Genomic DNA, 57,671 nt, shown 5'->3' with positions numbered 1-57,671 from the left:
GGCGCGGCCGACGCGGCCGGCACGGCGGAAGGAGAGCTGGAAAGTCCACAACAGATCCGGCAGGCGGTCGAGTTGAGTGGTACGGCCAACCACTGGCGGGGTATGACATACGAGAGGGCGGGACGTCCCCGGGCCGCACGCGAGGCGTACCGGGCGGCCCGCCAGGAATGGCGCAAACTGCCGGACGGCGGCGGTGCGGCGGGCGAGGCGACCGCCGAGCGGCTGGCCGAGCTGGAGCGCTGAGTGCCGGGCGAGAATGGTCGGGCGTCCCGTCCGGGCGGCCGCGACGCCGGTGTGAGGCCATCCGGGCGATGCGTGCCGCGTGCGACCGGCGTACGACCGACGCCGGTCGATGGCATGCTCGTACAGGCGTATGCCGGATTGTGCGGGGCATCGGTACAGAGGTGACCGGTGCGGGTGCGGCTCGCACGGGAGCCGACGGCGCGTGTGCCATGTGCAACGCGAGTAGATGTACGTGTGTCAGGGACACGGGCTCAACGGGAAGCGCTCAACGGCGAGCGAGTCACCAAGGCCCGATGCGGCAGTACGCGGTACGGGGAGGCGTGATGAGCGAGTCGATACGCAACGGCGGGCCGGGCAGGGGGCCGTGCGGCGGGCCGGATGCGCTGCCGGATCTGCTGGGGCTCGATCTGGAGGTGCTGCGGACACTGGACCACCCGGTGCTCTCCGCGGTGGTCGCGGATCTGCGCGGCCGGGCCGAGCAGCCGCGGGAGATGCTGTGGGGATTCACCAACGCCTTCTGAGGCGGGGTGCCCCGCAGCCCCGGGGGACGGGGCAGGAGCCGCTCGATTTCGGTCCGTGGACCGGTTGAACAGGACATCATGGCCCGGGACGGGTTTGCCCGTACGGCAGGCCAGGGATACTCGCCCCGGGCCGGCGACGGGGGCCGTCCCAACAGACAGGCAGCACGGGGGTGCCGGAGTGTCTCCACAGTCGACGCCGCGCACACCCCCGCGCACGGAAGCCGGCGGCGCCCGTCGGTACCCCGTCCCCTTCGGGCAGTTCATCGTCAAGGTGCACGGCCGGTGCAATCTCGCCTGCCGCTACTGCTACCTCTACGAGGGCCCCGACCGCACCTGGCGCGCCCGCCCGGCCGCCGCCGCACCCGCCGTTCTGGAGCGCACCGCGGACCGGATCGCCGAACACGCCGCAGCCCACGGACTGCGCGACGTCGCCCTCGTCCTGCACGGCGGCGAACCCCTCCTCGCGGGCGCCGGCCGGCTGGCTGCCCTCGCCGACCGGGTACGCGATCTGGTGCCCGCGGGCTGCACCGTCCACACCACCGTGCAGACCAACGCCACCCTGCTCACCGACGCGCGCGTCGCCACGCTCGCCCGGCACGGCATACGCATCGGCATCAGCCTCGACGGCGGCCTGGCCGCCCACAACACCCGGCGCACCGACCACGCGGGACGACCCTCCTGGCCCGCCGCCTCGCGCGGTGCCCGGCTCCTCGCCGACCGGCACCCCGATGCGTACGCGGGCATCCTCACCGTCGTCGACCCGCAGACCGACCCGGTCGGGATGTACGAATCGCTGCTCACTCTGCGCCCACCGGCCCTGGACCTGCTGCTGCCGCACGGCAACTGGACGACCCCCCCGCCGGGCCTGCCCGATACGGAAACGGCGGAGCCCGGACCGGGCCGCCCGACCCCGTACGGTGACTGGCTCACCACCGTCTTCGACCGCTGGTGGCCGACCGGACGGCGGGAGACCCGAGTGCGGCTCTTCGAGGAGTGCATCGCCCTCCTGCTGGGCCTACCCGCCGCCACCGAGTCACTCGGTCTCGACCCCGTCAACGCGATCGTGGTCGAGACCGACGGGACGATCGAGCAGGTGGACTCCCTCAAGTCCGCCTACGACACGGCCGCCGCCACCGGGCTCGACGTCTTCCGCCACACCTTCGACGACGCCCTGCGCCACCCGGGCGTCGCCGCACGCCAGGCGGGCGCCGACGCGCTCGCCGACGCCTGCCGCGCCTGCCCGCTGCTGACCGTCTGCGGCGGCGGCCACTACGCACACCGCTACCGCGCAGACAACGGCTTCACCAACCCGTCCGTCTACTGCGCCGATCTCGAACGGCTGGTGCGCCACATCGCGGGCCGGCTGTCCGATGCAACCGCAGGAGCACGCCGATGAGCCCCCCACCGAGCCTCCCGCCCCCGGACCACATGCTGCGCCAACTGGGCCGCACCGAGGGCGACGCCGACACCCTCCACATCCTCGTACGCGACCAGGACACCCGCCGGCTCCTCCTCCTGCGCGCCCTGCTCGACGCGGCCGACGCCGCCCCCACGACCGTCTGCCCGCGCCGGGCAATCGACCGGCTCCACCAGGACTGGGCACTGCTGGAGAAGGCCGAACGCGCCGACCGGACGGCCGTGCGCACCGTCCTGCTCCACCCCCTCGCCGGCCCCTGGGCGCAGCGCTGCCTGCGCGGCCTCTCCGGCTCCGTCCCCGGCCCCGAACTCCACGCGGACCTCGACCACTTGAGCGCCCTCGCCGCCGCAGCCGCGATCCGCGCGGGAGTCACGTTCACGACCCGGCTCACCGCACACGACGGACTTCTCCCGCTGCCCACCCTGGGCGCCCTCCGCATGGCCTCCGGCCCGGTCGGCATCGCCTTCTCGGAAGGTGAACTGACGATACGTGAGGCCGACGGCCGGCCACCGATCACCGTACACACGCAACGGGACGGCACGGCCGGCTCGGCCGACCCGCGCTGGCTGCCCGTGCTCGCCCTGCCCGCCGTACTGCCCGGCGTCGGACCCGTACCCCTGGACGACGTCGACCCGTACCGCACCGAGGGCGGCGGACTCCGGCGCCACGGGCTGAGCGCCGCCACCCATATCGACGATTGCGAACGCAAGGCATGGACCGAGTCCTGGTCCGGAGTGGAGCCCCTGCTCCGCATCGGCGGCGAGCACCGCCTCACCGAAGCGGCCATCCTGCTGCGCTGTCTGGTGCCGCTCGGACCGCCACCCGGCTCCGGATCGATCGGCGAGGGCGCGGCGCACTGCAGCGGCACCAGGCGGGAGGCGTTCGGCGCCGTCCTCAGCAGCAAACCGGCCACCCCCGCCTACTTCGCCTCGACCCTCGTCCATGAACTCCAGCACACCAAACTGGCCGCGCTGGGCGCCCTCGTACCGCTGCACCACGAGGACGCGACACCACGCCACTTCGCCCCCTGGCGCTCCGATCCCAGGCCCTTCGACGGTCTGCTCCAGGGCGCCTACTCGCACATCGCGCTGGCCGACTACTGGCAGCGGTTCGCGCTCGGCGCGCAGCGCGTCACCCACCGCGACCTGGCCTGGGCCGAGCACGCCCGCTGCCGTGAACAGGTCGGGGCCGTACTGCCCGTGCTGGCGGGATCGGCGGCACTGACCCGCGAAGGCCGGATGCTGGTCAACGAGATGATCACGCTCTACCACCGTCTGGACGATTGTCCGCCTCCCGCGGGTCATCTCGCGCGCGCGGAGGCGTACGTGGCCACCACGAGGGTGATATGGCAGCAGAGGAACGGCTCGCGAAGGCAGTGAGCGGCTCCCGCGACACCGGCCGGAGCGACCATGCTCCGGTGTATGTTGACAAGGCTTGAGTCGAGGCAGGGAGACGGTTGAATGCCCGCAACGCGTAAGCAAGTTGGAGCACCCGGGGTGCAGGCCGTCACCATCAGTTTCGCCGGTTTCAACCGCGCCTGGGCGGCGTGGATCGGAGACCGTCTGGAGCGCCGCGGAGTGACGGTCGTCCAGCAGCGGTGGGACCCTCCGGTGGAGGTTCCGCTGGAGGAGTCGCTGCGGGATCTGATGCTGTCCCGCGGCCGCGTCCTGGTGATCCTCAGCGACTGGTACTTCCAGCTCGGCCCCCGCAGCCACGACGAGTGGAACAGGGCCCTGCGCGAGGTCGTCGCCCCCGACCCCGACCGCTTCGCCGCCGTCAGCGTCACCACCTCCGCGCTGCCCGGCGCCACCTCCGTCCTCGGCGCCGCCGACCTCACCAACGTCGGCGCAGACGAGGCCGAACGACGGCTCCTCAACCGCCTGGGCCTGCCCACCGACCCGCTGCCCGAGTCCGTCGAGACCGGGCAGGGGCCCCGGTACCCGGCAGACACCCCCGAGGTGTGGGGCGGGGTGCCGCGCCGCAACACCCGGTTCACCGGCCGGGAGGAACTGCTCAGCAAGGCGTACCGGTCCCTCCAGGACGCCGGACCCGGTGCCGGAGTCGTGACGCTGCACGGCATGTCCGGCGTCGGGAAGACCCAGCTTGCCGCGGAGTACGTCTACCGCTTCGGCTCCGAGTACGACGTGGTGTGGTGGGTGCCCGCCGACCGGCGCGCCCTCTACCGCCAGAAACTCGCCGAACTCGCCCCCGAACTGGGCCTGTCCACCGGCGTCGAGTACGGCGAACGGCTCCGTGCGGTACGCGACGCGCTGCGCCGCGGCGAACCGCACTCCCACTGGCTCCTGGTCCTCGACGGCGCCGACGAACCCGAACACATCTGGGACCTGGTGCCGACCGGCCCCGGCCACGTCCTGATCACCTCCCGCAACCCGGAGTGGAGCGAGCACAACAGCAACCTCGTCGAGGTCCCGGTCTACGGCCGCCAGGAGTCGGTCGCCTTCATCCGCCGACGGGCCCCGCGCCTGACCCCGGCCGAGGCCGACCAGCTCGCCGACGCCCTCGAAGACCTTCCGCTGCTCCTGGACCAGACGGCGGGCTGGCTCAACGACTCCGACATGTCGGTCGAGGAGTACATCGAACTCCTCGAAGGCGGCATCGACCAGGACGTTGTCAAGGTCTCCGCGGACTTCCCGCTCGCCTTTCAGACCGCCTGGTCGATACTGCTGAACAAGCTCAAGGACACCGTCCCCGAGTCCGTCGACCTGCTGCGCTTGTGCAGCTTCTTCGCACCCGGCTCCATCCCCGTACGGCTACTGAGGGAAATGCCCACGGGAGAACTGCCGGAGCAGGTTTCCGGACTGATGAACGATCCGCTGCTGTGGAACAAGGCGATCGGTCAGCTCCGCCAGTACTCCGTGGTCCGGCTGGAGTCGCACGAGTCGGTCGTCGACGCGGCGTCGTCGGGCGAATCGATCTACATGCACCGCATGGTCCACAAGATCGTCGGCCACGACATGCCGGCCCGGGACCGCCAGGAGTTCATCGACGTGGTCCGCCGCGCTCTCGTGGCCGCGGACCCCGGACGGCCCACCGACACCCGTCTGTGGCCCGCGTATGCCGAGATCACCCCGCACCTGAAGTGGGCCGACGTACTCAGGAGCACCGACCCGGCGGTGCAGAGCCTCGTGCTCAACTGCCTGCGCTACATGTACCTCTCCGGGGAATACCGGGCCGGCATCAAACTGGGCGAACGCGCCATGAACGCATGGCGGGAAATCCTCGGCGAGAACCGTCCCAGGGTCTGGGACCTCAGCTACAACTACGCCAACCTGCTGAGGGCCGTCGGCGACTACGCCGGCACGGAAGCCATCGAGCGGGCCGCCGTCGACCATCTGCGCACCGAACGCGGCGCACAGGACCTGGAACACCTGCGCGCTGCCGGTGGCCTCGCCGCCGACCTGCGTGGCCTCGGCCGGTACGACGAGGCACTTGAGATGTCCACCTGGATCCTCGTCGCCTACCGCGAACTGCTGGGCGACCAGGACTCGCGCACGCTCAACGCGCAGAACAACCTGGCCGTCACACTGCGGCTTCTCGGCCGGTACGAGGAGTCCCTGGAGCTCAATCGGCGAACCCTGGAGTCCCGGCGGCAGCTCTTGCGCCAACGCCACCCCTGGACCCTGTTCTCCGAGATCAACTACGCCACCGACCTGCGCCTGCTCGGCCGGTACGGCGAAGCGCTGTCGCTGCAGAACCAGAGCGCCCGGGTGCACCGGCTGGTCCTGGGCGACGACAACCCGCAGACCCTGCGAGCCGAGTACAACCTCGCGCTGTGCCACTACCGCTCGGGGGAGCGGACCAGGGCCTCGGCCCTGTTCACCCGAGTCCTGGAACGATGTGAACGGGTGCTGGGCGAGGGCGACCCGCTGACCATGATGTTCGCGGCCGGTCAGAGTTGCTTCGCGCGTGAGCACGCAGACATCGACCAGGCCAGGGGAATAAGCGAGAAGGTCGTCGGTGGCTACGTGGACATGCTCGGTGAGGAGCATCCCTTCGTGGCCGGAACCCGGGCCAACCATGCCCTGATCCTGCGGAACGTGGGGGAGCGGGATCACGCCCATGCACTCCTGGAGGAGGCGCTCGCCGCCATGACGGCGGCCGTGGGCGAGAACCACCCCTGGACCCTGGGCTGTGCGATCAACGCCTCGGCGTTGCGCAATCTGGTGGGCGACCCGGAATCCGCCGTCGCGCTGACGGACTCGGTCATCACGCGGGCCGTCGAGGCACTCGGCAGGACCCATCCACTGACCCTCTCCGCCCGGATCGCCCATGCCGCGGACCTCCGCGGCATCCGGGACCGGCAGCGGGCCGAGAAGGTGGAGAACGAGGCGCTGGGAGATCTGGTGTCGACGCTCGGCTCCCAGCACGTCCACACGGTCTCGGCCCGTTCCCGCAACCGTCCGTACTGGGATTTCGAGCCCCCGATCGTCTGAGACGGGTCGGCGGCCGGGTACGGGCAACGCCCCGTACGGCCGCTGATCTCACGACGGAGGGCCCGCCCCCGCGATCAACTCGCGGGACCGGGCCCTTCGGGTTCGTGCGTACAGCGACCGGTCAGGTCTCGAAGCGTCAGGCCTCGAAGACCTCGGCGACCAGCTGTGCCTGCTCGGCCTGGTGGCGCTTGGCCGAGCCGACCGCCGGGGACGAGCCGTGCGGCCGCGAGATGCGGCGCAGGCGCTCACCGTGCGGGACGTCGGCGCCGACGGCCAGGTCCAGGTGGTCGATCAGGTTCAGGGCGATGAACGGCCAGGCGCCCTGGTTGGCCGGCTCCTCCTGCGCCCAGAGGTACTTCTCGGCGTTCGGGTACTTGGCGATCTCGGCCTGCAGCTCGGCACCCGGCAGCGGGTACAGGCGCTCCAGACGGATAATCGCGGTGTCTGTGACGCCGCGCTTCTCGCGCTCCGCCTCCAGGTCGTAGTAGACCTTGCCGGCGCAGAAGACGACCTTGCGGACGTCGTTCGCGTTCACCGTGTCGTCGCCGATCACCGGGCGGAAGCCGCCGGTGGTGAACTCCTCCGCCTTCGACGCGGCCGCCTTGAGGCGGAGCATCGACTTCGGGGTGAAGACGACCAGCGGCTTGTGGTGCGGGTTGTGCACCTGCCACCGCAGGAGATGGAAGTAGTTCGACGGCAGGGTCGGCATGGCGACCGTCATGTTGTTCTGCGCGCACAGTTGGAGGAAGCGCTCCGGGCGGGCGGACGAGTGGTCCGGGCCCTGGCCCTCGTAGCCGTGCGGCAGCAGCAGCGTGACGCCGGAGGTCTGGCCCCACTTCTGCTCGGCCGAGGAGATGAACTCGTCGACGACGGTCTGCGCGCCGTTGACGAAGTCACCGAACTGGGCCTCCCAGATGACCAGCGACTCCGGACGGGCCAGCGAGTAGCCGTACTCGAAGCCCATCGCCGCGTACTCGCTGAGAAGCGAGTCGTAGACGTTGTAACGGGCCTGGTCGTCGGAGAGGTAGAGCAGCGGGGTGTAGTCCTCGCCGGTCACCTGATCGACGAGGACCGCGTGCCGCTGGCCGAAGGTGCCGCGGCGGGTGTCCTGGCCGGCGAGCCGGACCGGGGTGCCCTCCATCAGCAGCGAACCGATGGCCAGGGTCTCGCCCATGCCCCAGTCGATCGTGCCGTTCTCCACCGAGGCCGCGCGACGCTGCATCTGCGGCATCAGACGGGGGTGGACGGTGATCCGGTCGGGGATGTTGACCTGGGACTCCGCGATGACCTTCACGACCTCCTGGGAGACCGCGGTGGTCACGGCGACCGGGAACTCGGGCTGGACCTCGGGGGTGTGTGCCGGAGCCGGCAGCGAGGTGGCCTCGCGGACCTCCGCGAAGACCTTCTCCAGCTGGCCCTGGAAGTCCTGCAGCGCCTGCTCGGCCTCTTCCAGCGTGATGTCGCCGCGACCGATGAGGGACTCGGTGTAGAGCTTGCGCACCGAGCGCTTCTTGTCGATCAGGGTGTACATCTGCGGGTTGGTGAACTCCGGGTTGTCGCCCTCGTTGTGACCGCGGCGGCGGTAGCAGATGAGGTCGATCACGACGTCCTTGTTGAACGCCTGCCGGAACTCGAAGGCCAGGCGCGCGACACGGACGACGGCCTCGGGGTCGTCACCGTTGACGTGGATGATCGGCGCCTCGATCATGCGCGCCACGTCCGTGGCGTACATCGAGGAGCGCGAGGACTCCGGGGCGGCGGTGAAGCCGACCTGGTTGTTGATCACCACGTGCACGGTGCCGCCGGTGCGGTAGCCGCGCAGCTGCGACATGTTGAGCGTCTCGGCGACGACGCCCTGGCCCGCGAAGGCCGCGTCGCCGTGGAGTGCGACGGGCAGGACCGTGAAGTCCGTGCCGCCCTTGTTGATGATGTCCTGCTTGGCGCGGGCGATGCCCTCCAGGACCGGGTCGACCGCCTCCAGGTGCGAGGGGTTGGCGGCCAGCGAGACCTTGATCTGCTCGCCGTCCAGACCGGTGAAGGTGCCCTCGGCGCCGAGGTGGTACTTCACGTCGCCGGAGCCGTGCATCGACCGGGGGTCGAGGTTGCCCTCGAACTCGCGGAAGATCTGCGCGTACGACTTGCCGACGATGTTCGCCAGCACGTTCAGCCGGCCGCGGTGGGCCATGCCGATGACGACCTCGTCGAGGCGGGCCTCGGCGGCGGAGTCGATGACCGCGTCGAGCAGCGGGATGACGGACTCGCCGCCCTCCAGCGAGAACCGCTTCTGGCCGACGTACTTGGTCTGCAGGAACGTCTCGAACGCCTCGGCGGCGTTCAGCCTGCGCAGGATGCGCAGCTGCTCCTCGCGCTCGGGCTGCTGGGTGCGCGTGCGCTCCACCCGGTCCTGGATCCACTTGCGCTGCTTCGGGTCCTGGATGTGCATGAACTCGATGCCGGTGGTGCGGCAGTACGACTCGCGCAGCACACCGAGGATGTCGCGGAGCTTCATCATCGACTTGCCGGCGAAACCGCCGACCGCGAAGTCCCGTTCCAGGTCCCACAGGGTGAGGCCGTGCTCGGTGATGTCCAGGTCGGGGTGCTTGCGCTGGCGGTACTCCAGCGGGTCGGTGTCGGCCATGACATGGCCGCGGACCCGGTAGGAGTGGATCAGCTCGAAGACCCGCGCGGCCTTGGTGACGTCGTTGTCGTGCGAGGCGTCGATGTCCGTGAACCAGCGGACCGGCTCGTACGGGATGCGCAGCGCCTTGAAGATCTCGTCGTAGAACTCGTTCTCGCCGAGGAGGAGCTGGGCGACGATCCGCAGGAACTCGCCGGAGGCGGCTCCCTGGATGACCCGGTGGTCGTACGTCGAGGTCAGCGTCATGATCTTGGAGATGCCCAGCTTGTTCAGGGTGTCCTGAGAGGTGCCCTGGAACTCTGCCGGGTAGTCCATCGCGCCGACGCCCATGATGAGGCCCTGTCCGGGCATCAGACGGGGCACCGAGTGCACGGTGCCGATGCCGCCGGGGTTGGTCAGCGAGGCGGTGACTCCGGTGAAGTCGTCCATGCCGAGCTTGCCGTTGCGGGCGCGGCGGACGATGTCCTCGTAGGCCTGCCAGAACTCGAAGAAGTTGAGCGTCTCGGCCTTCTTGATGGCCGCGACGACCAGCTGGCGGTCGCCGTTCGGCTTCACCAGGTCGATGGCCAGACCGAGGTTGACGTGGTCCGGCTTGACCAGGGTCGGCTTGCCGTCCTTCAGCGCGAAGGAGTGGTTCATCGCCGGCATGGCCTTGAGGGCCTGGACCATCGCGTACCCGATGAGGTGCGTGAAGGAGATCTTCCCGCCCCGGGCGCGCTTGAGGTGGTTGTTGATGACGATGCGGTTGTCGAAGAGCAGCTTCACCGGAACGGCGCGGACGGACGTGGCCGTCGGCAGCTCCAGCGAGGCGTTCATGTTCTTCGCGACGGCGGCCGACGGACCGCGCAGCGTCACGTACTCGGGGCCGGCCGCGGCCTCGGTGGCCTCAGCCGCGGCGGGCTTGGCCGGCGCAGGAGCGGCGGCCTTCGCGGCCGGAGCCGGCGCGGCCTTCGCCGGGGCTGCCGGAGCAGCGGCGGCGGGAGCGGCCTGTGCGGGCGCCGGAGCCGCGGGCGCGGGGGCCTTCGCGGCCGGGGCCGGGGCCTGCGCCGGAGCGGCCTGGGGTGTGGTGACCGGTGCGGTGGCGGCCGGGGCCGGGGTCACCGCAGCCCCCGCGGCTGCGGCGCCGGGAACGGGCTTGTCCGCCGTGCCGGACGTACCCGGCTTGTAGTCGGCGAAGAAGTCCCACCAGGCGCGATCGACCGAATTGGGATCCTGGAGGTACTGCTGGTAGATCTCGTCGACGAGCCACTCATTGGGGCCGAAAGCTGCAGCCGGGTTCGAACCCGGGCTGGCTTGGTCGGTCGAGATGCTCGAGTTACTGGGGGACTGAGACGACACGGCGGCAACCGCCCTCTTCCGCTTCACAAGGTGATGGACAGCGGAAATCAAGGCTACGCCTCCCCAGCCGTTCCACGCAGGCCGGGCCGGTCTTCGTCGTGCAAGTCACATCGGAAGACGGGTTTCGGCGCAGGAAATGGCGGGAAACAAGCATGGTTCCGCTTCACTTCGGGTACGCGGGACCGCGGCTACGGCCCCCTGGACCGTACCCCTTGAGCAGAACACGTCGAACGTGCCCTTCCGGTTCGAACCCTATGTCAACCTCGCGGTTGCCGGATCCCCGGAAGAGTGACCTGGATGCGGCATCCGCGAGCGGATTCGGCCACGCCGATTCGTCCGCCGTGCAGATCCACCGCCCAGCGGGCGATCGCCAGGCCCAGGCCCGTACCGCCGTCGCTGCCCGGACCGTGCGGGGACGGCACCTCGCCGCGGTTGAAACGCTCGAAGACCCGGTGCCGCTCGGACTCCGGAATGCCCGGGCCCTCGTCCAGGACCTCCAGTGCCAGGGATTCCGGTCCGGCCCCGCGCCGCGCCAGCACGGTGACCCGGCCGTGCGGCGGGCTGTGCTTGACAGCGTTGTCGATCAGATTGGCCACGACCTGGTGCAGCCGTTCCGCATCCGCGTGCGCGGTCAGCTCGGGCGGCGACACATCCAGATGAAGATGTACGTCCTTGCGGGTGTGATTCCCGGAACCGGAGGACAGCCGGCGGTGCGAGGCGGCGAGGTTCGCCTCCTTCAGCACACCCGACAGATACGGCCACACCTCGAATCGGCGGGCCTTCAGCGTGACCACCCCGCTGTCCAGGCGGGACAGGTCCAGCAGCGTCTCCACCAGCCTGCCGAGCCGCTCGGTCTGTTTCAGCGCCGTGCGCATCGTCTCCGGATCGGCCGAGGACACTCCGTCCACGACGTTCTCCAGCACGGCTCTCAGCGCCGCGATGGGTGTTCGTAGCTCATGCGACACATTGGCCACCAGCTCCTTCCGGTGCCGGTCCACGGCCTCCAGATCGTCCGCCATGCGGTTGATCGTCTGGGCCAGATCGCCGAGCTCGTCACGCCGGTCGGCGCCGCTCACCCGTCTGGTGTAGTCACCGTGCGATATCGACCGGGCCACGGTCGTCATCTCGTCGAGCGGCGCAGTCAGACCGTGCGCCACGAACTGGGTGATCAGCAGGGTCGCGATCACCGAGAACACCGTGATGAAGCGCAGTTCGGTCCTGGTGCGCAGGGCCACCATCAGCAGCCCGGTGGTGATGAATACCGAGACCACCACGAGCGTGCCCAGCTTGGCCTTGACCGAGAATGGGCGCAGTCCGGAACCGCCGGGCCGGGTCATGGCGCCGGGGTCTCCAGGGCGTAGCCGACACCGTGCACGGTACGGATCCGCTCCGCACCGATCTTCCGGCGCAGCGCCTTGATGTGGCTGTCGACGGTACGGGTGCCGGAGGCGTCCGCCCAGTCCCACACCTCGGCCAGCAGCTGCTCCCGGGAGAGCACCGCACGCGGGGTGTTGGCCAGGCAGACCAGCAGATCGAACTCGGTCGGCGTGAGGTGGACGTCATCGGCGCGCACCCGGACCCGGCGCTGCGCGTGATCGATCTCCAGCTCGCCGAGGCGCAGTATGCCGCTGCGCGGCGTCACCGCGGCCAGTGCCGCACGCTCGACCCGCCGCAGCAGGACGTGCACCCGGGCCGCCAGCTCGCGCATCGAGAACGGCTTGGTCATGTAGTCGTCGGCGCCGACCCCGAGGCCGACCAGCATGTCGGTCTCGTCGTCCCTGGCGGTCAGCATCAGCACCGGCACCGGCCGCTGGGCCTGTACACGGCGGCAGACCTCCAGGCCGTCGAAGCCGGGGAGCATGATGTCGAGCACCATCAGGTCGGGCTGCCATGCCTCGGCCGCGTCCACGGCCGCGGGTCCGTCGAGTGCGGTCTGCACCAGAAAGCCCTCGGCCCGCAGCCGGGCGGAAATGGCATCGACGATTGTGGCATCGTCCTCGACCACCAGCACCCGGCGCTGCGCGCCCGGCGTGGCCGCGACACCGGTGTGGGTGGTGTGTGTCTGTTCCATCGCCCCGCCCCTGCCCGCTCTCACGGGGGGCCATTCCCCCGGACGCACGGTCTTCGCTTGTGGATTTCGTGGGTGATCCCCGTTACCGGTCAGCAGCGTAAAGGCAGCGGACTGCTCTCGGCTACGCAGGGTGTACCGGCTTGGGCGCGACGAAGTGGCGGAGTGTCGGCCTTGTGGCGCTTGGCCCCCGGGCGTCCCGGGGGCCACGGATACCCGGTGGGGGCTCTCAGCCCGTCCGAAGTGCGAGATGCACCACGTCGGGAACACCTCGGGCAACACTGACCTCTTCTGTCCTAACCCCACTGAATCCGGCATTCCGCAAAGCCTGTTCGAACTCGGCGGACGGTTGTGCGGACCACACCGCGAGAACGCCGCCCGGTGTCAGCCGCTCCCGGCAGTCCGCCAGACCGGCAGGGGAGTACAGGCTCGTGTTGTCCTCCGTGACTGTCCAGTCCGGTCCGTTGTCGATGTCGAGGCACAGGGCGTCGTAACGGTCCGTAGTCGTACTCAGGTATGCAATGAGATCCGTCGTCAGGATCGCGGTCCGCGGATCGGCGAGCGCCGCACCGGAGATCCCGGCCAGCGGCCCCTCCAGATGCCAGTCCACGATCGCCTGTTCCCGCTCGACGACGGCGATCCGCCCCCACCGCGGCTCGGCGGCGGCCCGGACGAGCGAGAACCCCACCCCGAGACCCCCGATGAGCACCGCCGGTGCCGCCCGGTCGGCGGGCAGCGCGGCCAGTGCCGCGTCGATCAGCAGCCGCTCGGAACGCCCGTCGGAGGTGTCCATCAGAAAGCATCCGTTGGCGATGATCTCGAAGTCGTCCCCCCGCTCCCGCAGAACGACTTCGCCGTAAGGGCCTTCGCGGCGGTCGAGCGTGACGGGGGCGAGGGTGTCGGGTCCGTGGACGTCGGGCATGGTGCGGGTCTCCGGTGGATGGCGGACACGGTCACCGCCATCCTGGCCGCTCGACGCGGCCGGGGCCAGCGGATTGCCGGATCCGCCCGATCCATCCGATCCATCCGGGGGGAGCGTGCACCGTTGCGCGGCCCCGGGCGTGCGACGGACGAGAGTTACGCGCTCCGGGGGCGCGGAACGTCCGGGGTTACGCGCTCTCCGGGCGCGCGCCGCCGAGAGTCACGCGCTCTCCGGGCGTGCGCCGCGCACCGCGAGGAGGACCGCCCCGATCACGTACGCCGTCAGGGCCACCGCCCACGCCGCACCCTGCGGACCCGGCTGCATCGGCCAGGCCCACACTGCCGCCGCGCCGCCCGCGGTGTCGGGCGCCGCCAGATAGACGGCGCTCCCGTAGACCGTCATCGGCAGCCAGCTCAGCCGGGCACCGATCAGGGCGGCGGAGGCCGCGGCCACCCCGGTCGCGCCGAGCGCATTGCGCACCATGGCCGGCCCGCCGAACGCCTCCGGATGCCCCGGGACCGCCAGCGCGAGAGCCCCGGTCGTCAGCACGGTCAGGATCAGCAGATGCAGTAGTCGGCGCGGCCACCAGCGGCGTACGGCGGTCCGGTCCAGCTCGTCGCTGTGGGCGTGCAGGCTGGTGCCGATCGCGGCGGAGGCGAGCAGCGGGGCCAGCACGACGACCGGGATGCGGGCGGTGTGGTCGAAGTACGGCCTGGTTTCCAGCCAGTGGGCCGCGCCGGCGGCTACGAGAACGATGCCGGTCAGGGCGACGGCGGTGAGGGGAAGGCCGCGGGAGCGGATATAGAGGACGGGGACGGGCGCTGCGGCGTGGATCGGCCGGTGGCTCACAGGACCGGGACCTCCGAGGGCGTGCAGTCCGCCGGGACGGCCAGGAAACGGCCGAGCCAGACCTTGCGCTCTGCGTCCGGCATGGCTTCGAGGCGGGCGAGCTGGCGCGAGTCCGGATACCACGGCGAGTCCTCGCCGCTCAGCCAGCTGATGACCGCGTCAGTCGTGCGTGCCATTCGCTCGTCCTGCTTCCGGCCCTTCTCGCCCGGGCCGGCCGAGCAGTTGTGGTTCACCAGACCGAGGGCGGTTTCCCGGACGTACCTGTGGGGATCGGTCAGCCGGTTCCGGGTGATGCCCCAGCCACGCCCCACGTACGCGAGAGCGGCTTCGCCGTCCTTCGGGCCGGACCCGTTGTCCACGTATCTGACCGGTGCGCCCGGGACTCCCTCCAGCCGCGAGAACATCCCCTGCAACGCCTCGGACGCCTGGGAGAGCACCGGGGCGTCGGCGGCTCTCATGCAGATCTGCGGCGTGCCGGGAGCGGCCTTCGTGCAGACCCTGCGCGCCACGGCCGGATCGTCCCGGAACAGGTCCTCGCCCGTGTGCGCGATCAGCGTTCCGGCCGCGATCGCCAGGGCGAGCGGAACAACGGCCAGGTGGCGCCGCCGCGCCGCGTACCCGAGCAGCACGGCGACGGCGATACCGCCCGTCCACGCCACCAGAACCGGGGCGAACCACCACACCGGTACGTATCCGTTCAGGCGGACTTCCTGTGCCGGGCTCAGGAATCGGGCTGCCACGTCCAGATAGCCCGGGAACCCCAGGAGGACGTACGCGCACACCGCCGACACCGGAGCGATCAGCCGCCAGCGCACCAGCCTGCCGACGACGAAGCCCACGAAGCCGATGGACAGCAGGTAGCCGAGATCCGCAGCGGCGATCGAGACGGACGGACTGCCGGCCCCGGTGTACGGTGCGGTCGCCGCGAACACCACGGCCAGCGCGAACAGATACCCGGCAGCCGCCCACAGCACGATCGGCGCCGCGGCCGTCGTCACCTGCGCGAGCCGGCCGCGCGGCACCGAGAGCAGCAGCTCGGCGGTGCGGCGACGGTGCTCCCGGCCGCCCTGCCAACAGGCCGCCGCGGCGACGAGCGGACCGCCGAGCAGCGCCGCCGCCAGGTGCACCTGGCTCTGCGTCTCCCCCCAGCTGCCCTGCCACTGGGGCGCCTTGCCCCACAGCGGAACGAGGATGGTGAGGGCGACGGCGAGCCCGGTCCAGGGGGCGATCCCGCGCCGGAGCTCGGCCCGCAGCGCGGTGTGCGCCGGACGGTGTGCCGGTGCTTCGGGGCTCGTCATCGATGCGCCACCGCCGCCCGGTGCGCCCGGAGCGCAGCGGTGTAGCCGCGCTCGATCGGGTTGCCGTCCGGCCCGTCCGCTCCGGTGTCCGCGCCGCCGAGGGCCGTCAGCTCCTGCGTCGTACCCCGGTACGCGATCCGGCCCGCCTCGATCAGCGTCACATCGGTGCAGGCAGCGGCGACGTCCTCGACCAGATGGGTCGAGACGATCACGGTGGACGTGCTGCCCAGCTCGCGTATCAGCGCCCGGAACTCGACCCGCTGCTCCGGGTCGAGACCGGCGGTCGGCTCGTCGAGCAGCAGCAGGTCCGGATCGTTGACGATCGCCTGGGCGATGCCGACGCGTCGCACCATCCCACCCGACAGGGTCTTCACCGGGGCGTCGATCCGGTTCGCCAGACCCACCCGGGCCACCGCAAGCTCCACGGCCGCGGGCACCGTCGCCGCGTCCATCTCCTTGAGCCAGGCCACATAGGCGACGAATTCGCGGACGGTGAAGCCCGGGTAGTACCCGAACTCCTGCGGCAGATAGCCGAGCCTGCGCCGGACCGCCGCCCGGCTGCGGTGGCCGGACTTCGCGCCGACCTCGCTGCCGAGCAGCTCCACCCGGCCGCCGGACGGTGCGGCGACCGTCGCGAGCACCCGGATCAGCGAGGTCTTGCCCGCCCCGTTCGGTCCGAGGAGCCCGTGCACACCGGGTGCGAAGTCGAGGTCGACGGCGTCGAGCACGTCCGTTCTGCGGTGCCGCACGGTCAGTTTCCTGACCGTGACCGTACTCATGACCGTGGTGCTGCTCATGCGTTCACGCTCACAACGTCTCCAGATGGTCGAAGGATCTACGGCGTGCGGCGAGCAGCACGGCGCACACCAGCGCCCCGGCCGCCCAGCCGCCCTGTGCGGCGGGCCCAGCGAAGTACTTCGCGGCTTCGGCCGCAGGCTCGCCGATCTCCGGGGAAGAGGCGGCGAAGGCGGGCAGGAGCACGGCGGCAGCCCAGGCCGCGGCGACGGACGAGGCGCCGGTACGGCAGCCGACGTACGAACCGAGGGCGAGCGCCGCCAGCGTCATCGCCAGCCCCGGAAGCAGCCATGCCGCCGGGCCCGGCCCCGCGGCGGACGGGGGCAGCGCGGCCCCGGCGAGGGTGAGCGCCGGGATGCTCACGCCGAGCACCGCGGTGGTTCTCGTCAGCAACAGCCGCAGCCCGCCGGACGGGGTGGCGGCGGTGATCTCGTGCATCGGGTCCGTGTGCCGTCCGTAGGAGACGACGACCCCGGCGAGCGGCAGCACCGGCGCGATGACGAGGAGCAGCGGCCGCGTGGCCGCGCCGAGCCCGGCCCCGTACGCCAGAGCGAGGGCCCCTACGGCCACCAGCACCAGCGCCAGTAGCCACGCACCGCGCAGTGCGGGCCCGGCGGCCCACAGCAGACGCCCGGTGCGGGTGGCGGACCCGGGAAGGCGGACGCGACCGTTCAGGACGGCCCCGGTTGCGGACGTGAGGAAACGGACCCGGTTGCTCCGGACGGGCCGGCTCTCCGGTGTCCTTTCCGCAGCCACCGCGGTCAGCACCCCCGCCCGCACCCCGTCCAGCAGCGCCGCCGCCTCCTGCCGTGCCCGTACCGCCGCCGAGACCCGTGCCGCGCACCCCCCGCACGTCTCCACGTGCTTCTCCAGGGACCAGGCATCCGTCTCCGCCACCGAACCGGCTGCGTACCGGTCGGCCAGTTCTCCGCCCACGTGCCAGTGGGTCATGCCGTCGCCTCCCCTCATGCCGTGTCTCCCAGCGGACCGGCTTTTGGCGCCAGCAGTTCCAGCGCGGCGCGCAGCTCGCGTCTGGCCCGCATCGCCCGGGTCTTGACCGTGCCTTCCGGTATGTCCAGGAGTCGGGCCGTCTCACGGGTCGTCAGTCCGTCGATGACCGTCGCGCGCAGGACCTCGCGCAGCTCCGGCGAGATCCGGTCGAGTGCGGCGCCCACGTCCCCGTACTCCAGACCGGCCAGCACCCGCTCCTCGGCGGACGGTGCGGCGGCTGCCCACTCCTTGCTCCCGGCCCGCTCGGCCTCGGCCTGCGCAGCGAGATCGGCGCGGGCGTGGACCCGCTGCGCGTCCACCAGCCGGCGCGAGGCGATCACCCAGAGCCAGCCGCCGATCTGCGCACCGCGGTGCGATCCGGCGGAGCGCCAGGCCGTCACGAAGGTGTCCTGAAGGACTTCCCGTACGGTCTCGGTATCCGCGCACCGTCTGCTCAGCCGGGCGAGCAGCCAGCCGGCGTGCCGGTCGTAGAGCGTCGCCAGGGCCGCCGTATCCCCCTGCGCGACGGCACGCAGCAGCGCGTCGTCGTCATTTCGGTCCTCCCCCGGGGGGCGCAACAGGCTCACACCCCTCTATCGAGTACCGGACCCGAGTCGGTTCATACGTGGCTCATGCGGTTCACGCCATGGACGGCGCGGGGGACGATCACGGATGGCGGAACGTTGCTTCGGGGGCCGGTACGGAAAGGGGCGCCTCGCGCGGTGCATCAGGGTGCGGACAGGGCGGTTCGCGAAGAAGAGCTCGCGGCGCCGCTGCTCGACGCCATACCGCGTCGGCGCCGTACGGAAGAGCCCGCCGTTCCTGCGGACCGCAAGGCCCGCCGGTGGCTGCGGCTGCTGCCGACGCCCACCGGTACCCCGTTCGCCTTCGGGTATCTGCTGGGGCCATCCGCCGGCGCTGCTGCTGGGCGTGGCCTGCCGACCGCTGCTGCGCCGGGCCGGTGCGGTCACAGGACAGGGGGTGGTCAGGGGCGTGGGGCCTTCTCGCCGTGCACCGCGAGATACTCGGCTGCCAGCCAGGACGCCAGATCGTCGATGAGCATCGCGAGGACGGCCGGGTCGGCGGAGGGGGTGCGGCCCGTGCGCGCGGCCACCCACATCTGCTCGATCCGCTCCGGGTAGTAGCGGGCGAACACCTCGGCGGACTCCATCAGATCGCTGGTCCAGCCGCCCCACTGCGGCATGACCAGGGTGAAGCCCGACCGGACGATACGGCGGGCGGCGCCGCGGCTGAGGTTTCGGCGCTCGGAGTCCGTGGCGGCTTCGGCGGCCCTCCGTCGCCAGCGCGGGAGCGAGAGGTGGAGGTCCCCGTTGGTCTCGCGGGCGAGCAGCGGGGTGGGGCGGTAGCGCGGAAGCTGTACGGCGAGGTCCTCGCCCAGCAGCGGGGTGCAGAGACAGGCGAGGAAGAAGCCGAGGTCATTGCGTTCGAGTTCGCTGGTGAGGGTGTCGGCGCCGAACAGCAGGATGCCGACGCCGTCGATCTGGCCGAACGAGGCGTCCAGCCCGGCCTCGACGGCCCGGGCCGCCGCCTCGTCGGCCTCGGTGGGCCCGGTGCGCAGGGCGAGCAGCAGGTCCAGATCGGAGACACCGGGAACGGCCGTGCCACGCGGAATGCTGCCGTAGATGTACGCGCTGTGCAGCCGCGCGCCGTCGAACGCTTCGGCGATCCGGGCGCGGGCCGCCGCCACCACGGGGGCGAACGCCGCCGGTACCCGGCTCAGCGAGCCCTCCCGCCGGATGGTGCCGTCCGGATTCATCCCTCGGTCGTCGTTCATACCGGCACTCTGCCCGGTGTTCCGTCCGGCTGCCGACCGGTTTTCCGCAGGTGGGCCGGGCTTAGGGGCATCGGCCGGTCCGAGGCCCCGTGCCGCCGTCAGTGCCCCGGCGGCGACCACACGTAGGGCGTGGTGGTGGTCACGGAGTGGAAGCCCAGCCGCCGCAGGATCGGGGCGCTGTCGTCGGAGGCGTCCACCTGCAGGAACCTGACACCGCGGGCGGCGGCGAGCGAGGCGACCAGGGCCCGGTAGATCCCCCTGCCCCGCCACGCGGAGAGTGTCGAGCCGCCCCACGGACCGGCGAACTCGGTTCCCGCCCCTGGGGTCGCCGATCTCGGGGTCCTTCCAACAGGCCATGGCTTCCCAATGGGGAAGTCAAGCTGTGTCGACGGGCAGCATTCAGTTCCCTGATCAGTCGAACCAGACCACGAGTCGCACGTGCTCTGGTCCATGCAGCTCGGCCAGCGTCCGCATCACGTCCCAGACCGGCGCCCAGTGGGTTCCTGCCCCGGCAACGGTGCTTCGGCTGAGCGTGCCGGACCGATCGGTCTCGTCCCAGTTGGCGGCTGCCAGTTCGGCCCAGCTGATCCAGGTCGTTCCGTGCGCGTCCTGTGGCCCGCCCCACGCGTTGAACGCGTCCCGCAGTCCATCCGAGGCGTCCACCGGCAGACCGCGGCCTTCGGTCAGCGGACGGAACCCGAAGGAGTTGCGGACGCCGAAGAGGCAGGCGAAGGCGTCATAGACGTTTCCGGTGTTGAGGAGGAAGAGGTCAATGGCGGCGTGCCATACCGCGTCCTCGTCGTCCTCCCCCCAGATTCGGGCCAAGGGTCTGCACTCGATCATTCCGCTCACGTCGGTGGACATGTCCGCAGTCTGCCGAGGGTGGACACGGCTCGTCGCCAGACCCCTTGTCGCAAGGTAACGCTGCACGTCGCAAGCCATGTCGCAACGTTGACGTGCACGTCGCAACCTTCGCCTTCAACGGACAGCATCCAGTCGATCGCTCACAGCGAACATGCGCCGGGAACAATGGGCGGCTCAGGAGCATTGAGTCTGCATAACTCAACTTGACTGCCGAAGGGGAGATCATGGCTACCGAGTCCCATGCGGTCACTCCGCTCGCCCTGCCCGTGCTGCCGCTCGACGACGAGGTCGTGCTGCCCGGGATGGTGGTGCCTCTGGACCTGTCCGACACCGATGTACGCGCCGCCGTGGAAGCCGCACAGGCCGCAGTCCGCGAGGGCGGCGGCAAGCCCGAGGTGCTTCTTGTGCCGCGGATCGACGGGACGTACACCGGCACCGGTGTCATCGGCACCGTCGAACAGGTCGGACGGCTTTCGGACGGGGATCCGGGCGCGCTCATCCGCGGCCGTGGCCGGGTACGGATCGGGGCCGGGACCAGCGGACCGGGTGCCGCGCTCTGGGTGGAAGGGACACGGGTCGACGCGGTCGTCCCCGATCCGCTCCCCGGAGCCGCCGCCGAGCTGGTCAAGGAGTACAAGGCGCTCGCCACCAGCTGGCTGAAGAAGCGCGGCGCCTGGCAGGTCGTGGACCGGGTCCAGCAGATCGAGGACATCTCCGCGCTCGCCGACAATTCCGGCTACTCGCCCTTCCTCACCACTGCCCAGAAGGTGCAGCTCCTGGAGACCGTGGACGCGGTCGCCCGGCTGAAGCTCGCCATCCAGTGGCTCGGTGAACACCTTGCCGAGCAGGACGTCGCCGAGTCCATCGCCAAGGACGTCCAGGAGGGTGTCGACAAGCAGCAGCGCGAATTCCTGCTGCGGCGCCAGCTCGAAGCCGTACGGAAGGAGCTCTCCGATCTCAACGGCGGTCCTGGTTCCGGCGCAGACGAGTCCGACGACTACCGGGCCCGCGTCGAGGCCGCCGATCTTCCCGAGCACGTCCGTGAGGCCGCCCTCAAGGAGGTCGACAAGCTGGAGCGCTCGTCCGACCAGAGCCCCGAGGGCTCCTGGATCAGGACCTGGCTCGACACCGTCCTCGAACTGCCGTGGACCGAGCGGACCGAGGACGCGTACGACATCCGCGGCGCCCAGGAGATCCTCGACGCCGAGCACGCGGGTCTGCAGGACGTGAAGGAGCGGATCACCGAGTACCTGGCGGTACGCAAGCGGCGTTCGGAGCGCGGCCTCGGTGTCGTCGGCGGGCGGCGCGGCGGTGCCGTGCTGGCGCTGGTGGGTCCGCCGGGCGTGGGCAAGACCTCGCTCGGTGAATCCGTCGCGCACGCCATGGGACGCAAGTTCGTCCGCGTCGCGCTCGGCGGTGTACGGGACGAGGCGGAGATCCGCGGCCACCGGCGTACCTACGTCGGTGCCCTGCCGGGACGAATCGTCCGGGCCGTCAAGGAGGCCGGTTCGATGAACCCGGTCGTCCTGCTCGACGAGATCGACAAGGTCGGCTCCGACTTCCGGGGCGACCCGGCTGCCGCCCTCCTCGAAGTCCTCGACCCGGCGCAGAACCACACCTTCCGTGACCACTACCTGGAGGTCGAACTCGACCTCAGCGATGTCGTCTTCCTGGCGACGGCCAATGTGCTCGAAGCCATCCCGGAGGCCCTGCTCGACCGTATGGAGCTGGTCAGGCTCGATGGCTACACCGAGGACGAGAAGGTCGTCATCGCCCGCGACCACCTGCTCCCGCGCCAGCTGGAGCGGGCCGGTCTGGAGAAGGACGAGGTGACGCTCGACGAGTCCGCGCTGCGTAAGCTGGCCGGCGAGTACACCCGTGAAGCGGGCGTAAGAAACCTGGAGCGGGCCGTCGCCCGGCTGCTCCGCAAGGTCGCGGCCCAGCATGAACTGGGTGACCGGGAACTCCCGTTCACGGTCACCGAAGCGGATCTGCGCGGTCTGATCGGCCGGCCGCACCACATCCCCGAGTCCGCCCAGGACCCGGCCGAGCGCCGCACCGCGGTGCCGGGTGTGGCCACCGGACTCGCGGTGACCGGTGCCGGTGGTGACGTGCTGTTCGTGGAGGCGTCGCTGGCCGATCCGGAGACCGGGGCGTCCGGACTGACCCTCACCGGTCAGCTCGGCGATGTCATGAAGGAGTCCGCGCAGATCGCGCTGAGCTTCCTGCGGTCGCACGGCGCGGAGCTGGAGCTGCCGGTCGCGGATCTGAAGGACCGCGGCGTGCACATCCACTTCCCGGCGGGCGCGGTCCCGAAGGACGGCCCGAGCGCCGGCATCACCATGACGACTGCGCTGGCCTCGCTGCTCTCCGGACGGCTGGTCCGTACGGATGTGGCGATGACCGGTGAGGTCTCGCTCACCGGACGGGTGCTGCCGATCGGCGGCCTGAAGCAGAAGCTGCTGGCCGCGCACCGGGCCGGGATCACCACCGTGGTGATCCCGAAGCGGAACGAGGCCGACCTGGACGATGTCCCGGCCGAGGTCCTGGACACCCTGGAGGTCCACCCGGTGACGGACGTTCGCCAGGTGCTGGAGATCGCCCTCGCCCCGGCCTCCGCGGCCAGGCCCGAGGAGAGGATCCCGGCCGCGGCGTAGGCGCCATGGCGTGACGGGCGTGGCGCCACGTGCGCGACCGGTACGGACGGCCCGCCTTCCCGGCAACGGGTGGGTGGGCCGTTCCGCGTGCGCCTGGGGCCCCGCCTTCCGGGACGTACGGCTCAGGGGCGGTAGATGGTCCCCGGGACCGGCTCTGCGGGCGCCATCAGCTGCGGGACGGTGACGAAGGTGTAGCCCTGCTTCTTCAGCGCGTCGATGATGCCCGGCACGGCGGGCACCGTCCCCTTGTAGATGTCGTGCAGCAGGATGATGCCGTCCCGGCTCGCCTGGTCCAGGATGCGCTTCTCGATCAGCGCCGAGTCGGTCGTGGAGTAGTCCTTGGCGGTCGCGCTCCACAGGATCTGGGAGAGCCCCAGGTCCTTGCTGATGTCCGAGACGGTGTCGTCGGTACGGCCCTGCGGCGGGCGCATCAGGCGCGGCTTCTTGCCGGTGATCTCCGCTATCGCGCCCTGCGTCTTCTCCAGCTCGGTGCGTATCTCGGCGGGCTTCCTGTCCGTCAGGATCTCGTGGGACCAGGTGTGGTTGGCCACCTCGTGCCCCTCGGCGGCGAGCCGGCGCACGGTGTCGGGGTGTTTCTTGACGTGGTTCTTGCCCAGCAGGAAGAAGGTCGCGTGCACCTTCTTCTCCTTGAGGATGTCCAGCAGATGCGGGGTGTCCTCGCCCGGTCCCGCGTCGAAGGTCAGGGCTATGCACTTCGCCTTGCGGCAGTCCACCGGGCCGAAGGAGCCCTTGGCGTCGGAGCCCGCGTCGCCGCGCGCGGAGGCCGGCGCGGTGGTCTGCATGGAGCAGCCGCTCAGTGTCAGGGTGAGCGCCGTCACAAGAGCGGCAGCCAACCCCGTACCGATCGACTTCATCTTCATGGACAAGGCGGGTCACTCCTCCGTAGCTGAACAAGGCGCACGGCGTGCGGCAGAGAAGGACTATACACACGGCGTATACACTGGGTGTATAGAGGGCCTTCGTTGTCGGCTCGCAGGGCGAAATGCCTGTTCGGGTGGCGCGAACAGGGAAGAGCCCCGGCGACTGGGTGGGTCGCCGGGGCTCTGCTGTGCGAAGCGTCGGACCGGGCGGGCGCGGCAGGCCGGCTCAGCCGTTGGCGAGAGCCTGTACGCGGTCGAGGGCGCCGTTGAAGTGGTTGTGGTCGCCGACGTAGGGGCCGGACGAGGTGTACTGCCAGATCGTGTAGTAGCTCCAGCCGGCCGGGAGTTCGCCGACCGTGGTGTTGTAGCGAGCCACCCACAGCGGGTTGGTGGTGCCGAAGCTCGCATTGTTCCCGGTGCAGGTCTGCCACCAGCTGGTCGCGGTGTAGATGACCGCGTCGCGTCCGGTGCGCGCCTTGTAGGTGTTCACGAAGTCACGGATCCAGGACACCATGCCTGCCTGGGTCTTGCCGTAGCACTGCGCGCCGTACGGGTTCCACTCGATGTCGAGCACGCCGGGCAGGGTCTTGCCGTCCTTCGACCAGCCGCCCCCGTGGTCCACGAAGTAGTTGGCCTGGACGGCGCCGCTCGTGGTGTCCGGGGTGGCGAAGTGGTACGCGCCCCGGATCATGCCGATGTTGTACGAGCCGTTGTACTGCTGGGCGAAGTACGGGTTCGTGTAGTACGTGCCCTCCGTGGCCTTGGTGTAGGCCCACTTCACGCCGCTGTTCCAGAGAGTCGCCCAGTTGACGTTGCCCTGGTAGCTGGCGACGTCCACGCCTTCGGTCTGGACGGCGCGGGTGTCGCGCGGCAGTCCGCCCTGGCCGTCGTGGGTGATGACGCCCATGCCCATCGTGGCCGTGCCGCGCGCGGGCTTCTTGGCCGCGGCGGCGGTGTCGTGGGTGCCCGCGGCGCTTGCCGCGCCGGGCAGGGCGAGAAGGAGGGAGAGGGCTGCGAGCAGGGTTCCGGCCGCGGCGAAGCGCGAGCGACGGGATGTTCCGGATCTGGATCTGAGCACCGGCATGTGAGTGCCTCCGAGGCCTTGGTGGGGGGGACGTGCTGATCCCAGGGGGACGCCGGGCGAACCCCTGTCGACATGTCATGGTGTGAACATGCCATGCATGAAGCTACGCACGTAGACCTGCGCTGCGGAAGGGGGCCTGGGGGCTGCCGTTGGTCTACGCCTGCGAAATACTGGCCAGGCTGCGGCTATGACCAGCGGCGAAAGAAACTTTCAGCGGCAGGAAAGCTCATGAGGGGTGTTGACGTGCACGGGAGCGAAAGCGGTAGTGAACCCGGCGCGAGCGGAGAAAGTGGTGTGGACCACGCATTCCTTGCCCTGGAGCGGGAGTTGGCCGTCTTTCTGCGCCGGGCGCGGGCCAGCTCCGGGGAAATGGCGCGCGAGGTCCACCCCGAACTGGAGGCCGCCGCCTATGGGCTTCTCGTACGGCTGGAGTCGGCCGGGCGGCAGCGGGCCACCGATCTCGCGGCCTACTTCGGGGTCGGCAAGGCGACCATGAGCCGTCAACTGCGTGCCTTGGAGGCCCTCGGGCTGGTGGCGCGCGAGCCCGATCCGGCCGACGGCCGGGCCTCCCTCGTCCACCTCACCGCCGGGGGTCTGGCCCGCTACCGCAGCGTCCGTGACGCCCGACGCGACCGCTATGTGCGCAAGCTCGCCGACTGGGACCGGGCCGAGGTGGCCGAACTGGCCCGGCTGTTGCATCACTTGAACGCCCGGGCCGAGGACTGACGCCCCGGCCCGCCCTCCCCGGTGCGCCGTCACAGCACCGCGTAGACCGCCGTCGCGTCGTCGTGGGTCTTGCTGCGGCGCAGATACGTGCGCTCCGTGTCCGCGTCCTCCAGTGCCCTGACGCGGTCGATCAGCCCCTGTGCGCCTTCCCTGTGGAGCATCCCGAGGCAGTCCGCCCAGTCGCCCGCGCGGAACATCTCGGTCCAGCGGGCCGCCCCGTCGGTCATCGCGGCCAGCGCCCGCACCTGGCCGAGCGGGGTGCGCCCGGTGACCGCGCGGGCCACCACGGAGGGGTCGGCGGCGGCGGTGAAGAAGCCGCCCTCCTTGTTGCGTACCTGCGCGTCGGCGATCGCTTCGTCGGCCAGAGAGCCCGGCGGCAGGCGGTCCAGCCGGTCGTCGAGAAGGGGTTGCACGGTTCCGTCGGGCGCCTCGAACAGTAGTACGGAATCGGACAGCACCAGGTGCTCGATCTCGTGTTCGTCCCAGCGTGCCATGACGACCGTCGCCTGCGGCGTCCTCGCGTGAGAAAGGTCACACGAGGAGCGGTGTGTATCGGCGGTGTGCCGGATGGACTCGGCCAGGATCTCCTGGAGGGTCAGATCCCGTCGCGAACCGGACAGTTCGACCAGTGAGCCGCCCAGCCGTGCGGCGAACCAGGGGACCGAGTGCACACAACCGTCGTCACCCTGCGGCGGAGTCACTCCGTCGAGCAGGATCAGCGTCCCACCCTGGCCGTAAGCGGGCAGCGCGGTGGCGGCCCAGTCCTCGTTCGGTCGTTCAGCGCTGCCGGCGACGGTGGCGAGTTCGATTCGCATACAGCCAGTCTGCACGACGCCTTCACGAGCCCTGCACCGCCCAAGGTTGGCCTCTATCGGCAGGTCAGGGGGATGCCTGGAGTGGAAGGAAAGGCTCCGGGCGGCGTGCGGGCGGGCATCCTGCCAAAGCCTGGGCGGAAGTTCCAACCGACGGCCCAGGTGTGCCGGATGCGCCCCCGGGGGAGACTTGTTCGTCAACTCTGGAGTGATGTTCACTCGTTCAGGTGGCGGAGTGGTTGATGCGCGCCCCCCTCTCAAAAGCACTGGAATGGTCGGAAGCCGTACCAGGGTCGGGGCGCTCGTTCATATGTGACCGTGCGTCACCTCTGCTTCAAGGGCGGACGAGTCAAGAATGCGAGCACCGGTGCAGAAGAAGCGGCCTCGGAGCAAGGGCAGCAAGCACAGTGGTTCCGGGGTGACGCCTCCGGCACCCGTCGAGAGCGAGAGCACCCGGCGCACCGTGCGCGTACGCAGCCGGCTGGTTGCCGGTGTCGCGGTCGTCGGTATCACCGTCATCGCCGCGGGCGCACCCGCGGCCCTCAGTGCTTCCTCCGACCTGAACGAGTCGCAGCGGCTGGTCACCCTCGCCGAGCTGAACCAGCAGGCCATCGCACTCGCACACGCCCTCGCGGACGAGCGTGACGAGGTGACCGCCTACATCGCGGCCGGCCGTGACGAGAAGTCCGGCCCCACGGCGGAGGGCAAGGGCGAACCCGGCAGCCCGAGCGGCCGCGTCGACCAGCAGGTGGACGAGATCAGGGGCGCGGCCCCGGCCGCACTCCGTCGCGACCTCTCCACCATCCCCTCCCTGCGCCGCGACGCGCTCAGCGGCAAGGGCACGGCGCTGGAGGCCCATCAGGCGTACTCCGAGGTCATCGCCAAGCTCCACGACCTCGCCGACGAGCTCGCCGAGAAGACCCCGCCGCGCGCCGCCGAGGCCACCCGCGCCCCGCTCGCCCTGGGCCGGGCCACCGAGCAGGCCTCCGCCACCCGCGGGTTGCTGATCGCCGCGCTCTCCGTACCCCGCGAGGGCACGACCCCGCAGATCGACCCGATCACCGGGCTGCCCGTCCAGACCCAGGACGCGGGCAGCAGCAAGGACGACCGCACCCGTGACGAGCTGAGTGCCGCCGCCCAGCAGGCCCGGGTCCGCGAACTCTCCTCGCTCGCCGACTTCGACCAGGCCGCGGGCTCCACCGCCCGCGACAAGCTCTCGTCCACCGTCACCGGGCCCGAGGTCAACAACGCGGAGAAGTACCTCAACTCCCTCACCGACCGTCCCGAACTGTCGGACTCCGACCAGAAGACCAACAGCAAGAAGGTCGAGGCGGCACTCTCCGCCCGGATCGACCGGATGCGGGGTGTCGAGTCCGCCCTCGGCACCGCACAGGTCCAGCGCCTGGAGCAGTTGCGCGACGACGACGTCACCGCGCTGGAACTGCGGATCGCACTGCTCGGCGGCTGTCTGCTGATCGCCGTCGGCGTCTCCACCGCAGTGGCCCGCACCCTCACCCAGCCGCTCGCCGTCCTGCGTGTCGGTGCCGCCCGCCTCGCCGCGGAGCCCGCCACCGCCGAACCGGTCCGTTACACCGGCCGCAACGACGAGTTCGCCCAGGTCGTACGGTCCATCAACGCCCTGCACGGCAAGCTGCACGGGCTGCTCCACGAGTTCAACGGCCGCTTCGAGAGCCTGGAGACCGAGCGCGCCGAGCTGATCGCCGGACGCGAGGCCCTCACCCTCCAGCGCGCCGAACTCCAGGTCATGGCCACCGACCTCACCGCCCAGCTGGAGCGGCTGAAGAACACGGTCCACCACACCTTCGTCAACCTCTCGCTGCGCACCCTCGGCCTCGTCGAGCGCCAGCTCGGTGTCATCGAGAACCTGGAGGAGCGCGAGCAGGACTCGGAGCAGCTGGCCACCCTCTTCAAGCTCGACCACATGGCCACGGTCATGCGCCGCCACAGCGAGAACATGCTGGTCCTCGCCGGCGCCGAGCACGGCCACGGGCACGCCGGCCCGATCCCGCTGGTCGATGTGTTGCGCGCGGCCGTCTCCGAGATCGAGCGGTACGAGCGGGTCACCATCCAGTCCCTGCCGCCGCACGCCCAGATCGCCGGTTTCGCCGCGGACGACCTCAGCCACCTCGTCGCCGAACTCCTGGAGAACGCGACCTCCTTCTCGCCGCCGGATTCCCATGTCCAGCTCTCCGGCTGGCTGCTGGAGACCGGCGAGGTGATGCTCTCCGTCCAGGACGAGGGCATCGGGATGTCCGCCGTACGGATGGGCGAGCTCAACACCCGGCTCGGCGACCCCACGTTGTTCGAGGCGGGCGAAGAGGGTGCGGACAGGGCCGGGCTCGGACTCCAGGTCACCTCCCTGCTGGCCGCGCGCCACGGTGTACGGGTCCAGCTGCGCGACAACATGGGCACCGGCGGGGTCACGGCGGTCGTCGTCCTGCCCAAGGCCATGCTGCCGAAGACGCCACCGGCTGCCACACCACCGCCGGTGAAGGTCCCCGGGGACGCCCCCGCGCTGAACCTGCCGGGGTCGGTCGCCGAGGCCAACTCCAACTCACTGTCGGGGCGTACGCTCGCCCTGCCCGGCGACCCGCTGATCGCCGCGGCCGAGCAGACGATCCGCGAGTCCGGGGCCACCTCCGAGCCCGAGCCCGAGCCCGGGCACGCGGCGGGCAACGCACCCGCTCCGGCCGCCGCCGAGGCCGAGGCCGAGGCCGAGACCACGATGCAGGTACGGCTCCCGGTGGACGTCCCCGAGTTCACGGCGCCCGACCCGTACGCCATCGGCCCCGACCGCCACGAGCGCACCACCGACGAGTCCCCGGAGCCGTACACCGCGCCGGCCCCAGCCCCCTCGCCGTACACCGACCCGGCCCCCGCGTCCGCCCCGGAGCCGTACACCGCACCCGCTCCGTACACCGCACCCGCTCCGTACACCGCACCCGCTCCGGCCACCGCACCCGCTCCGGCCACCGCACCCGCTCCGGCCCCCGCGCCCGTCGCCGACGCCCTGCCCGGCCCCCGGCAGCCGGAGCAGCACTCGCAGCTGCAGCAGGAGCGCATCACGGACAAGGGGCTGCCCAAGCGCACCCCCAAGGTCGTCAAGCCCACCACGGCACCCAGCACCGAGCGCAAGGGCAGCCTGGACAAGGAGGCGCTGCGCCGTCGGCTCGGCGGCTTCCACCAGGGCGCTAAGGAAGGCCGCCGGGACGTCGAGGCGGAGATCGCTGAGATCACGGCGACCCAACCGTTCCCCGGAACCCCCGCACATGCCGGGCGCACCGCACTTACCGAGCACGGTGAGCGGGCCGCCCCCGGCGACGGCCGAAACGATGAGACGGGGGACACAGTCGAGGAGGCACGCAGTTGACTGCGCCCAGCACATTCGGGCTGAGTACCGAGGCCCGGAACCTTCACTGGTTGCTGAGCAATCTGGTGGAGGAGGTGCCAGGGGTCCACTCGGTCACCGTCGTCTCGTCCGACGGACTGATGCTGCTCTCCTCCGACCCCGGCCATCTGACCACTCAGAACACCGGTCGGCAGGACGGCCCCAAAGGCTCCAGCGCCGACCTGGCCACCATCGTCTCCGGCATCGGCAGCCTTACCATCGGCGCCGCCAAGCTGATGGCCGGCGGCGGTGTCAAGCAGACCATGGTCGCCATGGACGAGGGCAGCGTCTTCGTCATGTCGATCAGCGACGGCTCGCTGCTCGGTGTGCACGCCACCCCGGACTGCGACATGAGCGTCATCGCCTACCACATGGCGCTCTTCGTCGGCCGAGCCGGACACGTACTCACCCCCGAACTCCGTAGTGAACTGCGCAAATCGATGGAGAGCGCCCAGTGACGCCCGCTGCTGAACCCGCCCGCAGGCTTCCCGTCCGCGGGTCCGACCGAAGGCCCGCACGGGTCCGCCCGTACTCGCTCACCGGCGGTCGCACCCGCTTCGGTCACGTCCTGCTCGTCGAGACGTTCGTCGCCGCGCTCGAAGCGCCCGAGGAGCGCCGCGAGCTGACCAACGGCAACCTGGCCACCCGCGTCATGCCGGAGCTCCAGGCCATCGTGGAAATCTGCCGCCGGATGCGTACGGTCGCTGAGATCTCCGCCCTGTTGAAGATGCCGCTCGGCGTGGTCCGGGTACTGCTCAGCGACTTGGCCGACCAGGGAAAGATCCGCGTGTACGGGACCGGTCATGGCGCCGGCCAGCCCGACCGCGCACTGCTCGAAAGGGTGCTCAATGGACTCCGCCGTCTCTGAGTCGCCGCTCTTCGCCCCGCGCCAGCCGGGGGCCAAAAACCAGGCCGAAGAATCGCTGCAGGCCTGGCAGTTGGACCACACCAGGGCCCCCATCGCCACGAAGATCGTGGTCGCGGGCGGGTTCGGCGTGGGCAAGACGACCTTCGTGGGGTCGGTCTCCGAGATCACCCCGCTGAAGACCGAAGCGATGATGACCCAGGCCAGCGAGGAGACCGACGATCTCTCCGCGACACCCGACAAGGTCACCACGACCGTCGCGATGGACTTCGGCCGGCTCACGCTCGACGACGACCTCGTGCTGTACGTGTTCGGCACACCGGGCCAGCAGCGCTTCTGGTTCATGTGGGACGACCTGGTGCGCGGCGCGATCGGTGCGGTCGTGCTCGCCGACACCCAGCGGCTCGCCGACTGCTTCCCCGCACTCGACTACTTCGAGAGCTGCGGCCTGCCGTACATCGTCGCCGTCAACCACTTCGAAGGAACGCCGGGGTTCGAGGCGGAGGACGTCAGGGAGGCCCTGACTGTGCCGCCGCACGTGCCTGTTGTGATCATGGACGCGCGTAACAGGATCACCGTCGTCGAGTCGCTGCTGGCCCTCGTCGGCCACGCCCTCGACGCCACCCCGGCATAGGAGGGTGCTGAAGATCTTGGCCGGATCGGCCTAGATCTTCAGCACCCTCCTCGCTCGCACGCAACACGTAACGGAGAACCGCGATGCGGAAGATACTCATAGTCGGAGCCGGTCAGTCCGGTCTCCAGCTCGCCCTCGGACTGCAGTCCCGAGGGTACGAAGTCACCCTGATGTCCAACCGCACCGCCGACGAGATCCGCTCCGGCCGGGTCATGTCGACGCAGTGCATGTTCGACACGGCGCTCCAGTACGAGCGTGACTACCAGCTCAACTTCTGGGAGTCCCAGGCCCCGCGCATCGAGGGCCTCGGCATCTCGGTCGCCGCTCCCGACTCCTCGCGCGCCGTCGACTGGGTCGGAAAGCTGGACAGCTTCGCCCAGTCCATCGACCAGCGCGTGAAGATGGCCGGCTGGATGGAGACCTTCGCCCAGCGCGGCGGACAGCTCGTCATCCACGGTGCCGCCGTCTCCGACCTGGACTACTTCTCCCGCACCTACGACCTGGTGATGGTCTCCGCGGGCAAGGGCGAACTGGTCTCCATGTTCGGCCGGGACGCGTCCCGTTCGCCGTTCGACGCCCCGCAGCGCGCCCTGGCCGTCGCGTACGTCCACGGCATGGGCCCGCGCCCCGAGCACCCCGAGTTCGACGCGGTCCGCTGCAACCTGGTTCCCGGCGTCGGCGAGCTCTTCGTGATGCCGACCCTGACCACGTCGGGCCGCGCCGACATCCTGTTCTGGGAGGGCGTCCCGGGCGGCCCGCTGGACGCGTTCCAGGGCATCAAGGACCCGTCCGAGCACCTCGCCAAGACGCTGGAGCTCATGGAGCGGTTCCTGCCGTGGGAGTACGCCCGCGCCACCAAGGTCGAACTGACCGACGCCAACGGCACCCTGGCGGGCCGTTACGCCCCGACCGTACGCAAGCCGATCGGCCGGCTGCCCGGCGGCGGTCTGGTCCTCGGTGTGGGGGACGTGGTCGTCGCGAACGACCCGATCACCGGCCAGGGCTCCAACACGGCCTCCAAGTGCGCGAACTCCTACCTGAACTCGATCATCGAGCACGGCGACCGCGAGTTCGACGCGGAGTGGATGCAGGCCACGTTCGACCGGCACTGGGAGACCACGCAGCACGTCGTGAAGTGGACCAACGCGATGCTCGGCGTTCCGCCGGAGCACGTGCTGAACCTGATCGGCGCAGCCGGCCAGCTCCAGCCGGTCGCCAACCGCTTCGCCAACGGCTTCAACAACCCGGCGGACTTCGAGAACTTCTTCTTCGACCCGGAGAAGACGAACGCGTACCTTGCCGAGGTGTCCGGGGCCGCGTCGGCCGCCTGACCGCAGCAGCCGGGCCGAGTCCCGTCGGGAATCCGACGGGACTCGGCCCGGCTGTCATGTGCGGACGCCACGGCCCCCGGCCGGCTACTGCTCGGGCGCCGACGACGAGCTGTACCCCGCGTCCGAGCCCGAGGACGCCCCCTGCGGGAGCTGCGGCGGCTTGTACGCGGACAACGGCGCGCTCTGCGGATCCGGCCGTACGGCACCCAGCAGTGGATTCGACGCCACCGGCGAGACCTTCACCTGCGAACCCGGCCGGGGCGCCTGCACCACCTGGCCGTTGCCGATGTACAGCGCCACATGAGTGGCCTTCGGGAAGTAGATCACCAGGTCGCCCGGGCGTAGTGCGTCGATCGGCACCTTCGGCAGCTGCCGCCACTGCTCCTGTGAGGTCCGCGGAATGACGCGGCCCGCCTTCGCCCAGGCCTGCGAGGTGAGCCCCGAGCAGTCGAACGAGTCCGGCCCCTCCGCACCCCACACATACGGCTTGCCGACCTGCCCGATCGCGTACTCCACCGCCTCGCCGCCCGTCTGGGACGGCGACCTGGTCGAGGACAGGGCGCCCGAGGCGGCCAGGGCGCCCTGAGCCTTCGCCATGCCCTGCTGTTCCAGCCGGGACAGCTCGGCCTGCTGCGCGGCGGAGAGCGTGGCCAGTTTTGCCTCGACGGCCTTGATTCGCGACTGCACCGCGTCCCGCTGCTTCTTCTGCTTCGTGGCCAGGACCTGCTGCCGGTCCAGCACCTTGCGGGACTCGGCCGCCAGGTCGTCGGCGCGCTTCTCGGCGCCGGTGAGCCGCTTCACGGTGGCCGCCCGCCCGGTCGCCGCACGCCGGATCACATGCTCCTGGTCCAGGAAGTGCTCGGGATCACGGGCCAGTAGGAGCTGCATGTACGAGGAGATGTCGGACCGCCCCTGGTACTGCTCACGGGCCAGCTGCCCCGCCTCGTCGTGGCTGTCGGACAGCGCGATCCGGGCGGCGACGAGGGAGGCGTGAACCTTCTTCGCCTGCGCCTTGCGCTTCTTCAGCTCCGCCGCGGTCCCGTTGTACGTCTCGGTGGCCTCCTCGGCCCGCTGGTACAGCTTCTGCAGCTCGGTCAGCAGCTGGGCGACGCTTTTGTTCGTGGCCGCAGGGGCGGCGGGCGACTTCGCGGTGGTGCCCGCGGCGGGTCTCGGGTCCACGGGTGCGGCGGCTGCCGGCGAGGTTACGACTAGCGTGGTCAGGGTCGCGGTGCAGACCGCACGCAGGACTCCGCCTGACACGACATCACCTCCGGTGACGGCGCGAGTCATGGGACTTCCCCATGAGTGAGCGCGAGGAATCAAATACGGTCACTCGGTGTCACGAGATGCAAGAACCGTGCGGTGTGGCGGCAGACGGGTTCGCCCGGAAGGCGGTGGGCGGGCGCGGACCTCCTGGGCCTTCGCTCAGGTGACCGGGAAGGCGTAGAAGATCCGGTCGCGCTGGACGACGGCGGTCTTTCCGGCCGCCAGCACCCGGTACGGAGCGGTGACTGTGGGCCCCTTCGGGTCCTGCGACCCGATGTCCTGGAACTTCCACAGCCGTCGCCCGTTCTCCGCCGCGAACGCGGTGACCTGGGCTCCGTCCGCGGCCAACAGCGTCCTGCCGGTCGTGCTGAGCGTCACCGCGGGGGCGGCGGCGCCGGGTGCCGCCTCCGTCGAGCGCCGCCAGCGCAGCCGCCCCGTCTCCCGCTCGACCGCGCCCACTTCCTGGTTGCGGTTGGTGGTGTGCAGAAGCGTTCCGGTGGCGACGGGGGTCCCGTACGGGGTCCCGGTGGTGCCGTTCAGCGTCCACTTCGGCTTGCCTGCGGGGATCTCGAAGGCCTGGAGATCGTCGCCCACCGCCGCGTACAGCAGGCCCCGGTCGTCGCCCATGGCCGCTCCGTCCGGTGCGATCGTGCCGAACGACCTGCTCCAGAGCAGCTTTCCGGTCTTCTGGTCGAAGCCCCGGAAGACGGCTTTCCCCTTGGCGGCCTTCACATCGCCGGGTGTCAACGTGCCTGTGCTCTGACGTACGACGAAGTCGTCCTGCCCGACAGAGATCAGCCGGTGGACGGGGGCGGCCGGTCCGCGCCCGGTGGGTACGGGGGTCCGCCACAGCTCCTTGCGCTGCAGGACGTCGTAGGCGAAGAGATACGACTTGACGACCTGGGTGTCCTTGCCGCGCTTCTTGCCCTTCTTCGGAGCCGGGGCCTTGACCGTGACCTTGTTGGAGCCGGTGAACCAGACCACCGGTCCGAACGAGCCGACGACCCCCGACACCGCGAGGTTCGGCGCCCCGGTGAACTCGTCCGCGTATCCCACCCGGTGCGCGACCTTGCCGTCCTTCGGCGACAGCCACAGGAACTCGGACGGACCGGCGACGAAGCAGAGATCCTCCCCGGCCGGCAGCGCGGCCTGTCCCTTGGCGGCGTCCGTGTTCTCCCAGACCCGGCGCCCGGTACGCAGATCGATGCCGGCCGCCCCGCTCTCGCTGGTCAGCACCAGGAGCCGATCGTTCCAGAGGGCGGCGGTGAGCGGCGGCGGTTCGGCCGCCGGGTGCGTGTACACCCAACGCGGCTGAGGCGGCAGCCCCGCGACGGTGGGACCGCTGCGGCTCGGCGCGGGCTTGGGATCGTCCGTCGTCCCCCCGTCACCGGACCCGAGTGCGAGCACCCCACCCCCGCCGACCACCAGCCCAGCGGCCCCGGCGGCGAGCCCGATGAAGAGGCTGCGCCGACCGACGGCGGGGGCGGCCGGGGAGGGGGCGGGAGCCGCGGGGACCGGCAGCGGGCTGGGCGGCAGCACAGTGGAGGGCGGGAGTACGGCAGGAAGCCCGGCGGCGGGCGTGGCAGGGGGCGCGGTGAGTTCGCGCGGTACGGACAGCTGGGTCGTGGGCCGGTCGGTCCTCGGGACGTGACGCCCGATGTCCCCCAGCTGAGTGGTACGGGTGTCCCGGGCAGGGGCGAGTTCGCGACCGGGCGCGTCGGCCGGTGCGCCCGATGGTGTGGCGTCCGCAGGTCCGTCGACGGGCCCGTCAACCGGCGCATCCACCGGATGACCCGCCGAGACCGAATCCCGGACCCTCACCCCCTGTTCCGTCACCGCAGCCGCCAACCGTTCCGGCAGCCAGTCGCCCTTTGCCAGGCCCGCCGCCCCCTCGAGGGCCAGCTCCGCCGCCACCGTTCCCGCACTCGGCCGGTCGGCCGGGTCCTTTGCGAGGCAGCGGGCGATCAGGTCTCGCAACTCCTCGGGAACCGCGCCGAGTTCAGGGTCCGTGCGGGCGATCCGTTCGGCGCCCTCGGCGGCCGGGCCGTCGGCGAGCGGGGTCGTGCCGGTCGCCGCGTACGCCAGCAGCAGGCCCAGCACGAAGAGATCCGAGGCCGGTCCGGGCTCCTCTCCCTCGACTTGTTCCGGGGTGAGATAGCCGAGACGTACGGACAACTGCCCTCCGGGCCGGGCCTCGGCGGCGGCCGCAGCGCCCAGCGGGCCGAACGCGGTGAGCCGCGGCCCGTCCTCGGCCAGCAGCACCGTCCCGGGAGCCAGGCCCTGGAGCACGGCTCCGGTGGCGTGCACGCGGGAGAGGGTCTCGGCAATGCCCGCGCCCAGTATCCGCACGGCACGCTCGGGAAGCGGCCCCACGAGCTCGATCGCCTCGGAGAGCGTCAGCGCGGGTACGTAGGGGCCGGCCGTCCACGGCAGGTCGTCGTCCGCGTCATCGGCCGGCGTGTCGAGCTGCGGCTGGACCCAGCCACCGGCCATCCGGTCCGCGGTGCGGGCCTCCGCCTGGAAGCGGCGCCGGAAGGCGGGCAGCGCGGCAAGTTCGGGGCGGGCGGCGGTGACCACCACGGTTCTGCCCGCGGCCGTGTCGTGCGCGAGGTACTGAACGGCGCTCGCGGTCTCGCGGCACCGCGCCAGCACGGCGTACGGACCGATGCGGCGTGGATCGTCCTGACGCAGCGCCTCCATGGCGCACCCCCTTGCTGACCGTGCCCGGCACCAGAGCGTCGATCTTAGACCGATCCCTCCGCCCCGCCGGGTGCCGCACCCTCAGTCCGGCTTGGACCAGGGCCACTTGCGGCTGTGCCGCTCACGGCCCTCGGGGGCGTACTCGTACACCCAGCCCCGCGGAATCCCCAGCCGCTTGGAGTGACCGGCCGGCACCCGGCGGTATGCGTATACGGTGGCGGGCCCGCCGTCGGCGGCCGGCACCGGGACCTCGTACCACTTGGGCGGATGGCCGGTCGGACCGACGAGTACGGGCAGTACCCGCCCGTCCAGGGGGCCGCCGGTGAAGTGGGTGTTCTCGCTTCTCACCGCCCCAGTCTGACCGATCAGCCCTCGGGCAGCAGATGGGCCGCCCCGCCGACCACAGGGATCAGCCGTTCTGCCAGCCGCCCGGCCGGACCTGCGGCATTCTCCAGAGGCAGCAGCTCCGCCACCGCCGAGGCGGTCTCCGGGTCCGTCGCCGCCGTCGCGGCCAGCAGCGCGATCAGCTGGTCGACCAGCCAGTCGCGCAGATCGGCCGCGGCGGGCTGCTTACCCTCGTCCAGCCATATCAGGGACGCCGCTTCGACGGCCGCGATCCAGGTGCGCACCATCATCCGTAGCCGGGGTCCGGGCCGGGGCCCCGCACCCGCGGCGCCCCGGCCCAGGTGCAGCAGGATCTGCTCGGCCGCCGCCCGTCGCACCTCGTCGACGATCGCGGTCGTACGGGAGGTCTCGACGACGCTCCCGCCGCGCAGCAGTGCGCTGAAGCCGGCGTCGTGCTCGTCCACGAAGGCGAGATATCGGTCGAGCACCCGCAGCACCCGCTCGATGGGCGGCCCCACGGGCGGCTCGCTGAAGCACAGGATCAGTTTCTCGGCGGCCGACCTCAGCGCCGCCTCGTACAACTGCTGCCGTCCGCCCGGGAAGTAGCGGTACACGAGCGGGCGGGAGACCCCGGCGACCGTCGCCACCTCGTCGAGCGAGACCTCGTCGGGGGCCCGGTGTGCGAACAGAGTGAGCGCCGCACCGAGGAGCTGGGTGCGGCGCTCCTCGACGCTGAGCCTTCGGTACGCACGGGTCGGCGGCGCGGCAGCGGTCATGCCATGAAGCCTAAGCGCTCCGCCCGAACGGGCAACGGGGCGTCGGCTCAGGCGAGCAGGCCGGAGCTCTTCCACAGCCTGCGTCCCACCCCGTTGAGTACCCCGATGTCGTCCAGGAAGTCCGTCAGCCGCTTCGCGCCGGTCTGCATGATCTCCGCCCGGTGGCCGCTCGCCTTCACCTGGGCGACGGCCTCGCGGCGGTCCAGGCCGACGTTCTCGTACACCAGCGGGTTGATGAAGCAGACGGAGAAGACGCGGGCCGCCTCGCCGCAGCTCACCCGGGTGAACTCGCGCTCCCAGCGCGGGGCGGTCACCATCTGGCGGCGCAGCTCCTCGCGGGCGTACCGGACGTGCCGTGCCTCCTCGACGACATGGATGCGCGTCACACCGCGCACCAGCGTCTGGACGCGCTCGTCCGGGAACGTCAGCCGCTGCATCCAGTCGAGGATCTCCTCGCCCAGCAGGGTCGCGGCGAACGAACCGGGCGTGGTGGAAATGGTCTTCAGCACGCGTGCGAGGTTGTGATAGACCCGCGGTACGGGGTAGTCGGGCGACCCGCTCCACTTGATCATGCGGCCGAACATCATCGAGTGCCGGCATTCGTCGGCTATCTCGGTGAGCGCGTAGCGGACGTGGTTGCTGGTCACCGGCTTGTCGTAGATGTGCCGGACCAGCAGCTGCATGAGGATGATCTCGAACCAGATGCCCAGCGAGGCCAGCGAGGCCGCCTCGTGCCTGGCCAGGTCCGACCGCTGCTGCTCGGACATCCTCCGCCACAGCGGGGTGTCGTAGAGCGAGACGAGTTCGGGCGGCCAGAACCACTTGCCGTCCTCGATCGCCGAGTCCCAGTCGAGTTCCTTGTCCGGATCGAAGGAGTGCTTGGCCGAGGATTCGAGCAGCCGCTCGGCGATCTGCTCGCGGTCCCGGAGCGGGCCGAGTGCATCGCGAAGCAACTGCACGTCGCGTTCGGTCACTGTCGTCATGGCTGGAGGCACCTCACACATGGGTTACCGACGGTCACTTCTTATGAGACTCTCTGTCAGTAAGGCCGTCAATCCCTTGCGCACGACTTGTTGACCCGGCGTCTATCAACGTGTGAACCTGCCAACTGACTCAACCGCCACGGAACTTAGACCGACCGGCAAATGGGGGGTGGGAGAAGGAGCGGGGCTGGGTGCGTGCAGCTGCAAGGCGGAGGAGGGAGACAACGCGAAGGGGGTCCCCCCATGCCTTTAGGGCTATGGGGGAGTTGTCGACTGACGACAACGCCGCAGATGTGCGTGCCCAGCCCCGTGACGCCGCCCCCCATGTGCCGGTCGGTCCTATCGGAGCACACAAGGCGAGAAGGAGCCGTCCGTGTCGACACACGACCTCTACACCACCGCCCCCGACGCACCGCTGTGGCAGGTGCCCGCCTCCGGCGCCGCCCGCTTCAGCTGGGACTACGACGACGGCCGCGAACGCCTGCTCGCCCTCTACCAGAAGGGCAAGGACAAGCAATGGGACGGCAACAAGCGCATCGACTGGTCCCTGGAGGTCGACCCCGCCGACCCGCTCGGCACCCCGGACGACGTCCTCACCCTGTACGACACGCCGCACTGGGCGAAGATGACCGACAAGGACCGGGGCGAGCTGCGCAAGCACTACACCGCCTGGCAGTTCAGTCAGTTCCTCCACGGTGAGCAGGGCGCCATGGTCTGCGCCGCCAGAATCGTGGAGTCCGTCCCCGACCTGGACGCGAAGTTCTACTCCGCGACCCAGACCATGGACGAGGCCCGGCATGCGGAGATATACAGCCGGTTCCTGCACGAGAAGGTCGGGATGCTCTACCCGATCAACGACAACCTCCAGGGCCTGCTCGGCGACACCCTGCGCGACTCCCGCTGGGACATGCCCTACCTCGGCATGCAGGTCCTCATAGAGGGCCTCGCCCTGGCCGCGTTCGGCATGATCCGGGACACGACGACCAAGCCGCTTCCCAAGCAGATCCTTGCGTACGTCATGCAGGACGAGGCCCGGCACGTCGCCTTCGGGCGGATGGCGCTTCGCGACTACTACAAGCAGCTGAGCGACGCCGAACTGCGCGAACGCGAGGAGTTCGTCATCGAGGGCTGCTATCTGATGCGCGACCGGCTCAGGGGCGTCGAGGTGCTGGAGAACTTCGGCATCGGCAAGCAGGAGGCCGAGGAACTCTCCGAGCAGTCACCGTTTCTGCAGCTCTTCCGCAAGCTGCTGTTCAGCCGGATAGTGCCGTGCGTCAAGGACATCGGCCTGTGGGGCGAACGGCTCCAGAAGGCATACGTCGACATGGGTGTCTTCGAGCTCGGCGACTCCAGCCTCGACCTGCTGATGGCCCAGGACGAGGAGCTGGCCGAGCAACTGGACCGGGACCGTTTCGCGGCGGAGGAACAGGCCAGGGTCGCCGAGGTCGAAGAGGCGATTGCGCGGGGCGGGGCCGGCCCGTCCGGGGACTGAGAACAGAGCGGCCGTCCGGCGGGGACCCGGGGGACTCACAGCCGGGCGACGAATCCCCGCACCAGCTCGGCCACCTGTTCCGGCACCTCCAGCAGCATCGCGTGCGTCGCCCCGATGCCCTGGGCCGTGACGCCCGCCCGCTCCGCCGCCAGCTCTGCCAGATCCCGGGCCAGGCCCTGCCCGTACGCCTCCAACAGCTCGTCCAGCCACTCCAGACCGGGCGTCGGCGGAACCCGGTGCAGGGCCCGGACCAGCAGCAACGGGCAGGGGACACGGCGAAACAGCGCGAACAGATCGAGGGCGTCCAGAGCATCCAGCATCTCCAGCGCGCACTCCCGCTCCGGCAGCAACTGCCACCCGCCGTCGTCGAGTTCTCGCACACTCGCGCGGAACGAGGCCTCGGCCCGCTCGTAGGGGATGCCCAGCCCCATGCTGTACGTGGCCTGCTGTTCCACGTACTCCGCGGGCATCCGCTGCCCCGCCGACGCCCGGGCCAAGTCCCCGATCTCGGCCAGCCGCCGCGTCACCTCGCCCGCGTCCAGCCCCGGGTACTGCGCGGGCGTGCCCCACCAGAAGCCGTCCAGGTTCACCGCCCCCGACACCCGGTCCGGCCGCTCGGCGGCGTACAGCGCGGCGACCATCCCGCCCAGCGAATGCCCGACAGGGACCACGGCGCCCGAGACCCCCAGGGCGGCAAGGGTCTCGTCCAGGTCGCTCAGCACCGCGTCGAACGACCACGACGCAGCGGCACTGCGGCCGTGCCCGGGCAGGTCCACGGCGAGCACCCGGTGGCCGGAGGTGAGGTGCGGGGCGACGGCGTCCCAGTCGGCGAGGGAACGCGAGGCCGCATGGAGCAGAAGAAGGACCGGCCGGCCACCGTCGTCGGGGCCGCCGTGGTCGCGTACATGAAGAACGGTCATGCAGTCACGGTAGGGCGCGAAAAGCGGCTCGAGATCGTTCGACAGCACGACGGAACGGGGCACTTTCCTGGGCCATAATGGATGTACGCCGTCCGCCGGTCCCGGGAGGATGGCGCGTATGACGACTCCGCCCCCGCCCCTCACCGCAGGCTCCGCAGCCGCCCGCCGAAGCCTTGAAGCACTGGCCCTGGGCGATGCGTTCGGCGAGCGGTGGTTCCCGCTCTTCCGCGAGCCCCGGCAGGCATTCGACGAGATCAAGGCGCGTCGCACCCCCGAGGAACCGGTCTGGCACTGGACCGACGACACCGCCCTGGCCCGCGCCCTGCTGCGCGCCATCGACGAAAACGGCCGGGTCGAACAGGACCGCCTCGCGCTCTGCTTCGCGCTCGCCTTCGAGGCCGACCCGGCCCGCGGCTACGGCCACGGCATGCACATCCTGCTGCCCGAACTGCTGACCTCACCGGCCGACTGGCGCACACTGGCGCCCGAACTCTTCGAGGGCGGCAGCCTCGGCAACGGTGCCGCGATGAGGGTCGCACCGCTCGGCGCGCACTTCCACGAGGACGTCCCTCACGCCGCCGAGCAGGCCGCGCTGCAGGCGGCAGTCACCCACGCACACCCGGAGGGCATTGCGGGCGCGGTGGCCGTCGCGGTTGCGGCGGCGCTGTCGGTCCGCGGCGAGTTCACCCTGGCCGCGGTCGCCGACCGTACCCCCGAGGGGCTCGTACGCGACGGCCTGCACCGGGCCATGGACGTACCCTTCGCCACCGAGCCGTGGAAGGCTGCCGACCTGCTGGGCAACGGACAGCGCATCCGCGCCGACGACACGGTCCCGTTCGCCCTGTGGACCGCGGCCCGGCACCCGGACGACCTGGAAGCGGCGCTCTGGGCAACGGCCGAGGGCTTCGGTGACGTCGACACGACCTGCGCCATCACCGGCGGCGTCGTCGGCGCGGCCACCGGGGTCGACGGAGTGCCCGCACAGTGGCTGCAACGCCGGGAGCCGCTGAACTGAGCCGTCAGCCCTTCGCGGTCGGCGCCGCCCGACCGCCCGGTCGGCCCGTCGCGGCAGGTGCCGGGAAGGACTTCCGCAGAGTGAACGCCCGCTCCGTGGGCCCGTGTTCACGCAGATGACGCAGGCGCTCCTCGGCATCCTGCACCGTCGGCGCACGCCCGCCGGCACCCACCACAGGGCCGTCATGGCCTCCTCCACCCGCTCGAACCACTCGCGCCGCCGCGCCAGCAGCTCGCGGTGCTGCCCTTGGTACATGAACGCCGTCAGTGCGTCCGTGTCGCGCCACACCGACATGTTCACGATCAGTCAGGTGTCCCCGAAGATCGGTACGTCGGTGGCGTTGCCGGTTTCGCTCTGCAGCCGCCAGACGAAGTCGGCGGCCTTGTCGGCGACCGCGTTCACCGGGTCGAGGGCGTCGACGAAGCCCTTCAGGTCATCAGTACTTTCTCCACCGCAAGGGCCATTCCGAGCAGCGAGACGTCCGCCCCGCGCTCCGCGGCCAACTGCAGCCCGACCGGGCAGCCGTCCGCCGTGAATCCGGCGGGCACACTCGCGGCGGGATGCCCGCTGAGGTTGAAAGCCCAGGTCAGCGCGGTCGAGTAGAGCTCGCCCGGACCGTCGTGGCCGTGCGGGCGGTTGGGGGTGGTCGGGGTGAGCAGCAGAGGGGTACGGGAGAACAGGCCGTCGAGCCGGACGTCGTTCTCGCGGCGGATCTCCGCGGCGGCCGGGGACGGCTCCCCGCTCCGGACCGCCTGCCATGCCTCTCGCGGGTCGAACAGTTCGCACGTACGGTCCACGAGCCGCACCACCCCGCCCGCCACGAGCCGCCCCACCGCGCGCCGGACGACCGACTCGACTTCCGGGTCGACCTCCGCGTACCCCAGATCGGGGCTGAAGACAGCGGGGATCGGAAGGTCCGCCGTCGCCGGTTCGCAGCCGTCCAGGACACAGCGCAGATAGGTCTGGGCCTGGGCCGCCGAACGGGTCAGCACCCCGGCGGAAGCGAGCCCGGACCGGTCGGGGGAGGGCAGCAGGCCGTTCGTCGTCTTCAGGCCGAACACCCCGCACCACGCCGCCGGAATCCGTACCGACCCCGCCCCGTCGCTGCCGGTCGCCAGCTTCACCAGATCCGCCGCGACCGCCACCGCCGAGCCCGCCGAGGAGCCGCCGGGTGTGCGCTCGGGGTGCCACGGGTTGACCGTACGGCCATGGGCGCCCAGCCCCCAGGTCTGCCAGGGCGTGCCGGGGCCGGGCACCGAGGTCGCGCCGACCGGGACGCCGCCGGCCGCGACCAGTCGCCGGGCCGCGTACGAGCGGATACCGGCCGGCCCCTTGACCGCGAACGGCATACCGGCCAGCGGAAGCTGACGGGCCCGACCCTCGTCGGAGAGCGCCCTCTCGGGCCACACCTCGATGAACGCGCACAGGAGCGGATCCTCCCGCCCGATCCGCTCCAGCGCCCGGCCCACCTCGCCCGCATCCGTCACGCGGTCAGCTTCCCAGAGCCGCCTGCATGACGGAACGGGCGATCGGGGCCGCGCTGCCGCCGCCGCTGATGTCGGCCCGGTTCGCGGCGGCGTCCTCGACGACCACCGCGACGGCGACGGCCGGCTGCGCCGAGTCCGGCGCCTGCGCCCAGGAGATGAACCAGGCGTAGGGCCTGCCCGAGTTGTCGATGCCGTGCTGTGCGGTGCCGGTCTTGCCGCCGACCTTCACCCCGTCGATCGCGGCGTTGGACCCTGTGCCCTGCTCCACGACGTCGACCATCATCCGCCGCAACCGCACGGCTGTCCGAGGACTCATCGCCTGGTGGTAGGTGTGCGAGCCGTTCCGGTGGACGGTCGAGCCGCTTTTCGTGGTCGTACGGTCCACCAGATACGGGTACTTGAGGTCGCCGCCGTTCGCCACGGCCGAAGCCACCATCGCCATCTGGAGCGGTGTCGCCGTCGTGTCGAACTGCCCGATCGACGAGAGCGCCAGCTGGTCGTCGGACATCTCGGTGTCGAAGTTGCTCTTCGCCACCCCCGACGGGATCTTCAGCCCGGTGTCGTTGAAGCCGAACTTCCGCACCGCGTCCACCATGCCCTTCAGCCCGACCCGCACCCCCAGCTCCGCCATCACGGTGTTGCAGGAGACCCGGATCGCCTCGGCGAGCGAGGCGTTCTCGCAGCCTTCCGCCTCATTGGGGAGCGTGGTCGACGTACCCGGCAGAACATAGGGGGACGGGGTGTCGGTCTCGTCGTCGGGGTCGGTGACGACGTCCGCGTCGAGGGCGGCCGCCGCTGTCACGATCTTGAAGGTGGAGCCCGGCGGATAGGTCTGCCGGATCGCCCGGTTGAGCATCGGCTGGCTCTTCGCCGCGTTCAGCTGCTGCCAGGCGTCGGTGACCGACGAACCGGTGCCGGATAGCCACCCGGGATCGTACGAAGGGGTCGAGACCAGCGCCAGGATCCTGCCGGTCGACGGCTCGACGGCGGCGACCGCGCCCCGCCGCCCGCCGAGCCCGTCGTAGGCGGCGCGCTGCATCGAGTCCTTGATGGTCGTGACGACGTTGCCGCCGGGCTGCTGGCTGCGGGTGATCTCGTTCCACAGGGGGAACGGGGCGAGCATCGAGTCGGTGCCGGAGAGGATGCCGTCCTCGGCGTTCTCGATCAGCGTCGTGCCGTACGTCTGCGAGGCGTAGCCGGTCACCGGTGCGTACAGCGGGCCGTATCTGTACGTGCGCTCGAACTTGAGCTGCTCGCCGGTGTTCTTGGTGCCGGTGACGGACTTGCCGCCGACCAGGATGTTGCCGCGCGGCTGGCTGTAACGGGCGATCGTGAGGCGGCGGTTGGCGGGATTGTTGTCCAGACTGTCGGCATCGAAGACCTGGATGCGGGCGGCATTCAGAAGCAGCGCCACGAGCAGCACCAGACAGAGCGCGGCGGCCCGGCGGATGTAGCGGATCACGGCCTGGCCTCCGGGGCTCGCGGCGGGTACGGGATCACGGCTCGCGGGTACGGGATCACAGCTCGTCCTCCGCCGTCGGCGCGATGACTCCGGTCTCCACATGGTCGGGACGGGGTCTGCGGGCCTGGTCGCTGACCCGGATCAGCAGCGCCACGATGATCCAGTTGGTGACGACGGACGAACCGCCCTGGGCGAGGAACGGCATCGCCATGCCCGTCAGCGGGATCAGTCCCATCACCCCGCCCGCGATCACGAACACCTGGAGCGCCAGGATCGAGGCGAGACCGATCGACAGCAGCCGCCCGAAGGGGTCGCGCAGGGCGAGGCCGGCCCGGTATCCGCGGGCGACCAGCAGCGTGTACAGCAGGAAGATCGCGGTCAGCCCGGTCAGGCCGAGCTCCTCGCCCGCGGTCGCCAGAATGAAGTCCGACTTGACTGCGAAGCCGATGAGGATGGAGTGCCCGAGCCCGAGCCCGGTCCCGAGCATCCCGCCGGCGGCGAACGCGAACAGTGACTGGGCCAGCTGGCTGGGTCCCTGACCGGCGTCGATGGAGGCGAACGGGTCGAGCCAGTCCTGGACCCGGCTGTGCACATGCGGTTCGAAGGAGCCGACGACGAACGCGCCGACGGCGGCGAGCAGCAGACCCACCGCGACCCAGCCGGTCCGGCCGGTCGCCACGTACAGCATGATCACGAAGAGGCCGAAGAAGAGCAGCGAGGTGCCCAGATCGCGTTCCAGGACCAGCACACCGACGCTGAGCAGCCAGATCGCCACGATCGGGCCGAGCACCCGGCCGGTGGGGAGCTGGAGCTTCCAGATCTGGCGGCCGGTGTAGGCCAGGGCGTTGCGGTTCGCGGCGAGATACGCGGCGAAGAACACGGCAAGCAGGATCTTGGCGAACTCGCCCGGCTGGAAGGATAATCCGTCGACCCGGATCCAGATCTTGGCGCCGTTCACCGCCGGGAAGAAGATCGGCACGATCATCAGGACCAGGGCGGTGGCGACCGAGAGATAGGCGTACCGCTGGAGCACCCGATGGTCGCGCAGAAAGACGACCACCACGATGAAGAGCGCCACGCCGAGCGTGGACCAGATCAGCTGGGTGGGGGCCGCCTGGTCCTTCGGCGTCTCCAGGTCGAGCCGGTAGATCAGCACCAGGCCGAGCCCGTTGAGCAGTACGGCGATGGGCAGCAGCAGCGGATCGGCGTACGGGGCACGGAAGCGGACCGCGAGATGGGCGAGGAGTGCGAGCAGCCCCAGGCCCGCGCCGTAAGCGGCCACGTCGGGCGGGACCGCGTCGTTCCTGGCCAGGCCGACGGCGGCGTAGCCGTAGACGGAGATGAGGACGGCCCCGACGAGGAGCAGCAGCTCGACTCCGCGCCGCTTGGGCAGACGTAGATCGGGCGGGGGTGCGTCCGCCGTCGTTGCGGTCATGCCACGCAACGTAGCAAGAGGTGGTGTCTATTTCCCTTATGTCATAGCGGGTATGTCCACAGACGTGTCCATGAGCGTCTGCCCGGCGGCAGGCGTCGGCGGATGTTCGGCTGACGCCCCTCACTCCTTGTGACGCGCTCCGGATTCCGGATCGTCCCGGCTCTCCGACACCCCGTCGTTCAGCCGTACGTACTCGGGGAGCGTCAGCCGGGCCACCGCCCCGCCGTCCCGGGCGTTGGAGAAGGTGAGGTCGGCGCCGATCACCTCCGCCTGCCCGACGGCGATGGTCAGCCCGAGACCGTGTCCCTTGCCGCCACCCTCGGTACGGAACCGCTGCGGGCCGTCGGCCAGCAGATAGTCCGGAAAACCCGGCCCGTGATCGCGCACGGTCACCACCGGCCCGTCGACCGTCAGTACCACCGGGGGGCGGCCGTGCCTGTGCGCATTGGTGATCAGATTGCCCAGCACCCGCTCCAGGCGCCGCTTGTCGGTCTCGATCCGTACGTGCTCCTGCGGTCGCCCTGCGGCGGTTCTGTCGGAACGGATCTCGGTCTCCGTTCCGGATGCGCGCACCACGCGTTCGACGAGCGGCGCCAGTTCGTGGACATCGAGATCGACCTGCTCCGTACGGGCGTCCAGCCGGGAGATCTCCAGCAGATCCTCCGTCAGCCCCCTCATCGTCCGGACCCGGTCCCGTACCAGTTCGGACGGCCGTCCCGGCGGCAGCAGTTCGGCGGCGGCCGAGAGACCGGTCAGCGGGGTGCGGAGCTCGTGGGCCACATCGGCGGTGAACCGCTGCTCGGTCAGCAGCTTGCGCTGGAGCGTGGACGCCATCGTGTCCAGCGCGCCGGCGACGATCGCCACCTCGTCCTGCGGGCGCGAAGGGTCCGCCGTGCGCAGGTCGCCGACGCGGGCGTCGAGGTCGCCCGCACTGATCCGGCGGGCCACCCGGGCCGTCTGGTGCAGCCGCCGGGTGACCCGGGTGACGGCGAATGCGCCGACGAGCAGGGTGACGCCGGTGGCCAGCAGGGAGGAGCCGACGATCGCCCCGTCGAGATCGTTGATCGTGCGGGCGCTCTGGCTGTAGTCCACCTCCGTTGCCAGCGCACGGCCGTCGGCCGGAGCCGCCGCCCACATGACCGGATGCCCGTTGTGATGGGCGACGAGCGTGCCGCGGTCGCCGCCCGCGGCCAGTGCGCGCAGCGAGGCAGGCAGCCCCGGCGGATCGATGCCGGAACCCGGCGGGAGCGCCTCGCCCGTCTCGTACGCGACGGTGACGTCCTCCAGCCGGGACAGCGCCTCGTCGCGGGCCTGGCCGACGGTCTGACGGGTCACCTCGCTGTGGACCAGCACGCTCAACAGCGCGGCGAGGGCGCAGCACATCACGGTGATGAAGACGGCCGACTTCCAGGTGAGCGTCGCGGTCCAGGCAGGCGCGCGCAGCCCACGCCGCTTCGTTCCGTGCCGCCCGCCCCCGCGCCACCTCATCGACGCTCCGCGGAGACGCCGACGGACGGTGTGGCGGTGGGCCCGGCGGTCGTGGATCCGGTTGTCGGACGGGCGGTCGTGGGGTGCGGCTGCGGGGCCCGGGACGCAGGGATCCGGAGGATCTCGTCCCGGGTGGGCAGCATCGCGCGCTGCCTGCCGTCCCAGGACCAGGCGGTGCGGTACTCGTACCCGGTGATGGCCGACGGCACCCGCATGATCAGATCCCGCCCGGCCAGGTCGACGCTGATCACGGCGTCCGCGGTGGACAGGATCCGGGTCAGCCCGCCCGCCTCCGGCATATAGACCCGTACGGAGAGCTGGCGGCCGGGCAACCGGATGCCGAGCACCATCTCGTCCTTGCCGTCGCCCGTCAGATCACGGAAGTAGGGCTGCAGCACGGGACAGGAAGCCGGTTCGGTAGGGCAGGCGACGATGTGGCGGACCGTGTCGGCGGGGAGGCCGGCCGTGCCGCTGGACCGGTTGGGCCGGGCCTTCAGGCCCGCCTGCACCACCGCCACCGGATCCAGACGGTGCACATCGCCGTCCGGCACCTCGATCCCTGGGATGTGTGCGGTCTCGCCCTCGCCGTAGTCGTACGGAGCGGCGGAGGCGGGCGGCAGCTCGGGCCAGAGCCGGGCGGGCCCGATGGCGGTCGGGGTCGCTCCGGCGCTCCGCAGCCCCCCGCCGGTGCCGCAGCCGGCCAGCAGCACTGCGCCGACGACGGCCCCGAGGGCCGCCGCCGAGCGGCGCTGCACCCGGTGATGCGGATGCATGACACCCTCCCTTCCCGCGGTCTGTGCCTCATAGACCTTATTCGGAAGGAAGTCATTTTTGTCTATTTGATACCGGCTTGGGGTGCTGTTTGGGATGCTGCTTCAGCGCTGGTAGGGGTTTTGTCCCTGTCCGCCCGGCGCGTATCCCGGCTGTCCCTGTCCCTGTCCCTGTCCCTGTCCCTGCGCCTGCCCGAACGGATTGCCGTCCTGCGAGGCGGCATGCTGCGCCAGCAGTTGTTCGGCCTGCTCCTTCGGGATCTGCTGCTCCCCGCCGCAGAACGTGCACTGCGTCGCGAACTTCGTCGAGAACGGGAACAGCGGCACGAAGAACAGCGTGAACTTCGTGACCCGCTTGCGCAGCGTGTGCGCGGCAGGATTGCCGCACCAGCCGCAGACCATCGTCAGGATGGCCAGTTGGTACAGATAACCCCGCGTACCGAAAATGATCATGTTGTGGGTCCCTTCCCCGCATTACCCAGAAGCGCCTGCCGGCAGAGCGCCAGCAGCTTTTCGTCCTCGTATGTGTCGTGGCTGCCGTATCCACCGTCCATCGCGTTGTGACGACGTACGGAGGCGAGCTCGGCGCGCAGCACATGTGCCACGTCCGACCCTGCACCAGCGACACCCGTCCGCGCCAGACATTCCGCCACCCGGACCCGGACATGACGGTTCTTCTCCCAGGCCGCCAGGAGCACCGGCACGGACTCCTCGGCCCGCCCGGATACGTCCCACAGCGCGATCGCCGCATCCACCCGCAGCCACAGCTCCTCGTGCCCGAGCAGTGCGCGCAGCCGGGGCGCCGTCACCGCCGCCCGGGTCCCGAGCCTGCCCAGCGCGTTCACAGCGGAGCGCCGCTCGTGGGCCCGCTCCGCCTGCAGGCCCTCGATCAGCACCGGCAGCACGGCGTCGGCGTCCCCGTCGACCGCCCACAGGGCCTCCGCTATTTCCGTCGCCGAGGTACTCCCGGGGCGGCGCAGCAGAACACGCAGCTCCGGTACGGCACTGTGCGCCGCGGGCCCGAACGAACCGAGCGCCCGCAGCGCCGCCGTACGCAGCCACTCGCCCCGGTACTCCGGCGCGCCGCGCAGCACCCGCAGCACCTCCGGCATCGCCTCGTCCGCCCGTAGCGCGGTCAGCCCCGTGAGCAGCGGGCTCGCCCGGTCGTACGTCCCCTCGTGGAGACGGACCTCGCCGAGCCTGCGGCGCAGCAGAGCGGTCAGCGGGGCCGCTGCCGTCCCCAGACAGCCGATGGCGAATCCCACATCGTGCGGCACCTCGGGCCGCTCCAGCGCGGCGGCCAGCGCGGGCACAGCACGGGCATCACCCAGCCTGGCCAGCGCCTTCACCGCGCTGCCGAGCCCCGGAGGCCCGCTGGGCCAGTCCTGAACCCAGGCTCCGGGGTCCGCCGCCACCCGAGCCGCCAACGCATCGGCGGCGGGCGCGGCGAGCCCGAAGAGCTCCTCCAGCACATGCGCGGCGGCCTCGGCCAGCCGTGGCTCGGGGGTGGCGAGCTGCTCACCCACCAGCCGGACCAGCTCCTCGTACGAGCCGCGCCAGGCCCGGATCAGCCCGCTGCTCATCCGGAGCGCATCGATCCGCTGCTGGTGGTCGGGGCTGCGCAACTGATCCGTCAGCAGCGCCGTCCGCTCGGCGACCCGGTCGTCGAGCCCGATATGCAGCGTCCGCAGCAGGTCCGCCGTCCAGGGGGCGGTGCGCCCCGAAGCCTCCTCGTCGGACAGCGCCCGCAACTGTCCCACCAGGGTCACAGGCGCGGCCCGTTCCTCGACGGGCGGCTCCCCGGTCACGGCCGCCTCCGAGTGCGGGTCGGCGGCCGCGACCGCCTCGGCCGGACCGGCCTGCGCATCGACCTCGGGAGCCGCCTCGGCCCGACGCACGGGCACCGAGCGCAGCTGCCTCAGCAGCCCCGTCACCACTCGTACGACATCGCCCGGCAGCGCATCCGGCGCGCACCGCGCCAGCTGGGCCAGTGCGGCGAGCCGCAACCCCGGCGGGAAACCCTCACCGGCCAGCCGGGTCAGCCAGTCGGCCACCTGCCCGGCCAGCGCGCGATGCCGCAGAGCGACCCGCCCCGCGGCCTCGACCAGGGCGAGCCGTACCTCCTCGGCCGGCTCCACCGGCAACCGCTCCCGCAGCAGCGCGAGGACCCGCACGGGGTGGCGGTGGAGCGTGGCGAGCGCCAGGGGCGCGGAGAGCCGCGCGCCCGGGTCCTCGTCGGCCATCAGCTCGAAGAACACCCCGGCACCCGCGGTGACGGCGGTCGCCGCCATCGCGTAGTTCGCCGCGCCCTCGATCTCGTCCTCGTCGATCTCGTCCTCGTCGTCCCCGTCCAGATCGATGCCGCCGATGCTGGTGAGCAGCTCGACGATGCTGCCCCGGTCCTGAATGCCCGGATCCACGACCAGCTCGAAGAGAAACGGAATACAGGCCAGCGTGCATGCGTACACATCACCCTGGTGGTGAACGGCCCCGTACATCCCGTCCAGCGCCGCCTCGCGCTCTGCCGGATCGGCGGACGCGAGACCCCGCAGCATCGTCGGCACATCATCGGCAGGCCCGTAGGCATGCTCCATCGAGGCCCAGTCGACCTCGTCGATCCCTGCGAACACGCCATCGCCTCCCCACGCAATTCCACGAAGCAGTGTCTGCGAGGAGTGTGCACCACGGCTCGGACGCTCCGCCCTCCGCGTGCGGTCTTTTCATGACGGACATGACAAGATCGTCCGTCATGCGCTACGCGCTCCGGGGGCGAATTTCGGACGCGTCGATCGACCGATGAAAGCAGCCCGTCCGGCGATCGAGGACAGGACGGCGGCCATCCCGACCCGGCCCCGGACCCCCGCCCGCCCCTACCGCGCAGCCGGCAACCGCCCTGCCCGGTCCGGATTGATGAGCGGCCCCAGCAGATCCCCGTACCGCTCCAGCCGCGCCCCCATGTCACCGGCCAGAAAGACCAGCCTCCCCGGCGCCCGGCACTCCTCGATCTCCGCCCAGGTGACGGGCGCCGAGACGGTCGGTTCGGGCCGGGCGCGCAGCGTATAGGGCGTGGCGGTCGTCTTCGCCGCCGCGTTCTGACTGAAGTCGACGAACACCTTTCCCGGCCGCAACGCCTGCGTCATCCGGTGCACGACCAGCTCCGCAAGCTCCTGCTCCGCCTCGACCGCCAGCCCTTTCGCGTACGCCGACACCCGATCGGCGGGGGTGGGCTCCAGCGGTACGAGCAGATGCAGCCCCTTCGACCCCGAGGTCTTCCCGTACGCGAGCAACCCGTCCGCCGCCAGCCGCTCACGCAGCCACAGAGCCACCGCGCAGCACTCCACCACGGTCGCGGGCGCACCGGGGTCCAGGTCGAACACCATCCGGTCGGCGATCCCGGGCGCGTCGGCCTGCCACTGCGGCGTGTGGAATTCCACCACCAGATTGGCCGCCCACATCAGCGAGGCCAGATCCTGCACGACCACCTGTCTGGCCTGCTGGTCCTCATGGTGCGGAACGGCGGTGGTCCGTACCCAGGACGGCGTACCCGGCGGCGGATTCTTGGTGAAGAAGCGCTGCCCGTCCGGCCCGTCGGGATAGCGCAGGAAGGACACGGGCCGGTTGCGCAGATGCGCGAGCAGGGCCCCCGCCGCGGTGGCCGCGTAGTAGTGGAGCACCTCGCCCTTGGTGGTTCCGGTGGCCGGATACAGCACCTTGTCGAGATTGCTGAGCGCCAGCCGCCGCCCCTCCACCTCTGTGATCGGCGTCATACGATAAGAATCACATGTTTCCCTGATCTATAGGTATCTATACGAACACAAGGGGTGAACAGTGCGGTCCATCTGGAACGGTGCCATCTCCTTCGGGTTGGTCAGCATCCCGATCAAGCTGGTCAACGCCACCGAGAACCATTCGGTCTCCTTCCGCCAGATCCACCTCGCCGACGGCGGCCGGATCCGGTACCGGAAGGTCTGCGAGATCGACGAGCAGGAGGTCACCGCCGCCGACATCGGCAAGGCGTACGAGGACGCCGACGGCTCGATGATCCCGATCACCGACGAGGACCTCAGCTCCCTCCCGCTCCCCACCGCCAAAACGATCGAGATCGTCGCCTTCGTGCCGGCCGCCTCGATCGACCCGCTCCAGATGGACGCGGCGTACTACCTCTCCGCCAACGGAGTCCCGGCGGCCAAGCCGTACACCCTGCTGCGTGAGGCGCTGAAGCGGAGCCAGAAGGTCGCCGTGGCGAAATACGCGCTGCGCGGCCGCGAACGGCTCGGCATGCTGCGGGTGGTCGACGATGTGATCGCCATGCACGGCCTGCTCTGGCCGGACGAGATCCGCAGCCCCGAGGGTGTCGCCCCACAGACCGAGGTCACGGTCCGCGATGCCGAACTCGACCTGGCCGACGCGCTGATGGCCACCCTCGGTGAGGTCGACATGGACTCGCTCCATGACGACTACCGCGAGGCGGTCGAGGAACTCATCGCGGCGAAGGCGGACGGCCGGACCCTGGAGCCGGCGGAGGCGGACGCCTCGGGCGGCGGCAAGGTCATCGACCTGATCGCAGCGCTGGAGAGCAGCGTCCGGGCCGCGAAACAGGCCCGTGGTGAGGAGCCGGAGACCGCCGGGGAATCGGCGAACGCACCCGTCGCCGAGGTCACCTCGCTCACCGGCCGCAAGAAGTCGGGCGGAACCGGAGCGAAGAAGAAGGCCACGGCGTCAACCAAGAAGACGGCCGCGAAGAAGTCGACGCCGAGCAGGGCACCCGCCAAGAAGACCGCCGCGCGGTCGACGCCGAAGTCGTCCGCCAAGACGACGGCGAAGAAGACCACCGCGAAGTCGGACACGAAGTCGACGACGAAGAAGGCGGCCCCTCGCAAGCGCGCCTCGGCCTGAGACGGGGATGAGCGGCGGCACGTGCCGTCGACGTGCATCCAGCCGGTGCGCTTGGGGCCGGACCCATCAGCTCCTTGGTGCCGAGACGGTCTCGGCGGCCCCCCGCTTCACAGACGATGACCGGCACGGTTGCCGAGTGGGAGCGCTGGACCGGCGCGGGCCCGGTCCACGAGGTCGGCGGCGTAGCCGCGGTCGGCCCAGACCTGCGTGACCTGCGGCTGGGTGAGGCGCAGGCGCCAGACACGCACATGAGGGTTACTAACATCAATGAAAGTAACCCTCTCGTCGTCTTCCTGAAGCCTTGTGCACCGAGCCCTCGACCACCCGCGACGGGCGCCGAGAAGCGCGCCATCCCCGTACCCGTCGTCTGAGGCGCCCCGCTGGGCCGCGCTTCACCGGAACGCCGCATCTGCTGGCCGCCAGAGACCTGGCCACGATCAGCGAGAGAGGTGAGCCGGGCAGCGCGCGACGAGCGACCGCGCCCGGTTTCACTCGCTTCGCGGCCGGAGGACGACGGAGGACAGGGCGGTGACGGCAATGAACAGCGCCAGGGGCCCGAGCGGCATCACCATGCCTGGCCGGTCGCCGAGCTGTTCGATGCAGTGGCCGACGGTGACGAACCAGCCGACAGTGCCGGCAGCCACGAGCAGATACACGCGACGCTCCCGCAGTATGCCTGACACGTGCACTCGGCTGAGCCGCCGAGGCCGGCCGCCTCCTGTGGTTTCGGGCCTCATGGGTGGTTCGGGCCTCATGGGCGGGCGGACAGCCCGGTCCGAGTCCGGACCGACGGCGGCGCGAAAGGCTGACTGATCACCCGCCACACCGCTCCGCGCCTATGCTCACTGGATGGAGCAGAGCGAAGTGGTGAAGCGTGTGGTGGGAATCCTCACGGAGGCGGGCGAGATCCGCCGGCTCCTCGAAGAGAACGTGGACCGGGACGATGTGGAAACCGATCCGAGCGTGGTGACCGCCCTCCTGAACGAGACGATGCCCCGGATCACGATCCCCGAGGACGCCTCGATCGAAGAGGTCGCGGTCATTGTCGGCCGGGAGGTCGGCGGCGCGGTGGAGCAACTGGTCGGCGCGTTCACCTTGGCCTTCGCGATGCTGGCCCAGGTGCACGACTCCGGGCAGACGGACGTGACCTCCGCCGACGTACTGCAGGACCTGGCACTGCGAGCGGAGCAGATCGGTTCCGGCGGCCCGGAGGACACGGACCCGTAGACCGCACGGCCCGAGCCGACCGGCAGCCGCTCGTTTGTCGCATCGGGACTGAGGTATGTCTGCCGTCCTCTGTGCCCACAGGTGTTCGTGCGGCCGGCAGGATCACAGGCCGTGCTGGTCGAGCAGCCGCATCAGATTCCGCTTGCGCTTGTGGGCGGCGCGCAGGGCAGCGACGTACGACATGAACTCGTCCTCGGTGCCCAGGCGGCGGTGGCAGTCGCGGATGTTCAACAGCAGGCTGGTCAGCTGCTCGTAGACCGTGTTGCCGGTCTGCTTCGTGAGAGGTTCGGCCAGGCGCAGGTAGACGCGGAGCGCGTCGGAGGGACGAGAGGCGCGTGCCTGGTCGGCGAGGGCGAGCCACTGCCGGTCGTGGGCGCCGGTCTCGGCCGCGGCCTGCCAGGCGGTGGCGATGTCTTCGTCGTCGAGCAGGGCGTCGATCAGGACAGGCCCGCTGTACCAGGACTGTTGCCGCTGCTGCGCATCGGCCCGCAGCAGCGCGAGAGCTCGCTCACGCTCTGCCCGCCAGCAGCCGGCTGCCTGCGCCGCCGTACGCAGCTGCCGGTATGCGGCCAGGGAACGGTGCGCGGCGAGGACAACGCGGCGCAGGGCGACGGCGTCGGAGAGCCGATCCGCGCAGGTGTAACGGTCGCAGAGGTAGTCCACCAAGGCGATGTCGGGTGTACCGGGGCCGGACGCTTCCTCGATGCCGCGCTCCGCCCACCGGAGGGACTCGTCGGGACGGCCGGCGGTGTCCAGTTCGCGGGCGATGACCAGGTGGGTGCTGCCGCCGGGTGCGAGGTCTGCCGCGTGAACGGCGATCACGGTGTCCACATCATTGCCCGCCCTGGCCAGCCGCTCCATCAGGTACTTCTCCGCCCACCCCGTGCGGTTGCCGCGCCACGCCTCGACAGCCAACTGCCGCACGGTGACCATGCCTTGCTCCCCGAGGACATCCGCGTAGTCGAGCGGGTCGATGCCGGTCAGGTCGTCCAGGTCACCGAGCACATGCCGGACCAGCCACCGCCCGGTCTCGTCCGGGTCCGGACGAGCCGTACGGCACGCGTCGAGATGGGCTTCGGCGAGAGTGGCCCCGACCTCGCTCAGCTGCCCGTCGGAGTCGTCGATGCCGTCCTGCACCTCGCTCAGCAGCCGCATCGCCTCCCGCGACAGCTGGATCGCGTCCTCGGCCCGCCCGGTGGAGGTCAGCGCGGTGATCGCGGACACCGCCTGCGCGGCTTGTTCGCCATACGCGCGGGCATCGGCGTACTCGACGTATCCGTACTGCGCGAAGGGAGTGATATCGAGGAGTTCACGGATCCGGGTACGGACCTCGGCCAGGTCTCCGCGGGCGCTCGCCGCCCGCAGTTCCAGGCGGCGGCGTACCTGCCGGTCCTCGGCGATCTGTTCCCGGACAAGGGCGAGGAGTTCGTCCCTGGAGAGTCCGGCCAGCCACACGTCCAGCTTCTGCGCACGACTCCGGGCTCGGCTGCGCTGCCGCGGCAGCGCAGCCGCCTCGGCGAGCGCGGTCAGGCCGAGTGCGACCAGGTGCTTGCAGAAGTTGCCTTCCACGCCGTACGGGCAGTCGCACTCCCCACCCAGCCTGCCGGGTCCGCCGAGGGACAACTCCACCGCGTACGCGTCCGTCCCATGAACCGTGGCCGTGATCCAGCCGTCGCCCACTTCCATGGCGGTCACCGCATCCACGTATCCCTGGCCTCGCTCGAAGGAGCGCGGACCGGCCAGCGCGCGCAGGTCGTTCTCGTCGAATTCCGTATTCCGTGCCACACGGTCATTCAACCGGAGGATGGGAGCATCGCTCTGCGGCATCCAGGAATCTCGGTGGTATTGCCGACACACGGACATGGCAGGGTGCCGCACCTCTTATCCTCCGGCCTGAACGGGTCCCCGCGAGGGGATCGCCACGCGCGAAGCCAGCTGAGGGTACTTCCTGTCGCTCGCCGCGGCCTCGGCTCGGGCGGCCGAGTAGGACTCCGAGTAGACGCCGACGACGCGGTACCGGCCCCGACCGTTGCGGCTGCACGGGGCAATCAGGCGTGGTGGGCGCCACGCCCGCCGCGCCGGTGAGTCATCGTTCATCACGCTATGCCGCCGGCCCCGTTCGTCCGCCCGGATCGCCGAATCCACCATCCTCAGCCACCACTTGACCAGCAGAGACCAGCCGAGGCCGTCAGACGGCGGCGACCGCACGCACACGCGGCCGCTCCCCGGCAAGCGACGGGATCAAACGCCGCCCCACGCCTCCAGCAGCTCGGCGGGCCCGTACGACGCGTCCAGTGCCCCGCAGTCGGTCCCACTGCGTGAGACCGCGACCACCGGCACCGGATCGGGCGTCAGTGCGGCCCGGTGGCGATGCAGCGCGGCCAGGTCGTGGCGGTCGAAGGGGGAGTTCTCCAGCCATTTCACCGAGCCGACGAACAGCAGCTTCTTGGCGATCGGGGCCCTGTCCGCTGCCACGATGTCGATCTCCACGTCGTTCGTGCGCGTCCAGTAGCCGCCGATGGCCGGGGCTGCCGGAAGGCTCGCGTCGGGCAGCAGGCGTGCCAGGGCCTCCCGTACCAGGGGCTCGACGGCGCGGCCGCGCCAGCTCGTCCAGTTCTCCCTGATGCGGGTCAGTGTCAGATCGCCCCGGCCTCGTTCGATCTCCGGGAGGGCCGGGCCGAGCAGTTTGAGCCAGAAACGCAGGTAAGGGTCGGCGACCCGGTAGCGGCGGTCCTTCGACGGCCGGGTGGACAGGGGCAGTTCGGCGGCGACCATCCGCTTGTCCGTGAGGGCGGTGAGGGACCTTTGCAGGGAGGCG

The 57,671-nt window shown here is 70.7% G+C and carries 48 protein-coding genes and 2 pseudogenes (2 of these 50 only partly in view); 16 read left to right on the top strand and 34 right to left on the bottom strand.

From position 1 onward, the window contains the following. The 5 genes from OG953_RS14480 to fxsT all read left to right on the top strand — a co-directional run. Positions 1-243: the end of an SAV_2336 N-terminal domain-related protein gene (locus OG953_RS14480; protein ID WP_405684604.1), read on the top strand. Its footprint begins 3,354 nt before the window's first position; 243 of the gene's 3,597 nt are visible here — the last part of the coding sequence; its start codon lies beyond the left edge, outside the window; it ends in the stop codon at positions 241-243. A gap of 323 nt (positions 244-566) precedes the next feature. Further along, a complete protein-coding gene (gene fxsA, locus OG953_RS14475; protein WP_405684602.1) occupies positions 567-764 on the top strand; it encodes an FxSxx-COOH cyclophane-containing RiPP peptide in 198 nt (65 codons plus the stop codon). A gap of 178 nt (positions 765-942) precedes the next feature. Further along, positions 943-2,160, top strand: coding sequence for an FxsB family cyclophane-forming radical SAM/SPASM peptide maturase (locus OG953_RS14470; protein ID WP_405684600.1), 1,218 nt, complete (start codon positions 943-945; stop codon positions 2,158-2,160). Further along, positions 2,157-3,560, top strand: coding sequence for an aKG-HExxH-type peptide beta-hydroxylase (locus tag OG953_RS14465; RefSeq protein ID WP_405684599.1), 1,404 nt, complete (start codon positions 2,157-2,159; stop codon positions 3,558-3,560). The genes OG953_RS14470 and OG953_RS14465 overlap by 4 nt, the downstream gene beginning before the upstream one ends. Positions 3,561-3,641: 81 nt before the next feature. After that, entirely contained in the window at positions 3,642-6,635 is a 2,994-nt protein-coding gene (gene fxsT, locus OG953_RS14460) for an FxSxx-COOH system tetratricopeptide repeat protein (RefSeq protein ID WP_405684598.1), read from the top strand. A 136-nt stretch (positions 6,636-6,771) separates the two neighbouring features. Here fxsT and OG953_RS14455 read toward each other — a convergent pair whose 3' ends face one another. The 12 genes and pseudogenes from OG953_RS14455 to OG953_RS14400 all read right to left on the bottom strand — a co-directional run bounded on the left by OG953_RS14455 (position 6,772) and on the right by OG953_RS14400 (position 20,192). After that, positions 6,772-10,611 carry a multifunctional oxoglutarate decarboxylase/oxoglutarate dehydrogenase thiamine pyrophosphate-binding subunit/dihydrolipoyllysine-residue succinyltransferase subunit gene (locus tag OG953_RS14455; RefSeq protein ID WP_405684597.1) on the bottom strand — a complete coding sequence of 1,280 codons (3,840 nt, stop codon included), beginning with the start codon at positions 10,609-10,611 and terminating at the stop codon, positions 6,772-6,774. Between the two features lie 257 nt (positions 10,612-10,868). Next, positions 10,869-11,948 carry an ATP-binding protein gene (locus OG953_RS14450; protein WP_405684595.1) on the bottom strand — a complete coding sequence of 360 codons (1,080 nt, stop codon included), beginning with the start codon at positions 11,946-11,948 and terminating at the stop codon, positions 10,869-10,871. Then, entirely contained in the window at positions 11,945-12,682 is a 738-nt protein-coding gene (locus OG953_RS14445) for a response regulator transcription factor (protein WP_024491908.1), read from the bottom strand. Before OG953_RS14445 ends, OG953_RS14450 begins: the two co-directional genes overlap by 4 nt. Before the next feature lie 226 nt (positions 12,683-12,908). Further along, positions 12,909-13,601 (bottom strand): spermidine synthase, encoded by a 693-nt coding sequence (locus OG953_RS14440; protein WP_405684594.1) that lies wholly within the window; start codon positions 13,599-13,601, stop codon positions 12,909-12,911. Positions 13,602-13,820: 219 nt separating this feature from the next. Next, positions 13,821-14,450: a hypothetical protein gene (locus OG953_RS14435; RefSeq protein WP_405684593.1), complete on the bottom strand. Its 630-nt coding sequence runs from the start codon at positions 14,448-14,450 to the stop codon at positions 13,821-13,823. Then, positions 14,447-15,748: a hypothetical protein gene (locus OG953_RS14430; RefSeq protein ID WP_405684592.1), complete on the bottom strand. Its 1,302-nt coding sequence runs from the start codon at positions 15,746-15,748 to the stop codon at positions 14,447-14,449. The genes OG953_RS14435 and OG953_RS14430 overlap by 4 nt, the downstream gene beginning before the upstream one ends. Beyond that, positions 15,745-16,545: an ABC transporter ATP-binding protein gene (locus tag OG953_RS14425; protein ID WP_405684591.1), complete on the bottom strand. Its 801-nt coding sequence runs from the start codon at positions 16,543-16,545 to the stop codon at positions 15,745-15,747. Before OG953_RS14425 ends, OG953_RS14430 begins: the two co-directional genes overlap by 4 nt. Before the next feature lie 10 nt (positions 16,546-16,555). Continuing rightward, positions 16,556-17,494, bottom strand: a complete 939-nt coding sequence (locus tag OG953_RS14420; RefSeq protein WP_405684590.1) for a zf-HC2 domain-containing protein — start codon at positions 17,492-17,494, stop codon at positions 16,556-16,558. Between the two features lie 14 nt (positions 17,495-17,508). Continuing rightward, positions 17,509-18,120, bottom strand: coding sequence for an RNA polymerase sigma factor (locus OG953_RS14415; RefSeq protein ID WP_405684589.1), 612 nt, complete (start codon positions 18,118-18,120; stop codon positions 17,509-17,511). Between the two features lie 398 nt (positions 18,121-18,518). Further along, positions 18,519-19,328: a nucleotidyltransferase gene (locus tag OG953_RS14410; RefSeq protein WP_405684588.1), complete on the bottom strand. Its 810-nt coding sequence runs from the start codon at positions 19,326-19,328 to the stop codon at positions 18,519-18,521. 98 nt (positions 19,329-19,426) lie between these two features. Next, a pseudogene (locus OG953_RS14405) lies at positions 19,427-19,642 on the bottom strand (GNAT family N-acetyltransferase); the annotation flags it as partial. A gap of 97 nt (positions 19,643-19,739) precedes the next feature. Then, positions 19,740-20,192, bottom strand: coding sequence for a hypothetical protein (locus OG953_RS14400; RefSeq protein WP_405684587.1), 453 nt, complete (start codon positions 20,190-20,192; stop codon positions 19,740-19,742). A gap of 224 nt (positions 20,193-20,416) precedes the next feature. On the opposite strand from OG953_RS14400, the gene lon reads away from it, so the two are divergent. Then, positions 20,417-22,849 carry an endopeptidase La gene (lon, locus tag OG953_RS14395; RefSeq protein WP_405684586.1) on the top strand — a complete coding sequence of 811 codons (2,433 nt, stop codon included), beginning with the start codon at positions 20,417-20,419 and terminating at the stop codon, positions 22,847-22,849. A 122-nt stretch (positions 22,850-22,971) separates the two neighbouring features. Here lon and OG953_RS14390 read toward each other — a convergent pair whose 3' ends face one another. Together OG953_RS14390 and OG953_RS14385 are read right to left on the bottom strand one after the other, a co-directional pair. Then, positions 22,972-23,730, bottom strand: a complete 759-nt coding sequence (locus OG953_RS14390; RefSeq protein WP_405691825.1) for a polysaccharide deacetylase family protein — start codon at positions 23,728-23,730, stop codon at positions 22,972-22,974. Positions 23,731-23,956: 226 nt separating this feature from the next. Continuing rightward, positions 23,957-24,814, bottom strand: a complete 858-nt coding sequence (locus OG953_RS14385) for a lysozyme (RefSeq protein ID WP_405684584.1) — start codon at positions 24,812-24,814, stop codon at positions 23,957-23,959. 228 nt (positions 24,815-25,042) lie between these two features. On the opposite strand from OG953_RS14385, the gene OG953_RS14380 reads away from it, so the two are divergent. Next, a complete protein-coding gene (locus OG953_RS14380) occupies positions 25,043-25,540 on the top strand; it encodes a MarR family winged helix-turn-helix transcriptional regulator (protein WP_405684583.1) in 498 nt (165 codons plus the stop codon). 29 nt (positions 25,541-25,569) lie between these two features. Here the strand turns inward: OG953_RS14380 and OG953_RS14375 are convergent, their stop codons facing one another. Continuing rightward, positions 25,570-26,355, bottom strand: a complete 786-nt coding sequence (locus OG953_RS14375; RefSeq protein ID WP_405684582.1) for a protein phosphatase 2C domain-containing protein — start codon at positions 26,353-26,355, stop codon at positions 25,570-25,572. Positions 26,356-26,719: 364 nt separating this feature from the next. Between OG953_RS14375 and OG953_RS14370 the strand changes: the two genes are divergently transcribed. The 5 genes from OG953_RS14370 (at position 26,720) to OG953_RS14350 (ending at position 32,591) form a co-directional block, all read left to right on the top strand. Further along, positions 26,720-29,743 (top strand): nitrate- and nitrite sensing domain-containing protein, encoded by a 3,024-nt coding sequence (locus OG953_RS14370; RefSeq protein ID WP_405691823.1) that lies wholly within the window; start codon positions 26,720-26,722, stop codon positions 29,741-29,743. Further along, positions 29,740-30,219, top strand: a complete 480-nt coding sequence (locus tag OG953_RS14365; RefSeq protein ID WP_405684580.1) for a roadblock/LC7 domain-containing protein — start codon at positions 29,740-29,742, stop codon at positions 30,217-30,219. Before OG953_RS14370 ends, OG953_RS14365 begins: the two co-directional genes overlap by 4 nt. Next, entirely contained in the window at positions 30,216-30,629 is a 414-nt protein-coding gene (locus OG953_RS14360) for a DUF742 domain-containing protein (protein WP_405684579.1), read from the top strand. Before OG953_RS14365 ends, OG953_RS14360 begins: the two co-directional genes overlap by 4 nt. After that, positions 30,610-31,260: a GTP-binding protein gene (locus tag OG953_RS14355; RefSeq protein ID WP_405684578.1), complete on the top strand. Its 651-nt coding sequence runs from the start codon at positions 30,610-30,612 to the stop codon at positions 31,258-31,260. Before OG953_RS14360 ends, OG953_RS14355 begins: the two co-directional genes overlap by 20 nt. Positions 31,261-31,343: 83 nt before the next feature. Next, the gene (locus OG953_RS14350; protein WP_405684576.1) at positions 31,344-32,591 is read left to right on the top strand and encodes a styrene monooxygenase/indole monooxygenase family protein; all 1,248 of its coding nucleotides are present in this window, start codon (positions 31,344-31,346) and stop codon (positions 32,589-32,591) included. Between the two features lie 84 nt (positions 32,592-32,675). Here the strand turns inward: OG953_RS14350 and OG953_RS14345 are convergent, their stop codons facing one another. The 5 genes from OG953_RS14345 to OG953_RS14325 form a co-directional block, all read right to left on the bottom strand. Continuing rightward, the gene (locus OG953_RS14345; RefSeq protein ID WP_405684575.1) at positions 32,676-33,851 is read right to left on the bottom strand and encodes an NlpC/P60 family protein; all 1,176 of its coding nucleotides are present in this window, start codon (positions 33,849-33,851) and stop codon (positions 32,676-32,678) included. A 165-nt stretch (positions 33,852-34,016) separates the two neighbouring features. After that, positions 34,017-36,557, bottom strand: a complete 2,541-nt coding sequence (locus OG953_RS14340) for a PQQ-binding-like beta-propeller repeat protein (protein ID WP_405684573.1) — start codon at positions 36,555-36,557, stop codon at positions 34,017-34,019. Positions 36,558-36,638: 81 nt separating this feature from the next. Continuing rightward, entirely contained in the window at positions 36,639-36,905 is a 267-nt protein-coding gene (locus OG953_RS14335) for a hypothetical protein (protein ID WP_405684571.1), read from the bottom strand. 17 nt (positions 36,906-36,922) lie between these two features. Further along, positions 36,923-37,678, bottom strand: coding sequence for a TetR/AcrR family transcriptional regulator (locus OG953_RS14330; RefSeq protein ID WP_405684570.1), 756 nt, complete (start codon positions 37,676-37,678; stop codon positions 36,923-36,925). A gap of 47 nt (positions 37,679-37,725) precedes the next feature. Then, positions 37,726-38,661 carry a diiron oxygenase gene (locus OG953_RS14325; RefSeq protein ID WP_405684569.1) on the bottom strand — a complete coding sequence of 312 codons (936 nt, stop codon included), beginning with the start codon at positions 38,659-38,661 and terminating at the stop codon, positions 37,726-37,728. 373 nt (positions 38,662-39,034) lie between these two features. Here OG953_RS14325 and OG953_RS14320 point away from each other — a divergent pair, with 373 nt between their 5' ends. Next, entirely contained in the window at positions 39,035-40,153 is a 1,119-nt protein-coding gene (locus OG953_RS14320; protein WP_405684567.1) for a ferritin-like domain-containing protein, read from the top strand. Positions 40,154-40,188: 35 nt separating this feature from the next. Here the strand turns inward: OG953_RS14320 and OG953_RS14315 are convergent, their stop codons facing one another. Continuing rightward, on the bottom strand, positions 40,189-41,073 hold the full coding sequence (locus OG953_RS14315; RefSeq protein WP_405684566.1) for an alpha/beta fold hydrolase: 885 nt from the start codon (positions 41,071-41,073) through the stop codon (positions 40,189-40,191). Between the two features lie 118 nt (positions 41,074-41,191). Between OG953_RS14315 and OG953_RS14310 the strand changes: the two genes are divergently transcribed. Further along, complete coding sequence (locus OG953_RS14310) at positions 41,192-42,088, top strand: ADP-ribosylglycohydrolase family protein (protein ID WP_405684565.1); 897 nt, start codon at positions 41,192-41,194, stop codon at positions 42,086-42,088. A gap of 4 nt (positions 42,089-42,092) precedes the next feature. On the opposite strand, the pseudogene OG953_RS14305 reads toward OG953_RS14310, so the two are convergent. From OG953_RS14305 to ligD, 9 genes and pseudogenes are all read right to left on the bottom strand, one after another. Further along, positions 42,093-42,520: pseudogene (locus tag OG953_RS14305) on the bottom strand (DUF3291 domain-containing protein). Then, entirely contained in the window at positions 42,517-43,575 is a 1,059-nt protein-coding gene (locus OG953_RS14300) for an amidase family protein (protein WP_405684564.1), read from the bottom strand. The pseudogene OG953_RS14305 and the gene OG953_RS14300 overlap by 4 nt, the downstream one beginning before the upstream one ends. Positions 43,576-43,579: 4 nt before the next feature. Next, a complete protein-coding gene (locus OG953_RS14295; RefSeq protein ID WP_405684562.1) occupies positions 43,580-45,037 on the bottom strand; it encodes a penicillin-binding transpeptidase domain-containing protein in 1,458 nt (485 codons plus the stop codon). Between the two features lie 55 nt (positions 45,038-45,092). After that, positions 45,093-46,472: an FtsW/RodA/SpoVE family cell cycle protein gene (locus OG953_RS14290; RefSeq protein WP_405684561.1), complete on the bottom strand. Its 1,380-nt coding sequence runs from the start codon at positions 46,470-46,472 to the stop codon at positions 45,093-45,095. Positions 46,473-46,592: 120 nt separating this feature from the next. After that, positions 46,593-47,960: an ATP-binding protein gene (locus tag OG953_RS14285; protein WP_405684559.1), complete on the bottom strand. Its 1,368-nt coding sequence runs from the start codon at positions 47,958-47,960 to the stop codon at positions 46,593-46,595. Next, positions 47,957-48,733, bottom strand: coding sequence for a hypothetical protein (locus OG953_RS14280; protein ID WP_405684557.1), 777 nt, complete (start codon positions 48,731-48,733; stop codon positions 47,957-47,959). The genes OG953_RS14285 and OG953_RS14280 overlap by 4 nt, the downstream gene beginning before the upstream one ends. Before the next feature lie 102 nt (positions 48,734-48,835). Next, complete coding sequence (locus OG953_RS14275; RefSeq protein ID WP_189273382.1) at positions 48,836-49,183, bottom strand: zinc-ribbon domain-containing protein; 348 nt, start codon at positions 49,181-49,183, stop codon at positions 48,836-48,838. Next, entirely contained in the window at positions 49,180-51,360 is a 2,181-nt protein-coding gene (locus OG953_RS14270) for a HEAT repeat domain-containing protein (protein ID WP_405684555.1), read from the bottom strand. Before OG953_RS14270 ends, OG953_RS14275 begins: the two co-directional genes overlap by 4 nt. Positions 51,361-51,600: 240 nt before the next feature. Beyond that, complete coding sequence (gene ligD / locus OG953_RS14265) at positions 51,601-52,497, bottom strand: non-homologous end-joining DNA ligase (RefSeq protein ID WP_405684554.1); 897 nt, start codon at positions 52,495-52,497, stop codon at positions 51,601-51,603. A 61-nt stretch (positions 52,498-52,558) separates the two neighbouring features. Here ligD and OG953_RS14260 point away from each other — a divergent pair, with 61 nt between their 5' ends. Next, entirely contained in the window at positions 52,559-53,626 is a 1,068-nt protein-coding gene (locus OG953_RS14260) for a Ku protein (protein ID WP_405684552.1), read from the top strand. 107 nt (positions 53,627-53,733) lie between these two features. Here the strand turns inward: OG953_RS14260 and OG953_RS14255 are convergent, their stop codons facing one another. Next, positions 53,734-53,874 carry a hypothetical protein gene (locus tag OG953_RS14255; protein ID WP_405684550.1) on the bottom strand — a complete coding sequence of 47 codons (141 nt, stop codon included), beginning with the start codon at positions 53,872-53,874 and terminating at the stop codon, positions 53,734-53,736. Between the two features lie 240 nt (positions 53,875-54,114). Next, positions 54,115-54,309, bottom strand: a complete 195-nt coding sequence (locus OG953_RS14250) for a hypothetical protein (protein ID WP_405684549.1) — start codon at positions 54,307-54,309, stop codon at positions 54,115-54,117. Between the two features lie 166 nt (positions 54,310-54,475). Here OG953_RS14250 and OG953_RS14245 point away from each other — a divergent pair, with 166 nt between their 5' ends. After that, positions 54,476-54,853, top strand: a complete 378-nt coding sequence (locus OG953_RS14245) for a hypothetical protein (RefSeq protein WP_405684548.1) — start codon at positions 54,476-54,478, stop codon at positions 54,851-54,853. A 102-nt stretch (positions 54,854-54,955) separates the two neighbouring features. On the opposite strand, the gene OG953_RS14240 is transcribed toward OG953_RS14245, so the two are convergent. Together OG953_RS14240 and OG953_RS14235 are read right to left on the bottom strand one after the other, a co-directional pair. Then, positions 54,956-56,539, bottom strand: coding sequence for an SWIM zinc finger domain-containing protein (locus OG953_RS14240; RefSeq protein WP_405691821.1), 1,584 nt, complete (start codon positions 56,537-56,539; stop codon positions 54,956-54,958). A 555-nt stretch (positions 56,540-57,094) separates the two neighbouring features. Next, positions 57,095-57,671 carry the 3' portion of an ATP-binding protein gene (locus OG953_RS14235; protein ID WP_405684546.1) on the bottom strand. 845 nt of this gene lie beyond the right edge of the window, so only the last 577 of its 1,422 coding nucleotides appear in the window; the start codon falls outside the window, past its right edge; the stop codon is at positions 57,095-57,097.

The organism is Streptomyces sp. NBC_00057 (assembly GCF_045041165.1).
Lineage (GTDB): Bacteria > Actinomycetota > Actinomycetes > Streptomycetales > Streptomycetaceae > Streptomyces.
Note: the sequence above shows the minus strand (reverse complement) of the source record. Positions and strands in the feature narration are given on the sequence as shown.

Coding starts and splice junctions, on each gene's coding strand:
- OG953_RS14340 (WP_405684573.1), bottom strand. CDS start 36,557: ATGGAGGCGCTGCGTCAGGACGATCCACGCCGCATCGGTCCGTACGCC.
- fxsA (WP_405684602.1), top strand. CDS start 567: ATGAGCGAGTCGATACGCAACGGCGGGCCGGGCAGGGGGCCGTGCGGC.
- fxsT (WP_405684598.1), top strand. CDS start 3,642: ATGCCCGCAACGCGTAAGCAAGTTGGAGCACCCGGGGTGCAGGCCGTC.
- ligD (WP_405684554.1), bottom strand. CDS start 52,497: ATGACGCCGATCACAGAGGTGGAGGGGCGGCGGCTGGCGCTCAGCAAT.
- OG953_RS14275 (WP_189273382.1), bottom strand. CDS start 49,183: ATGATCATTTTCGGTACGCGGGGTTATCTGTACCAACTGGCCATCCTG.
- OG953_RS14290 (WP_405684561.1), bottom strand. CDS start 46,472: ATGACCGCAACGACGGCGGACGCACCCCCGCCCGATCTACGTCTGCCC.
- OG953_RS14310 (WP_405684565.1), top strand. CDS start 41,192: ATGACGACTCCGCCCCCGCCCCTCACCGCAGGCTCCGCAGCCGCCCGC.
- OG953_RS14280 (WP_405684557.1), bottom strand. CDS start 48,733: ATGCATCCGCATCACCGGGTGCAGCGCCGCTCGGCGGCGGCCCTCGGG.
- OG953_RS14325 (WP_405684569.1), bottom strand. CDS start 38,661: ATGACGACAGTGACCGAACGCGACGTGCAGTTGCTTCGCGATGCACTC.
- OG953_RS14425 (WP_405684591.1), bottom strand. CDS start 16,545: ATGAGCAGCACCACGGTCATGAGTACGGTCACGGTCAGGAAACTGACC.
- OG953_RS14285 (WP_405684559.1), bottom strand. CDS start 47,960: ATGAGGTGGCGCGGGGGCGGGCGGCACGGAACGAAGCGGCGTGGGCTG.
- OG953_RS14315 (WP_405684566.1), bottom strand. CDS start 41,073: ATGACCGTTCTTCATGTACGCGACCACGGCGGCCCCGACGACGGTGGC.
- OG953_RS14445 (WP_024491908.1), bottom strand. CDS start 12,682: ATGGAACAGACACACACCACCCACACCGGTGTCGCGGCCACGCCGGGC.
- OG953_RS14430 (WP_405684592.1), bottom strand. CDS start 15,748: ATGACGAGCCCCGAAGCACCGGCACACCGTCCGGCGCACACCGCGCTG.
- OG953_RS14330 (WP_405684570.1), bottom strand. CDS start 37,678: ATGACCGCTGCCGCGCCGCCGACCCGTGCGTACCGAAGGCTCAGCGTC.
- OG953_RS14375 (WP_405684582.1), bottom strand. CDS start 26,355: ATGCGAATCGAACTCGCCACCGTCGCCGGCAGCGCTGAACGACCGAAC.
- OG953_RS14410 (WP_405684588.1), bottom strand. CDS start 19,328: ATGAACGACGACCGAGGGATGAATCCGGACGGCACCATCCGGCGGGAG.
- OG953_RS14420 (WP_405684590.1), bottom strand. CDS start 17,494: ATGACCCACTGGCACGTGGGCGGAGAACTGGCCGACCGGTACGCAGCC.
- OG953_RS14440 (WP_405684594.1), bottom strand. CDS start 13,601: ATGCCCGACGTCCACGGACCCGACACCCTCGCCCCCGTCACGCTCGAC.
- lon (WP_405684586.1), top strand. CDS start 20,417: ATGGCTACCGAGTCCCATGCGGTCACTCCGCTCGCCCTGCCCGTGCTG.
- OG953_RS14450 (WP_405684595.1), bottom strand. CDS start 11,948: ATGACCCGGCCCGGCGGTTCCGGACTGCGCCCATTCTCGGTCAAGGCC.
- OG953_RS14355 (WP_405684578.1), top strand. CDS start 30,610: ATGGACTCCGCCGTCTCTGAGTCGCCGCTCTTCGCCCCGCGCCAGCCG.
- OG953_RS14350 (WP_405684576.1), top strand. CDS start 31,344: ATGCGGAAGATACTCATAGTCGGAGCCGGTCAGTCCGGTCTCCAGCTC.
- OG953_RS14400 (WP_405684587.1), bottom strand. CDS start 20,192: ATGTCCACCGACGTGAGCGGAATGATCGAGTGCAGACCCTTGGCCCGA.
- OG953_RS14385 (WP_405684584.1), bottom strand. CDS start 24,814: ATGCCGGTGCTCAGATCCAGATCCGGAACATCCCGTCGCTCGCGCTTC.
- OG953_RS14245 (WP_405684548.1), top strand. CDS start 54,476: ATGGAGCAGAGCGAAGTGGTGAAGCGTGTGGTGGGAATCCTCACGGAG.
- OG953_RS14465 (WP_405684599.1), top strand. CDS start 2,157: ATGAGCCCCCCACCGAGCCTCCCGCCCCCGGACCACATGCTGCGCCAA.
- OG953_RS14380 (WP_405684583.1), top strand. CDS start 25,043: ATGAGGGGTGTTGACGTGCACGGGAGCGAAAGCGGTAGTGAACCCGGC.
- OG953_RS14390 (WP_405691825.1), bottom strand. CDS start 23,730: ATGAAGATGAAGTCGATCGGTACGGGGTTGGCTGCCGCTCTTGTGACG.
- OG953_RS14240 (WP_405691821.1), bottom strand. CDS start 56,539: ATGGAAGTGGGCGACGGCTGGATCACGGCCACGGTTCATGGGACGGAC.